The organism is Brevundimonas naejangsanensis DSM 23858, from assembly GCF_000421705.1.
Classification (GTDB): domain Bacteria; phylum Pseudomonadota; class Alphaproteobacteria; order Caulobacterales; family Caulobacteraceae; genus Brevundimonas; species Brevundimonas naejangsanensis.
In genome coordinates, this window is record NZ_ATXN01000002.1 from 727,778 (window position 1) to 780,713 (window position 52,936).

Annotated in this window: 60 protein-coding genes, 7 tRNA genes and 1 pseudogene (2 of these 68 cut by a window edge); 23 read left to right on the top strand and 45 right to left on the bottom strand. The window is 66.6% G+C overall.

Translation table 11 applies throughout. The features are described from left to right. The 11 genes in view from rpsQ to rpsJ are tightly spaced (at most 23 nt apart) and all read right to left on the bottom strand, a layout consistent with a single transcriptional unit that may run on beyond the window. Positions 1-217: the 5' portion of a 30S ribosomal protein S17 gene (gene rpsQ / locus H556_RS0103730; RefSeq protein WP_003164377.1), read on the bottom strand. Its footprint begins 26 nt before the window's first position; only the first 217 of its 243 coding nucleotides appear in the window; it begins with the start codon at positions 215-217; the stop codon falls past the left edge of the window. A 10-nt stretch (positions 218-227) separates the two neighbouring features. Next, positions 228-425 carry a 50S ribosomal protein L29 gene (gene rpmC, locus H556_RS0103735; RefSeq protein WP_003164376.1) on the bottom strand — a complete coding sequence of 66 codons (198 nt, stop codon included), beginning with the start codon at positions 423-425 and terminating at the stop codon, positions 228-230. After that, positions 425-862, bottom strand: a complete 438-nt coding sequence (gene rplP, locus H556_RS0103740; protein WP_003164375.1) for a 50S ribosomal protein L16 — start codon at positions 860-862, stop codon at positions 425-427. Before rplP ends, rpmC begins: the two co-directional genes overlap by 1 nt. Before the next feature lie 6 nt (positions 863-868). Beyond that, the gene (gene rpsC, locus H556_RS0103745; protein WP_003170027.1) at positions 869-1,615 is read right to left on the bottom strand and encodes a 30S ribosomal protein S3; all 747 of its coding nucleotides are present in this window, start codon (positions 1,613-1,615) and stop codon (positions 869-871) included. Continuing rightward, complete coding sequence (gene rplV, locus H556_RS0103750; RefSeq protein WP_024353170.1) at positions 1,615-1,995, bottom strand: 50S ribosomal protein L22; 381 nt, start codon at positions 1,993-1,995, stop codon at positions 1,615-1,617. Before rplV ends, rpsC begins: the two co-directional genes overlap by 1 nt. Before the next feature lie 3 nt (positions 1,996-1,998). Continuing rightward, on the bottom strand, positions 1,999-2,277 hold the full coding sequence (gene rpsS, locus H556_RS0103755; protein WP_003164372.1) for a 30S ribosomal protein S19: 279 nt from the start codon (positions 2,275-2,277) through the stop codon (positions 1,999-2,001). 2 nt (positions 2,278-2,279) lie between these two features. After that, the gene (rplB, locus tag H556_RS0103760; protein ID WP_024353171.1) at positions 2,280-3,116 is read right to left on the bottom strand and encodes a 50S ribosomal protein L2; all 837 of its coding nucleotides are present in this window, start codon (positions 3,114-3,116) and stop codon (positions 2,280-2,282) included. Between the two features lie 4 nt (positions 3,117-3,120). Further along, positions 3,121-3,426, bottom strand: a complete 306-nt coding sequence (locus H556_RS0103765; protein WP_003170030.1) for a 50S ribosomal protein L23 — start codon at positions 3,424-3,426, stop codon at positions 3,121-3,123. Next, the gene (gene rplD / locus H556_RS0103770; protein WP_024353172.1) at positions 3,426-4,064 is read right to left on the bottom strand and encodes a 50S ribosomal protein L4; all 639 of its coding nucleotides are present in this window, start codon (positions 4,062-4,064) and stop codon (positions 3,426-3,428) included. Before rplD ends, H556_RS0103765 begins: the two co-directional genes overlap by 1 nt. Beyond that, positions 4,064-4,810 (bottom strand): 50S ribosomal protein L3, encoded by a 747-nt coding sequence (rplC, locus tag H556_RS0103775; protein WP_003170032.1) that lies wholly within the window; start codon positions 4,808-4,810, stop codon positions 4,064-4,066. The genes rplD and rplC overlap by 1 nt, the downstream gene beginning before the upstream one ends. A 23-nt stretch (positions 4,811-4,833) precedes the next feature. Beyond that, positions 4,834-5,139 (bottom strand): 30S ribosomal protein S10, encoded by a 306-nt coding sequence (gene rpsJ, locus H556_RS0103780; RefSeq protein ID WP_003164367.1) that lies wholly within the window; start codon positions 5,137-5,139, stop codon positions 4,834-4,836. Positions 5,140-5,722: 583 nt separating this feature from the next. Between rpsJ and H556_RS0103785 the strand changes: the two genes are divergently transcribed. Further along, the gene (locus H556_RS0103785; protein ID WP_024353173.1) at positions 5,723-6,481 is read left to right on the top strand and encodes an outer membrane protein; all 759 of its coding nucleotides are present in this window, start codon (positions 5,723-5,725) and stop codon (positions 6,479-6,481) included. A 157-nt stretch (positions 6,482-6,638) separates the two neighbouring features. On the opposite strand, the gene H556_RS0103790 is transcribed toward H556_RS0103785, so the two are convergent. The 3 genes from H556_RS0103790 to H556_RS0103800 form a co-directional block, all read right to left on the bottom strand. Next, entirely contained in the window at positions 6,639-7,535 is an 897-nt protein-coding gene (locus tag H556_RS0103790) for a GIN domain-containing protein (RefSeq protein ID WP_024353174.1), read from the bottom strand. An 86-nt stretch (positions 7,536-7,621) separates the two neighbouring features. Further along, complete coding sequence (locus H556_RS0103795; RefSeq protein ID WP_024353175.1) at positions 7,622-8,554, bottom strand: cupin-like domain-containing protein; 933 nt, start codon at positions 8,552-8,554, stop codon at positions 7,622-7,624. Between the two features lie 36 nt (positions 8,555-8,590). Continuing rightward, a complete protein-coding gene (locus tag H556_RS0103800; protein ID WP_024353176.1) occupies positions 8,591-9,724 on the bottom strand; it encodes a GNAT family N-acetyltransferase in 1,134 nt (377 codons plus the stop codon). Between the two features lie 149 nt (positions 9,725-9,873). Between H556_RS0103800 and H556_RS16445 the strand changes: the two genes are divergently transcribed. Further along, entirely contained in the window at positions 9,874-10,038 is a 165-nt protein-coding gene (locus H556_RS16445; RefSeq protein WP_169469163.1) for a hypothetical protein, read from the top strand. Positions 10,039-10,233: 195 nt separating this feature from the next. Here H556_RS16445 and tuf read toward each other — a convergent pair whose 3' ends face one another. From tuf to H556_RS0103820, 3 genes are all read right to left on the bottom strand, one after another. Continuing rightward, positions 10,234-11,424: an elongation factor Tu gene (gene tuf / locus H556_RS0103810; RefSeq protein ID WP_024353177.1), complete on the bottom strand. Its 1,191-nt coding sequence runs from the start codon at positions 11,422-11,424 to the stop codon at positions 10,234-10,236. A 60-nt stretch (positions 11,425-11,484) separates the two neighbouring features. Next, a tRNA-Gly gene (locus H556_RS0103815) sits at positions 11,485-11,558 on the bottom strand. Positions 11,559-11,654: 96 nt separating this feature from the next. After that, positions 11,655-11,738 (bottom strand) — tRNA-Tyr (locus tag H556_RS0103820). A 149-nt stretch (positions 11,739-11,887) separates the two neighbouring features. On the opposite strand from H556_RS0103820, the gene rlmB reads away from it, so the two are divergent. Next, positions 11,888-12,766 carry a 23S rRNA (guanosine(2251)-2'-O)-methyltransferase RlmB gene (rlmB, locus tag H556_RS15550; RefSeq protein ID WP_029673177.1) on the top strand — a complete coding sequence of 293 codons (879 nt, stop codon included), beginning with the start codon at positions 11,888-11,890 and terminating at the stop codon, positions 12,764-12,766. 72 nt (positions 12,767-12,838) lie between these two features. Continuing rightward, entirely contained in the window at positions 12,839-13,693 is an 855-nt protein-coding gene (locus tag H556_RS0103830; protein WP_024353179.1) for a TerC family protein, read from the top strand. 63 nt (positions 13,694-13,756) lie between these two features. Here H556_RS0103830 and metG read toward each other — a convergent pair whose 3' ends face one another. The 6 genes from metG to H556_RS0103860 all read right to left on the bottom strand — a co-directional run bounded on the left by metG (position 13,757) and on the right by H556_RS0103860 (position 22,173). Next, on the bottom strand, positions 13,757-15,466 hold the full coding sequence (gene metG, locus H556_RS0103835) for a methionine--tRNA ligase (RefSeq protein WP_024353180.1): 1,710 nt from the start codon (positions 15,464-15,466) through the stop codon (positions 13,757-13,759). 214 nt (positions 15,467-15,680) lie between these two features. Further along, positions 15,681-17,024, bottom strand: a complete 1,344-nt coding sequence (locus H556_RS0103840) for an MATE family efflux transporter (protein ID WP_035302782.1) — start codon at positions 17,022-17,024, stop codon at positions 15,681-15,683. Positions 17,025-17,087: 63 nt separating this feature from the next. Then, the gene (locus tag H556_RS0103845; RefSeq protein WP_024353182.1) at positions 17,088-17,483 is read right to left on the bottom strand and encodes a DUF1489 family protein; all 396 of its coding nucleotides are present in this window, start codon (positions 17,481-17,483) and stop codon (positions 17,088-17,090) included. Positions 17,484-17,602: 119 nt separating this feature from the next. Further along, on the bottom strand, positions 17,603-19,609 hold the full coding sequence (locus H556_RS0103850) for an acetyl/propionyl/methylcrotonyl-CoA carboxylase subunit alpha (RefSeq protein ID WP_024353183.1): 2,007 nt from the start codon (positions 19,607-19,609) through the stop codon (positions 17,603-17,605). A 9-nt stretch (positions 19,610-19,618) separates the two neighbouring features. After that, the gene (locus H556_RS0103855; protein ID WP_024353184.1) at positions 19,619-20,521 is read right to left on the bottom strand and encodes an enoyl-CoA hydratase-related protein; all 903 of its coding nucleotides are present in this window, start codon (positions 20,519-20,521) and stop codon (positions 19,619-19,621) included. 59 nt (positions 20,522-20,580) lie between these two features. After that, positions 20,581-22,173, bottom strand: coding sequence for a carboxyl transferase domain-containing protein (locus H556_RS0103860; RefSeq protein ID WP_024353185.1), 1,593 nt, complete (start codon positions 22,171-22,173; stop codon positions 20,581-20,583). A gap of 79 nt (positions 22,174-22,252) precedes the next feature. Here H556_RS0103860 and H556_RS0103865 point away from each other — a divergent pair, with 79 nt between their 5' ends. Then, positions 22,253-24,112, top strand: coding sequence for a patatin-like phospholipase family protein (locus tag H556_RS0103865; protein WP_024353186.1), 1,860 nt, complete (start codon positions 22,253-22,255; stop codon positions 24,110-24,112). A gap of 241 nt (positions 24,113-24,353) precedes the next feature. On the opposite strand, the pseudogene H556_RS16615 reads toward H556_RS0103865, so the two are convergent. The 15 genes and pseudogenes from H556_RS16615 to H556_RS0103935 form a co-directional block, all read right to left on the bottom strand. Further along, positions 24,354-24,758 (bottom strand): annotated as a pseudogene (locus tag H556_RS16615) (methyltransferase domain-containing protein); the annotation flags it as partial. A gap of 40 nt (positions 24,759-24,798) precedes the next feature. Then, a tRNA-His gene (locus H556_RS0103870) sits at positions 24,799-24,875 on the bottom strand. A 92-nt stretch (positions 24,876-24,967) separates the two neighbouring features. Beyond that, positions 24,968-25,726: a M48 family metallopeptidase gene (locus H556_RS0103875; protein ID WP_024353187.1), complete on the bottom strand. Its 759-nt coding sequence runs from the start codon at positions 25,724-25,726 to the stop codon at positions 24,968-24,970. Between the two features lie 244 nt (positions 25,727-25,970). After that, a complete protein-coding gene (locus tag H556_RS0103880) occupies positions 25,971-26,684 on the bottom strand; it encodes an energy transducer TonB (RefSeq protein WP_024353188.1) in 714 nt (237 codons plus the stop codon). Between the two features lie 17 nt (positions 26,685-26,701). Next, entirely contained in the window at positions 26,702-27,133 is a 432-nt protein-coding gene (locus H556_RS0103885; RefSeq protein ID WP_024353189.1) for an ExbD/TolR family protein, read from the bottom strand. Between the two features lie 5 nt (positions 27,134-27,138). Beyond that, the gene (locus tag H556_RS0103890; protein ID WP_024353190.1) at positions 27,139-28,044 is read right to left on the bottom strand and encodes a MotA/TolQ/ExbB proton channel family protein; all 906 of its coding nucleotides are present in this window, start codon (positions 28,042-28,044) and stop codon (positions 27,139-27,141) included. 426 nt (positions 28,045-28,470) lie between these two features. Further along, positions 28,471-28,546: transfer RNA gene (locus H556_RS0103895), tRNA-Phe, on the bottom strand. Between the two features lie 63 nt (positions 28,547-28,609). Continuing rightward, positions 28,610-28,774 (bottom strand): DNA gyrase inhibitor YacG, encoded by a 165-nt coding sequence (locus H556_RS15995; protein WP_081650871.1) that lies wholly within the window; start codon positions 28,772-28,774, stop codon positions 28,610-28,612. A gap of 3 nt (positions 28,775-28,777) precedes the next feature. Beyond that, positions 28,778-29,788 (bottom strand): S1 domain-containing protein, encoded by a 1,011-nt coding sequence (locus H556_RS0103905; protein WP_024353191.1) that lies wholly within the window; start codon positions 29,786-29,788, stop codon positions 28,778-28,780. Further along, positions 29,788-30,387, bottom strand: a complete 600-nt coding sequence (locus H556_RS0103910; RefSeq protein WP_024353192.1) for a Maf family protein — start codon at positions 30,385-30,387, stop codon at positions 29,788-29,790. The genes H556_RS0103905 and H556_RS0103910 overlap by 1 nt, the downstream gene beginning before the upstream one ends. Positions 30,388-30,395: 8 nt before the next feature. Continuing rightward, positions 30,396-30,614, bottom strand: a complete 219-nt coding sequence (gene infA, locus H556_RS0103915) for a translation initiation factor IF-1 (RefSeq protein WP_003164348.1) — start codon at positions 30,612-30,614, stop codon at positions 30,396-30,398. A gap of 107 nt (positions 30,615-30,721) precedes the next feature. Next, complete coding sequence (locus H556_RS0103920; RefSeq protein ID WP_024353193.1) at positions 30,722-31,189, bottom strand: UPF0262 family protein; 468 nt, start codon at positions 31,187-31,189, stop codon at positions 30,722-30,724. After that, positions 31,189-31,674, bottom strand: a complete 486-nt coding sequence (locus H556_RS0103925; RefSeq protein WP_024353194.1) for a DUF2948 family protein — start codon at positions 31,672-31,674, stop codon at positions 31,189-31,191. The genes H556_RS0103920 and H556_RS0103925 overlap by 1 nt, the downstream gene beginning before the upstream one ends. Then, the gene (gene murA, locus H556_RS0103930; RefSeq protein WP_024353195.1) at positions 31,664-32,953 is read right to left on the bottom strand and encodes a UDP-N-acetylglucosamine 1-carboxyvinyltransferase; all 1,290 of its coding nucleotides are present in this window, start codon (positions 32,951-32,953) and stop codon (positions 31,664-31,666) included. Before murA ends, H556_RS0103925 begins: the two co-directional genes overlap by 11 nt. Before the next feature lie 110 nt (positions 32,954-33,063). Further along, on the bottom strand, positions 33,064-33,249 hold the full coding sequence (locus H556_RS0103935) for a hypothetical protein (RefSeq protein ID WP_024353196.1): 186 nt from the start codon (positions 33,247-33,249) through the stop codon (positions 33,064-33,066). Between the two features lie 98 nt (positions 33,250-33,347). On the opposite strand from H556_RS0103935, the gene H556_RS0103940 reads away from it, so the two are divergent. Next, positions 33,348-33,422 (top strand) — tRNA-Thr (locus H556_RS0103940). Between the two features lie 241 nt (positions 33,423-33,663). After that, entirely contained in the window at positions 33,664-36,927 is a 3,264-nt protein-coding gene (locus H556_RS0103945; protein ID WP_024353197.1) for an amidohydrolase family protein, read from the top strand. 298 nt (positions 36,928-37,225) lie between these two features. On the opposite strand, the gene H556_RS0103950 is transcribed toward H556_RS0103945, so the two are convergent. The 4 genes from H556_RS0103950 to H556_RS0103965 form a co-directional block, all read right to left on the bottom strand. Beyond that, positions 37,226-37,894, bottom strand: coding sequence for a DedA family protein (locus H556_RS0103950; protein WP_024353198.1), 669 nt, complete (start codon positions 37,892-37,894; stop codon positions 37,226-37,228). Between the two features lie 104 nt (positions 37,895-37,998). Then, on the bottom strand, positions 37,999-38,643 hold the full coding sequence (locus tag H556_RS0103955) for a hypothetical protein (protein WP_024353199.1): 645 nt from the start codon (positions 38,641-38,643) through the stop codon (positions 37,999-38,001). 49 nt (positions 38,644-38,692) lie between these two features. Next, on the bottom strand, positions 38,693-39,184 hold the full coding sequence (gene msrB / locus H556_RS0103960; RefSeq protein WP_024353200.1) for a peptide-methionine (R)-S-oxide reductase MsrB: 492 nt from the start codon (positions 39,182-39,184) through the stop codon (positions 38,693-38,695). 74 nt (positions 39,185-39,258) lie between these two features. Continuing rightward, entirely contained in the window at positions 39,259-40,743 is a 1,485-nt protein-coding gene (locus H556_RS0103965) for a hypothetical protein (protein ID WP_024353201.1), read from the bottom strand. A 186-nt stretch (positions 40,744-40,929) separates the two neighbouring features. Here H556_RS0103965 and H556_RS0103970 point away from each other — a divergent pair, with 186 nt between their 5' ends. Beyond that, positions 40,930-41,334, top strand: coding sequence for a DUF805 domain-containing protein (locus H556_RS0103970; RefSeq protein WP_024353202.1), 405 nt, complete (start codon positions 40,930-40,932; stop codon positions 41,332-41,334). Here H556_RS0103970 and lipB read toward each other — a convergent pair. Next, positions 41,310-42,026 (bottom strand): lipoyl(octanoyl) transferase LipB, encoded by a 717-nt coding sequence (gene lipB / locus H556_RS0103975; protein WP_024353203.1) that lies wholly within the window; start codon positions 42,024-42,026, stop codon positions 41,310-41,312. The two genes, H556_RS0103970 and lipB, sit on opposite strands and share 25 nt — an antisense overlap. Positions 42,027-42,038: 12 nt before the next feature. Here lipB and H556_RS0103980 point away from each other — a divergent pair, with 12 nt between their 5' ends. The 7 genes from H556_RS0103980 to H556_RS0104010 all read left to right on the top strand — a co-directional run bounded on the left by H556_RS0103980 (position 42,039) and on the right by H556_RS0104010 (position 47,282). Beyond that, positions 42,039-42,344, top strand: a complete 306-nt coding sequence (locus H556_RS0103980; RefSeq protein WP_199683734.1) for a FliM/FliN family flagellar motor switch protein — start codon at positions 42,039-42,041, stop codon at positions 42,342-42,344. A 230-nt stretch (positions 42,345-42,574) separates the two neighbouring features. Then, positions 42,575-42,659 (top strand) — tRNA-Leu (locus H556_RS0103985). A gap of 64 nt (positions 42,660-42,723) precedes the next feature. Then, positions 42,724-44,142, top strand: a complete 1,419-nt coding sequence (gene mgtE, locus H556_RS0103990) for a magnesium transporter (protein WP_024353204.1) — start codon at positions 42,724-42,726, stop codon at positions 44,140-44,142. A 39-nt stretch (positions 44,143-44,181) separates the two neighbouring features. Beyond that, positions 44,182-45,072, top strand: a complete 891-nt coding sequence (locus H556_RS15815) for a lysozyme (protein ID WP_024353205.1) — start codon at positions 44,182-44,184, stop codon at positions 45,070-45,072. Between the two features lie 44 nt (positions 45,073-45,116). Continuing rightward, positions 45,117-46,280, top strand: coding sequence for an isovaleryl-CoA dehydrogenase (locus H556_RS0104000; RefSeq protein ID WP_024353206.1), 1,164 nt, complete (start codon positions 45,117-45,119; stop codon positions 46,278-46,280). Between the two features lie 51 nt (positions 46,281-46,331). Further along, a complete protein-coding gene (locus H556_RS0104005) occupies positions 46,332-46,520 on the top strand; it encodes a DUF3008 family protein (protein WP_024353207.1) in 189 nt (62 codons plus the stop codon). 93 nt (positions 46,521-46,613) lie between these two features. Continuing rightward, the gene (locus H556_RS0104010; protein ID WP_024353208.1) at positions 46,614-47,282 is read left to right on the top strand and encodes an exopolysaccharide biosynthesis protein; all 669 of its coding nucleotides are present in this window, start codon (positions 46,614-46,616) and stop codon (positions 47,280-47,282) included. Positions 47,283-47,309: 27 nt separating this feature from the next. On the opposite strand, the gene flaF is transcribed toward H556_RS0104010, so the two are convergent. Further along, positions 47,310-47,672 (bottom strand): flagellar biosynthesis regulator FlaF, encoded by a 363-nt coding sequence (flaF, locus tag H556_RS0104015; protein ID WP_029673182.1) that lies wholly within the window; start codon positions 47,670-47,672, stop codon positions 47,310-47,312. Next, positions 47,632-48,057 carry a flagellar biosynthesis repressor FlbT gene (flbT, locus tag H556_RS0104020; protein ID WP_003168590.1) on the bottom strand — a complete coding sequence of 142 codons (426 nt, stop codon included), beginning with the start codon at positions 48,055-48,057 and terminating at the stop codon, positions 47,632-47,634. Before flbT ends, flaF begins: the two co-directional genes overlap by 41 nt. A 161-nt stretch (positions 48,058-48,218) precedes the next feature. Here flbT and H556_RS0104025 point away from each other — a divergent pair, with 161 nt between their 5' ends. The 8 genes from H556_RS0104025 to H556_RS0104060 all read left to right on the top strand — a co-directional run. After that, the gene (locus tag H556_RS0104025) at positions 48,219-48,644 is read left to right on the top strand and encodes a hypothetical protein (RefSeq protein ID WP_029673184.1); all 426 of its coding nucleotides are present in this window, start codon (positions 48,219-48,221) and stop codon (positions 48,642-48,644) included. Positions 48,645-48,652: 8 nt separating this feature from the next. Next, the gene (locus H556_RS0104030) at positions 48,653-48,859 is read left to right on the top strand and encodes a hypothetical protein (RefSeq protein WP_024353211.1); all 207 of its coding nucleotides are present in this window, start codon (positions 48,653-48,655) and stop codon (positions 48,857-48,859) included. Positions 48,860-48,929: 70 nt separating this feature from the next. Then, complete coding sequence (locus H556_RS0104035; protein ID WP_024353212.1) at positions 48,930-49,790, top strand: AAA family ATPase; 861 nt, start codon at positions 48,930-48,932, stop codon at positions 49,788-49,790. Positions 49,791-49,896: 106 nt separating this feature from the next. After that, positions 49,897-50,763 carry a hypothetical protein gene (locus H556_RS0104040; protein WP_024353213.1) on the top strand — a complete coding sequence of 289 codons (867 nt, stop codon included), beginning with the start codon at positions 49,897-49,899 and terminating at the stop codon, positions 50,761-50,763. 154 nt (positions 50,764-50,917) lie between these two features. Continuing rightward, positions 50,918-51,511, top strand: coding sequence for a YfbR-like 5'-deoxynucleotidase (locus tag H556_RS0104045; protein WP_024353214.1), 594 nt, complete (start codon positions 50,918-50,920; stop codon positions 51,509-51,511). An 8-nt stretch (positions 51,512-51,519) separates the two neighbouring features. Continuing rightward, a complete protein-coding gene (locus H556_RS0104050; RefSeq protein ID WP_024353215.1) occupies positions 51,520-52,473 on the top strand; it encodes an NUDIX hydrolase in 954 nt (317 codons plus the stop codon). Between the two features lie 97 nt (positions 52,474-52,570). Next, a tRNA-Ser gene (locus tag H556_RS0104055) sits at positions 52,571-52,660 on the top strand. A gap of 226 nt (positions 52,661-52,886) precedes the next feature. Further along, positions 52,887-52,936, top strand: partial view of a hypothetical protein gene (locus H556_RS0104060; RefSeq protein ID WP_024353216.1) — the beginning only. Its footprint extends 163 nt past the window's final position; 50 of the gene's 213 nt are visible here — the first part of the coding sequence; it begins with the start codon at positions 52,887-52,889; the stop codon falls past the right edge of the window.

Below are 52,936 nucleotides of genomic sequence, written 5' to 3' on the forward strand. Positions count from 1 at the left end.
TTTCCCAGCGCTTCAACTTGGACTTGGGGGCGCATTCGATGATGCGCGCGATATCGCCGACTTTGAGAGCGTTAGCTTCATCGTGGGCGTGGTAGTTCTTGGACTTACGAACCGTCTTGCGGAGCAGCGGGTGCAGCAGGGTGCGCTCGACCTTCACGACGACGGTCTTGTCGCCCTTGTCGGAGACGACCACGCCTTCAAGAATGCGTTTGGGCATCGGTGTTTCCTTACGAGGCCGCACGCTTCTCGCGCAGAAGCGTCGAGATGCGAGCGATGTCCTTGCGCACTTCCGAGACCCGGTGGGTCTTTTCCATCTGGCCGGTGGCGGCCTGGAAGCGCAGGTTGAACTGTTCCTTCTTGAGCTTCAGCAGCTCGTCGGACAGTTGGTCGACGGTTTGCGACCGGAGATCGGCGATCTTGGTCATTAGGCGGCTTGCTCCGTAACGATGCCGGCGTCCAGGCGGGTGACCACCTTGGTGCGGATCGGCAGCTTGGCGGCGCCGAGGCGCAGCGCTTCACGAGCCACGTCGTCCGGCACGCCGTCGATTTCGAACATGATGCGGCCAGGAGCCACGCGAGCGGCCCAGTGGTCCACCGCGCCCTTGCCCTTACCCATCCGCACTTCGGCCGGCTTGCCGGAAACCGGCACGTCGGGGAAGATACGGATCCAGACGCGGCCCTGACGCTTCATCTGACGGGTGATCGCGCGGCGAGCCGCTTCGATCTGACGCGCCGTGATGCGCTCCGGCTCGACGGCCTTCAGACCGTAGGAGCCGAAGTTCAGCGAGAAACCACCCTTGGACGAGCCGTGGATGCGGCCCTTGAAGGCCTTGCGGTATTTGGTCTTTTTCGGTTGCAACATGGCCTATCAGCCCTCACGACCACGGCGCGGACCGCGATCACCGCGGGGGCCGCGCTCACGGCCTTCGTTGGACGACGGACCCGAGGCTTCCTGGGCCCAGCGCTTGTCCTGGGCCATCGGGTCGTGCTCGAGCACTTCACCCTTAAACACCCAGACCTTCACGCCAATGATGCCGTAGGTCGTCTTGGCTTCATAGAAGCCGTAGTCGATGTCGGCGCGCAGGGTGTGCAGCGGCACGCGACCTTCGCGGTACCACTCCATACGAGCGATTTCGGCGCCGCCCAGACGGCCCGAGACGTTGATGCGGACACCCTTGGCGCCCAGGCGCATGGCCGACTGCATCGAACGCTTCATGGCGCGGCGGAACGCGATACGGCGTTCCAGCTGCTGAGCGATGTTCTCGGCGATCAGCTGAGCGTCGGTTTCCGGCTTGCGGACCTCGACGATGTTCAGGTGAACTTCGCCTTCGGTGCGGGCCGCGATGTCCTTGCGCAGCTTCTCGATGTCAGCGCCCTTCTTGCCGATCACGACACCCGGACGGGCGGCGTAGATCGTCACGCGGCACTTCTTGTGCGGACGCTCGATGATGATGCGCGACACGCCGGCGGCCGACAGGCGTTCCTTCAGCCACGTGCGCAGCTTCAGGTCCTGGTGGAGCAGTTTGGCGTAGTCGGCGCCGCCGGCGAACCAGCGGCTGTCCCACGTGCGGTTCACGCCGAGGCGCAGACCGATCGGATTGATTTTCTGACCCATCAGGCGGCCTCACCTGCTTCGCGAACCACGATGGTGATTTCGCTGAACGGTTTCAGGATGCGCGACGAGCGGCCGCGAGCACGGCTCGCGAAACGCTTCATCACCAGGTTCTTGCCCACGAAGGCCTCGGCGACGACCAGGTTGTCGATGTCGAGGTTGTGGTTGTTCTCGGCGTTCGAGACGGCCGAGTACAGGACCTTGCGGACGTCGCCGGCGATGCGCTTGCGGCTGAATTCCAGCTCGTTGAGAGCCTTCTGCACCGGCAGGCCGCGGATCGATTGGGCCACCAGGTTCAGCTTCTGAGGGCTGATGCGGACGTTGACCAGCTTGGCGCGGGCCTCGGTCGTCGCAACGCGACGGGGGTTCTTGGTCTGGGCCATGGATTACTTCCTCTTGGCCTTCTTGTCCGCCGCGTGGCCCGGGAAGTTCCGGGTCGGGGCGAACTCGCCGAACTTCATGCCGACCATTTCTTCGGAGACCGACACCGGCACATGCTTCTGGCCGTTGTGGACGCCGAACGTCAGACCGACGAACTGCGGCAGGATGGTGGAGCGGCGCGACCAGGTCTTGATCACGTCCTTGCGGCCCGACGATTGAGCGGCGTCGGCCTTCTTGAGCAGATACCCGTCGACAAACGGGCCTTTCCAGGAGGAGCGGGCCATTCTTAGCGAGCCTTCTTCACGTGACGGCTACGGATGATGAACTTATCCGTCGCCTTGTTCTTGCGGGTACGAGAGCCCTTGGTGTCCTTGCCCCACGGCGTAACCGGGGTACGACCACCAGAGGTCCGGCCTTCACCACCACCATGCGGGTGGTCGATCGGGTTCATGGCGACGCCGCGAACGTGCGGACGCCAGCCCATGTGACGCTTGCGACCGGCCTTGCCCAGGTTCTGGTTCATGTGCTCGGGGTTCGACACGGCGCCGACCACGGCCAGGCACGAGTCCAGAACCATGCGCAGCTCGCCCGAGCCCAGACGGATCTGAGCGTAGCCCTGGTCGCGACCGACCAGTTGAGCGTAGGCGCCGGCCGAACGGGCCAGCTGAGCGCCCTTGCCCGGCTTCATCTCCACGTTGTGGATGATGGTGCCGACCGGCATGGAGCGCAGGGGCATGGCGTTGCCCGGCTTCACGTCGACCTTCTCACCCGCGACGATGGTGTCGCCGGCGTGCAGGCGCTGAGGCGCGATGATGTAGGTCTTCTCGCCGTCGGCGTAGTTCACCAGAGCGATGAAGGCGGTGCGGTTCGGGTCGTATTCCAGACGCTCGACCGTGCCGACCACGTCGAACTTGCGACGCTTGAAGTCGATCTTGCGGTACAGCTTCTTGGCGCCGCCGCCGCGGAAGCGGACAGCGATACGACCGCCCTGACCGCGACCGCCCGACTTGGTCAGGCCTTCGGTCAGCGACTTCTCCGGGCGGCCCTTGTGCAGCTCGGAGCGGTCGACCAGCACCAGGGCGCGGCGGCCCGGCGACGTCGGATTGTAATGCTTCAGAGCCATGGTCTTAGAGCCCCGTCGTGACGTCGATCGACTGACCATCGGCCAGCGTCACGATCGCTTTCTTGATGTCCACGCGGCGACCGAGGATGCCCCGGAAGCGCTTGGTCTTGCCCTTTTGAACCAGGGTGTTGACCTTGAGGACGTTGACTTTGAACAGGCTTTCGACCGCAGCGGCGATCTCGTCCTTGGTCGCCGTGCCGGCGACGCGGAACACGACCTTGTTCTGCTCCGACAGGATCGTGGCCTTCTCGGTGATCACCGGAGCCAGGATGGTGTCGTAGTGCTTGGCGGTGGGTTGAGCGGCGGCCATTATGCGGCTTCCTTCTCAGCGAAGCGGGCCTCGATCGCCTCGACGGCGGCCTTGGTCAGCACCAGTTTGTCCGCCCGCAGGATGTCATAGACGTTCAGGCCGGCGTTCGGCAGCACGTCGATGTGCGGGATGTTGCGAGCCGCCAGGCCGAAGTTGGCTTCGACTTCCGGACCCGCGATGATCAGAGCCTTGCTCCAGCCCAGCTTGCCGAAGGTTTCGCGCAGAGCGGCCGTCTTCGGCTCCTTGACCGAGACGCTGTCGACAACGACCAGATCGCCGGCCTTAACCTTGGACGACAGGGCGTGCTTCAGCGCCAGGGCGCGGACCTTTTTCGGCAGCGAGAAGCCGTGGTCGCGGACGACCGGGCCGAACGCCGGCGAACCGCCGACGAACTGGGGCGCACGACGCGAGCCGTGACGGGCGCCGCCCGTGCCCTTCTGCTTGTACATCTTCTTGCCCGTACGAGAGTTCTCGTTGCGGGTTTGAACCTTGTGGGTGCCGGCGCGGCGCTTGGCCAGCTGCCAGTTGACGTAGCGGGCCAGCAGGTCGCCGCGGATGTCGGAGATGCCGAAAACGGCGTCCGACAGCTCAACGTCGCCAGCAGCCTTGCCGTCGAGTTTGATGACCGAGAGTTTCATTACGCTTCACCGCCTTCGGTCGCTTCCACGGCCGGAGCTTCTTCAGCCGGCGTCGAAGCGGGTTGAGCAGCGGCCGACTTGACGGCGCCCGGGAACGGGGCATCCGACGGACGGGCCTTCTTGATGGCGTCGCTGATCTTGACGTAGGCGCCATCGTGACCCGGGACGGCGCCCTTGATCAGGATCAGGCCACGTTCGGCGTCGACGCGGACGACGGTCAGGTTCTGGGTGGTGACGACTTCCTGGCCCAGGTGGCCGGCCATCTTCTTACCCTTGAAGACCTTGCCCGGATCCTGACGCTGGCCGGTCGAACCGTGCGAGCGGTGCGAAATCGACACGCCGTGCGAAGCACGCAGACCGCCGAAATTCCAGCGCTTCATGGCGCCGGCAAAGCCCTTACCAATGGTATGGCCCTGGATGTCGACCTTTTGACCCGCGAGGAAGTGGTCGGCCGACAGTTCGGCGCCCACGTCCAGCAGGGCGTCTTCGCCCACGCGGAACTCAGTCACATAGGCCTTCGGCTCGACCTCGGCCTTCGCGAAAACTTCGCGTTGAGCCTTGGCCGTGTTCTTGGCCTTCTTAACGCCAGCGCCCAGCTGAAGGGCGACGTAGCCGTCGCGCTCCTTGGTACGTTGGCCGACGACTTGGCAGCCGTCGAGCTGGAGTACAGTGACCGGAACGTGTGCGCCGTCATCGGCGAACACGCGGGTCATCCCCAGCTTCTTGGCGATCACGCCCGTGCGCATGTCGGATCCCGCCTCTTTCTTTCTTAGATCTTGATCTCGACGTCCACGCCAGCGGACAGGTCGAGCTTCATGAGCGCGTCCACGGTCTGCGGGGTGGGGTCGACGATGTCGAGCACGCGTTTGTGCGTGCGGATTTCAAACTGCTCACGCGACTTCTTGTCGACGTGCGGCGAGCGGTTCACGGTGAACTTTTCGATCAGGGTCGGCAGCGGGATCGGACCACGAACGGTCGCGCCCGTGCGCTTGGCGGTGTTGACGATTTCGCGCGTCGAAAAGTCGAGGACGCGATGATCGAAGGCCTTGAGCCTGATGCGGATGCTTTGATCCATATCGGTTGTTATTCCCATGCGGCCGGAGCCGCGTCCCTGTGAACCATTTCAAAGACCGAAGCCCCGAGACGAAAACTCATCCCCAGGAAACGCAAATCCGCAAAAACGAGCGGCCCACGCAGTCCCCCGCGAAGGCCGTAAGTTCCCAAGAAGCTGCAAAGAACAGTAACTTAGGTCGTTCCTGCGGACCGCGTCTGCACCCGAAAGTACACAGCCGGTCCAACAAGAGGGGCGCTTATGCCCTCCGATTCCGTTTCCGTCAAGCGTGGAAATCCCCGCCCCGTCAGGGTTTGCGACTCACCGCCCGCGCTGCCCCCAGAAACGATGCGGCGCAACATAACACGGGCTGATTGTTAGGGACTACGGCCGGAAAGCGGCCATATGAACGCGCCGGAAAGGCGCCGCCGCAATGCTCGCCGTATACTGACGCACTTATGCCTCAATGCGTCACTTTTGGGCAACATCGCCCCCGATGTGACGAGGCCATGACATGTTTGTTACGGCAAAGGGCGAAACTGCGACCTATGTCTTGCCCATCGCCGGGCGGCTCAGCTTCCCGGCGGCAGTACATAAGGACAAAAAAATGAAAACCGTCTTTCTCGCTTCGGTCGCCGCCGCGACCCTGATCGCTGCTCCCGCCTTCGCCCAAGACGCCATCGGCTCGGCCGGCATCGCCTATAACTACGCCGACGTGGACGGCACGGACGTGAACCGCGGCGTCATCGACGGCACCGTCGCCTCGTCGGTGTTCGGCGACTGGACCGTGACCTTCAACGCTGAAGCCGCCTATACCGACGTCAAGCACGGTGGCGACGAAACCACCCTGGCCGGCGCCGTCCACCTGTCGAAGAAGGTCGAAGACATGCGCTTCGGCGGCTTCTACGGCGCTTCGGAACTGGGCGCGACCACGCTGAACACCTTCGGCCTGGAAGGCCAGAAGTACCTGGACCGCGCCACCCTGACGGGCGTCGTCTCGTACGGCACGGCTGCTGACGCCGACATCTGGACCGTGGCCGGCGACGCCGCCTTCTACGCCACGCCGCAACTGCGCCTGAGCGGCGGCGCCGCCTACACCAACGTCGACGCCGACAACATCTTCATCGGCGCCGGCGACGTGGACGCCTGGTCGGCTGGCGTGGCTGCCGAGTATCAGTTCGCCAACTCGCCGTACTCGGTCTTCGGCGGCTACGACTACGTCAAGTCCTCGGACCTGGACGTCGACGCCAACGTCTTCAAGATCGGCATGCGCTACAGCTTCGGCGGCGGTCTGCAAGCCCGCGACCAAGCCGGTGCCAACCTGGGCCGCACGCACAACGGCGTCGCCGCCCTGTTCGGCCACTAAGACGTCTGCGCGGTCCGCAAGGGCCGCATGGAACGACGAAACCCCGGCGGAGCGATCCGCCGGGGTTTTTGTTTGGCTCGCACCCGACTGAGGACGTGAAAAAAGGCCCGGAGGGTTCCACGCTCCCGGGCCTTTTCCTTAGAAACCTCGCGCGGCGTCAGCGGCCGATACGCAGGTCTCCTGATCCGACGATCGAGCGCGACACCCGGCCGGTCGCCTCAGCCACCCGGACATCGCCCGAACCGGCGATGGCCGCTGAAACATCGCCGGCCGTTCCCTCGAAGCGGACATCGCCCGAGCCGCCGATCGACACCTTGAGCGACGGAGCGCGCCCTGCGCGCACCCGCACCCCGCCGGAGCCGCCGATGGCGATTTCGGTTTCACCATCCACCCGGGCCACTTCAATACTGCCCGAGCCGCCGACATTGGCCTCCAGCCTGCCTGTCGCCCCCGCCAAGACCGATCCGGAGCCGCCGACCGATGCCTCCAGATTGCGGGAGGTCCCGGCGCGGATGCTGCCCGAGCCGCCGACCGACAGATCGACGTCGCCGTCGACGTTGGCCACAGTCCATGAGCCGCAGCCGCCAGAGCCAAGATCGACCGAGCGGGCGCCGCGTCCGATGGAGCCGAACACAGCCCCTCCCCCGTTAACGTCCACGTCGCGCGGCGTGCGCAGGACGATCATCGGCGCATCCTCCATCCGGATTCGTCCCTTGCCCCGCACCTCGACCGTGGCGCCGTCGCCGGGCTGGCGAGCGTCAGCCCGGCCGTTGTTGCACGAACCGATCAGGCCGCTGTTGAAGCCCATGCCGCGCGAACGACCCAGGCCTCCGTCGATGCGCACCTGATCGCCGCGTCGCTCGATACGCAGTTCCGGCAGATCGGCTGAGCCCTGGGTGATCTCCACCCCGACATCCGCCCGGTCTTCCGGAATGACGATCACACGCGCCACCGCATTGCGGATGGTCACTTCGGCGGCGAACGCCGGAGCCGCCAGAACGGCGGATGCGGCCAGGGCGGATCCCAAGGCAGCGGCGATAGCGGCGGGTTTCATCAGCGAGCTCTCCCTGTCTCTGTGTCCAGACGAAACTGAGGGCCCCACGCCGCAAAGTCAGTTTAAATCGAGGTCATGAACCCCTTTTAACCTTGGCCCCCCGCCGGCTCGGCGTTCAGTCGCCCGGCGCCGTCCACGGCGCCCGCCTCAGGCACGAAGTCACGCTCGAAGTTCTCCAGGCGGCTCTTCAGGGCGCCGGTCTTCTTCAGCAACACCGACGCCGCCCAGCGGGCGGCCAGTTCAGGCGTTCCCATCTGATCGGTCGAACGGGGCGCCCCTCCCCGGCTGCGCAGCACGGCGTTGGTATAGAGAGCGCCTCGTCTCAGTCGCGAACTCCAGGTCTGGAAGTCGACCGACAGGGAGACGCAGAACCGATCCAGATTCTCCACCCGATGCGGCGCAAAGAAGGGCCAGGTCAGCGCCTGGCCGGGTTCCAGGTCGATCGCCCGGGCGTCCTGTTCAAAGGCGCGGACATAGGGGATTTCCTCGGTCGTCTGCCGCGCGATCACCTGCTCCATGCTGCGCTCAGGCAGATGCGCCTCATCGCCCGGAAAGACGAACAGCCGCTTGCGGCCGCGCATGTGGAACAGGATCACCCCCGACGCGTCGAAATGATAGGGCACACGAGCCTTCGGCGACGACAGGATCAGCTGACCATTGCGGCTGACCGCCTTCAGGCCCGGATAGGCATCGCCCATGATCCGGTCGAACTCGGCCATTGTCGCCTGCCACAGCTCGGGCCAGCCGCGCTCGACGTCGCGCATATTGACCCACAACCGGCCCTGCTGGATCGCCTCCAGCAGTTCCGCCCCGTTCAGCCGCCCGCGAGCGCCCGTGCGCAGGCTGACCTGCCCTTCGTCGTCGTAGTCGTAGAGGTTGATGTCGAACAGATCCGCCGGATACCGGTCCAGCACTTCGGCCAGCGCCTGATCCTCGGCGAAGCCGTTGGCGACCAGGGTATGAGCATGGACTGCCGCCTGGCTGATCGGACCCGCATAACGCGTCATGGAAGCCGTCATTCCGTTTCCTCCTCTACCGGCCTGTCCGGCCGCCCTCTATTTCCGCACCATGTCGACGGCGGCGCGCAACGCCCCCGAAGCTCGGCCCGTCAAACTCGTTTCACACGCCTCGATCACGGCCCAGCGGCGCCGCGTACTGGTGCGCAGACGCTGCGCCCGCTCACGGCCCGCCAGGCCGACAGCGGCGCTCATCGTGGCGCACAGGGCCCTGGACACGCCGGGCCGGGCCACGACGCCTTCGACAGTCACCAGGCCGCCGTCATCGTAGTATTTCTTGTAGTAGCCGCCTACGCCGACGCCGTAGTCGAAGATCCGGTAACCCCGTTCGGACCCCAGCCGGATCGTCTCCTGCGTCAGCACTATGCCCGGCGACCAGCGCGCGACTTCCTGATTATAGACCGGGAACCACAGGTGGAAATGACGTCCCGCGTGCATGGAATATTCCATCGCCACCACGCGGCCATCGACACGCAGCACCGCCATCGACGCGCCGAAACCGTCTTCGCCCTCGCAGTCCATCAGGGCGTGCAGGACCTGACCGGTCCAGCCGCAGGCGAAAATGTCATGCAGCCCGGTGCGGCGATACTGCTCGCTCTTTTCGATGATCAGCCGCTCCAGCAGAGCGTGATCGTGGAGGCCGATCTCGATCTCTACCGTCTTGAAGGCGCCGTCCAGCCCCCGCCGCGAACGCTCCTTGTCCTTGAAGTATTTCGGAAAGGCTTTCCTGCGCCGCGCGTACCAGGCGTCGAAGCCGCCCTCATCCGGCACGACCGAGACGACGCTGTGATGGCGAGGCATCTGTTCCGGCGCTTCGCCGATCCAGGCGGCGGCGGCGAAGCGCGGTGCGCCCAGCAGGCGCGCCGCTTCCTGCATCGAGGGCTTCTGATTCTTGGGACCGATGACCCCGTGATAGTCGTTCATCGGCGCCGCCAGCGGCTGGATCGTCCCGCCCCGGCGCTGATGCGGATAATATCCGACGACGCGACCGTCCCGTTTGAAGACAGCCACGGCCGAGCCGGGACAGATCGCCCCCGCCGTGCGCGCGAACTCCCAACGGAAATAGGGGCTGCTCAGGTCGGGATCCGCGCGCGCCCAGCCATTCCACTGTGCGCCCTCATCGGGCGTCAGCTCGTCCAGGCTGCGGATTTCGACTGATAGTGGTCCCGACATGACGCTCCCTTCGGAACGATCAAAGCAAGTCCCGTTCCATCCCTGCCTGATAAGGCCAAGCTCTTGAGGCGGGGTTAGCGCGCAGTCGCGTTGGCGCAGAAACGGAGCCTCTTGTCGCCCCCGGCATTGTCTTCAGCAGGAGGTCCCTCATGACAACGCCCCGCCCCAAGGCACGCGAAACCGAGAACGAGAACCAGCGCCCAGACAAGGCCGGTCATCCGCCGCGCCCCGCGACCGAACCGAAAGGCGCCGAAGGCAGCAGCAACTCCGGCCGCACCGAAACCGACCCGGCGACAGGCGAGCCGAACAACTGAATGCAAAACGGCCCCCGGATCGCTCCAGGGGCCGCTCTGTTACGCTTTACTCTTGGCCTAACGCCCTTGCGGGCTGCTTGAGGCCATTACTGCGGCCTAACGCCCTTTCGGGCTGCTTGAGGCCGGTACGCTTACGCTTACTCGTTACTGGCGAACCAGCGAGGGCCGAGGCCCTCGCTCATTCTGACGTCGATATTACTCGACGATTTTCGCCACGACGCCGGCGCCGACGGTGCGGCCGCCTTCGCGGATGGCGAAGCGCAGCTTCTCTTCCATCGCGATCGGCGTGATCAGCTCGACGTCCAGCTCGGCGTTGTCGCCCGGCATGATCATTTCCACGCCTTCCTTCAGGCGCACGATGCCGGTCACGTCCGTCGTGCGGAAGTAGAACTGCGGGCGGTAGTTCGTGAAGAACGGCGTGTGACGGCCGCCTTCTTCCTTGTTCAGGATGTAGGCTTCAGCCACGAACTTGGTGTGCGGGGTGATCGAACCCGGCTTGCACAGCACCTGGCCGCGCTCGACGTCTTCACGCTTGGTGCCGCGCAGCAGCACGCCCACGTTGTCGCCCGCCTGGCCCTGGTCCAGCAGCTTGCGGAACATTTCGACGCCCGTGCAGGTCGTCTTCTGAACCGGACGGATGCCGACGATTTCGACTTCTTCACCGACCTTGACGATGCCGCGCTCGACGCGACCCGTCACCACGGTGCCGCGGCCCGAGATCGAGAACACGTCTTCGACCGGCATCAGGAACGGCATGTCGATCGGGCGTTCCGGTTGCGGGATGTAGCTGTCGACCGCCGCCATCAGCTCCAGGATGCGCTCTTCGCCGATCTGCGGGTCGCGGTCTTCGACGGCGGCCAGGGCCGAGCCCTTCACGACCGGGATGTCGTCGCCCGGGAACTGGTACGAGCTGAGCAGCTCGCGCACTTCCATTTCGACCAGCTCCAGCAGTTCCTCGTCGTCGACCATGTCGACCTTGTTCAGGAACACCACCAGGGCCGGAACGCCGACCTGACGCGACAGCAGGATGTGCTCGCGGGTCTGCGGCATCGGGCCGTCAGCGGCCGAGCACACCAGGATCGCGCCGTCCATCTGGGCGGCGCCCGTGATCATGTTCTTCACGTAGTCGGCGTGGCCCGGGCAGTCCACGTGCGCGTAGTGACGGTTCGCCGTCTCATATTCCACGTGCGACGTGTTGATCGTGATGCCGCGCGCTTTTTCTTCCGGCGCGTTGTCGATGTCGGCGTAGTTCATCGCCTTGCTGCCGCCGGCCTTCGCCAGCGTCATCGAGATCGCCGCCGTCAGCGTCGTCTTGCCGTGGTCAACGTGACCGATCGTGCCGATGTTCACGTGCGGCTTGGTGCGTTCGAACTTTTCCTTGGCCATGGCCAAACTCCTGTGGCCCGGGTCCGGAACGGAGGGGCGCTGTGCTCAGTTCATAAAACCTGGAGCGGGTAGCGGGAATCGAACCCGCATATTCAGCTTGGAAGGCTGCTGCACTACCATTGTGCTATACCCGCGCGAAGAATGCGGCTGCACCGCCCTTCGTTTGAAGAGCGACGTTTCCGCACCCGATTCCTTTCTGGACTCCCGGCCCGGCGGGCATTGAAGGCGCGTGGTGGGGGAAGCAGGACTCGAACCTGCGAAGCTTACGCAGCGGATTTACAGTCCGCCCCCTTTGCCGCTCGGGACATTCCCCCAGCGCGCCTTATGTCAATGCCGGTCTGGAAACGCCGGAAACAATCTTTCGATCATTTCGCGACGAAAGCCTTCGCTGTCGGGCGACGCCTGCAGTAGAGGAAGCGCCTGAACCGAAAGCCCTGGGGCCCAAATCGGAGGCCGTCTTATAGTGTCGTCATTTCGAGAACGCAACGACCGGAAAACCGGTAAAAAACAATCTTTCCACAAGAGGGACGAAACACGCCCAAATCGGGCTCAACCCCCCGCCCCGCAAGGACGCAGCTCCGGCGAAAACGAGCGCAGACCCGCCCGATCGCGCCCGGACGCCGATAATTTTCTTTGGGGACGCCACCCGGTTCTGGCCGCTTTGGCGAATCCGGCGCGGCGCGGAACGGGCCGTCTGATGGTCACGGAAGACCGCGCCGAGGAGATTCAGCGCGAGAATCTGGCGAACGGCCACCGAATTGAAGTGGTCGATTCGGTCGCCCTTGGCCGGATGCTGCCCGCCGGGGCCGTGCACCAGGGCATGGCCTTCAAGGTCCAGCCGCTGGAGGGCGTCGATCTGGAAGACCTGGCCGAACCGGCTGAGGGCGTCATCGTCATGCTGGATCAACTGACCGACCCTCAGAACGTCGGCGCCATCTTCCGCTCGGCCCTGGCCTTCGGCGCGCGCGGCATCGTCGTGCAGGACCGCCACTCTCCCGCCCTCGCCGGCGCCCTAGCCAAGGCCTCGGCCGGCGCGACCGAGCGCCTGCCCTGCGCCCGCGTCACGAATCTCAGCCGCGCGCTGGAAAAGCTGGCCGATCACGGCTGGCGCGCCATCGGCATGGACGGCGGCTCGGACCTGACGCTGGAACAGGCGCTGGACCCCCGTCCGACCGTCATCGTCATGGGTTCGGAAGGCGACGGCGTGCGCCGCCTGGTGGCCGAGCACTGCGAAGCGATGGCCCGCATCCCCATGCCCGGCGGTTTCGAGAGCCTGAACGTCTCCAACGCCGCGGCCATCGCCCTTTATGAAGCCGCGCGGGCTCAGGGGCGCGCAAGCTAGGGACACACCCCCCGCGCCACTTCGCCCCTGCGGCGTCTTGGCGCGGGTCCCGTCGGGCTTTATGAGTGCGGCATGGACTTCCTCTCCAATCCCGAACTGATCAGTCAGGCCTCCGCCCTCGGCAAGGTGCTGATGATCGACCTGGTGCTGGCCGGCGACAACGCTGTCGCCGTCGGCCTGGCCGCCGCCGCCCTGCCGCAGGAACAGCGCCGCAAGGCCATCCTGGTCGGCCTGGCCGCCGCCGTCGTCATGCGCATCGGTCTGGCGCTGATCACCGTCCAGCTGTTGGCCATCGTCGGCCTGTTGCTGGCGGGCGGCTTCCTGCTTCTGTGGGTCTGCTGGAAGATGTGGCGTGAGCTGCGCGAACAGGCCACCCACGATCAGGCCGAAGCCGAAGCCGAGATCGAGCGCGCCATGGCCATCGAACACGGCGGCGGCCCCTCGCCCGAGGAAATGGGCCTGAAGCGCAAGACCTTCGGCGCCGCCCTGATCCAGATCATGATCGCTGACCTGACCATGTCGCTGGACAATGTGCTGGCCGTGGCGGGCGCCAGCCATGATCACCCGTGGATCATGGTGTTCGGCCTGATCCTGTCGATCGCCCTGATGGGTCTGGCGGCCACCTTCATCGCCAAGCTGCTCAACCGTTATCGCTGGATCGCCTATGTCGGCCTGGCGATCGTGCTGTACGTCGCGCTGCACATGATCTGGGACGGCGGCCGTTCGGTGATCGTGCGCACCGGCCATACGGAACAGTTCAACGCCTCGGCCCCGGCCTTCCTGGCGATCGGCGCGGAGGAAGAAGCCAAACATCTGCGTCAGGGCGGCAAGGGCGCAAACTCACATACGCCCCACGCCCTGCCCGGCGGTCGAGAGCGGGGCGCCCCGCCGCCGCAGACGGTCGAGCCCGCGCCGCCTGCGCCCTGAAACAAAAAAGGCCCGGAGCGATCCGGGCCTTTTCTTTATTGCATGCCTTGGTCGTTAAGGCCCTTACCCCTCAGCGCCGCCGAAGCGTTCGGTCCATTCGGCGACCTGAGCGTCCTCGATCTTGGCGAACAGCACCTGGGCAGAGGCTACGGCCTGCCCCGTCGGCAGGGCGTTCAGCAGATCGACCGGCGCGTCCGGCCAGGACAGGTCGGTCGCGCCCACGGTCGCGGCGATGCGGGCCGCCGCCTCGGGCATGAAGGGGGCGGTGATCCGGGCGAACAGGGCGACCAGGTTCAGGCCGGTGCGGACCCCGACGGCGGCGCGCTCACGGTCGGTCTTCAGCGCCGTCCACGGCGCGGCGACCTGCAGATACTCATTGCCCAAGGCCCACAGGGCGCGCGCGGCCTGGGCCGCCTTGCGGAACTCCATGGCCTCGAACTCGGCGGTCAGTTCGTCCAGCCCGGCCTTGATGTCGGCGGCCAGCTTGCTCTCCAGCGGCCCGGCCTCGCCTTCGGCCGGCAGCACGCCGTCGAACTTGGACTCGGTGAACTTGACGATGCGGTTGACGAAGTTGCCCAGCACGTCGGCCAGGTCCTTGTTCGTCGTCGACTGGAACTGCTCCCAGGTGAAGGCCGCGTCGGAATGTTCCGGCCCATAGGCTGTCAGGTGCCAGCGCCAGTAGTCGGCGGGCAGCAGCTCCAGCGCCTGATCCATGAAGACGCCCCGACCCATGCTGGTCGAGAACTTTCCGCCGTACCAGTTCAGCCAGTTGAAGGCCTTCAGCTGGTCCACTGTCTTCCACGGCTCGCCTGAGCCGAGGATGGTCGATGGGAAGCTGACGGTGTGAAAGGCGACGTTGTCCTTGCCCATGAACTGAACGTAGCGCACGTCCTCGGCGCCCTCGTCCAGACGCCACCACGAGCGCCAGTTTCCGCCGGTCTTGTCGGCCCATTCCTCGGTTGCGCCGATGTATTCGATGGGCGCGTCGAACCAGACGTAAAAGACCTTGCCCTCCATGCCCGGACGCGGCCCGCCGTCAGGACCGACGACCGGCACGCCCCATTTCAGGTCGCGGGTGATGCCCCGGTCGATCAGGCCTTCATCCAGGTGCTTATAGGCGATGGAGCGGGCCAGCGGCTGCCACTGGGGCGAGCGGGCGTCGACCCAGGCGCGCACATCGTCGGCCACCTTGGTCTGCAGCAGATAGAGGTGGCGCGTGTCGCGGACCTCCAGATTGCGGCTGCCCGACACCGCCGAGTAGGGATTGATCAGATCGGTCGGATCCAGCAGGCGGCCGCAGTTGTCGCACTGGTCCCCGCGCGCCTTCTCATAGGCGCAGTGCGGACAGGTCCCCTCGACGTAGCGGTCGGGCAGGAAGCGGGCGTCGTCGATCGAATAGATCATCCGGTCGACGCGCTCCTCGATCAGGCCGCGCTCCTCCAGCACCTTGGCGAAATGCTGGGTCAGGCGGGTGTTCGGCGAGTTGGAGCTGCGGCCGAACACGTCGAACGACAGGCTGAAGGCTTCGCCCGCGCGGCGCTGCACCTCGTGCTGCTCATCGCAATAGGCGCGCACGTCCTGACCGGCGGCGGCGGCGGCCAGTTCTGCCGGGGTGCCGTGTTCATCGGTGGCGCAGACATAGAGGACATCATGCCCCCTCGCCCGCATGAAACGCGCCCACACATCGGCGGGCAGCATCGACCCGGCCAGATTCCCAAGGTGCTTGATGCCGTTGATGTAGGGCAGCGCCGAGGTGATGAGGATGCGGGCCATGATGTTCCAACGTCTGACAGGGAGGCGTCGGATATAGAGGGCGAAATGGGCGCCGTCACCTTTAGCCTTCTCCCTCCCCTTCATGGGGAGGGTGGCTGAGCCTGAAGGGCGAGGCCGGGTGGGGGCGGCAAGGCAAACCAAGCGCGTTCCGTCACCTGGCTCTCCCCACCCGGTAGCTTTGCGACCGCCCTCCCCATGAAGGGGAGGGAGAAATCTACGTCAGCCGCCGCGCGATGCGCACGAAGCGCCCGGTCAGCAGCGCGCCCGAGATCAGGCTGGCGACGATCACCGACCAGACCAGTCCGTCCACCCCGATCCGGTGCGCCAGGAACCAGCCCAGCGGGATCATGATCAGGCCATAGGACAACAGGTGCATCAGCGTCGGCCACACCACGTCGCCTGCCGCACGGTTGGCCTGTGCGGCGACCACCTGCATGGCGTCGGCGACGAAGAACAGCGTCGCCAGCACCAGCGCCGGAGCCGCAATGGCGAGGATCGCCGGGTCGGTCGTATAGGCGCCGACGATCAGCCGCGCCGACGGCCAGATGATCAGAGCGATGATGAAGGCCAGCACCGTCACCACGCCGATGCCGGCCAGACCGCCGCGCATCACGCCCGCCTTGTCCGCCGCGCCATAGCTGCGACCGACCAGCACCGCCGTCGCGGACGAAAGCCCCATCGGCACCATGAAGACTATGGCCGAGATGTTGATCACGACCGCCCAACTGGCGGTCTGGGCGGCGCCCAGCTGACCGGCGAACAGGGTCATGGCGGCGAATGCGCCGACCTCGATGAAGTTCGACGCGCCCGCGCCCAGCCCGACCTTCATCTGCTGGCTCTCGACCGCCTTGTCGCGTTTGGGCTTCTTGAACACGCCCCAGGCCCGCGCCTCGGGCAGGCGCAGGATGAAGACGACCAGAAAGATCGCCAGCGCCGTGCGCGCGCCGAACGTCGCCCAGGCCGAGGCCACCGCGCCATGCAGGCCGATGCCCAGCAGGTCCGGCACCAGCAGCAGGTTCAGCGCCAGATTGACCGCATTGGCCACCCACATGGCGACCATGCCCGCCTTGGGCCTGTGCAGTCCCTCAAGGAAGAACTGGGCGCAGACCGAAATCAGATAGGCGGGCATCGACAGGGCGAAGACCATCAGGGCGGGCGTCGCGCCCTCGCCCAGACCATCCTCCAGCCCCATGTGAACCAGTCCGAACGGCCCGAGCAGCAGCAGGCCGATCATCGAGACCAGACCGATCTGCAGCGAATAGGTCATCCCGCGCCTCAGGACGGCGCCGACCTCGTCGCCCCTGCCCTCGCCCAGCAGGCGGGCGGTCATGACCTGCACCCCCATCATCAGGCCGACCGCCGTGGTCAGCACGACCGAGGACGGCGCCCATGCCAGGGAGTGGAAGGCCAGCTCGCGGCTGGCGTAGTGGCCGACGACGATGGCGTCCGTCAGCCCCATCGTCATGATGCCCAGACGCGCCATAACGACCGGCCAGGCCAGCTTCAGCAGCTCGGACAGGGTGGCGCGTGTTTTGAAGCTGAACAGAGCGTGGGTCATCGGAGGCCGCAACAGCCACGCGCCCATGCGCGCGTCAATCGATTTTCCGTGTGTTTCGGGCGCCTACCAGGCGCCCAGTTCGCGCAACTCCCGCGCCAGTTCGGGCGGCAGGTCCGTCGGCTCGGCCACCGACAGGTCCGGCGGCACGTCCTTGTCGAAATAACGCCAACCCTGAAACGGCCGCCGGGCCAGCGGCGCGGTGCGGATGACCTGGCTGTCCAGCTTGATTTCACACCGGCTGGCCTTGCCCTCGCCCACGGTGGTGATGTCCAGAATGCGCTGACGGCAGGTCACTACGCCCTTCATCACCCAATAAAGGGAGCCGCCGTCTTCGATCTCGGCGGCGCGCTTGGGCGTCATGCGGGTGTGAACGATGCGCCAGTCGGACCGGGCGGCGTTCGCCTCCAGCGTCTCGACGTCCGACACGCCGACGCAGAGCTTGATCATGTGCAGGGGCATGAAACGCCGCCTCTACTCCGTTCATCCCGGCGGACGCCGGGACCCAGTGAGAGCCCCGCACGCGGCGCTCGACAAACTTGCTCGGGCCAACTCCCGGCGTCCGCCGGATCAGCGGCGGTTTAGTCCGCCGCCTTCACCACAGCCAGAACCGCGCCGTCCACGACCTGATCACCGACAGCGACGTTGAACTCGGCCACCACGCCGTCGAAGGGCGCGGTCAGGGCGTGCTCCATCTTCATGGCTTCCAGCACCACGACGGGTTGGCCCTTGGTCACGGCGTCGCCGGCCTTGGCGGGCGCCGCGACGATCTTGCCCGGCATGGGCGCGCGCAGGCCGCCGTCCGAGGCGGCGCCTACTGTGGCCGTTGTCGGTCGGCACAGCGACACCCGCGAAACTTCCCCGGCGCGGAAAACGACGACGTCATCTTCAACCGATATGATCGAGGCGGCAGGCCGACCGTCGAACATCACGGAGGCTCCCTTGCCACGCCCCCCCCATTGCACGTCAGTGACCAACGAGGTAGCGCCCGCGCTCACGTTCCAATTCCAATCCGGCCTAGACGAAAATACGAAGTCCGATGCCGCATCCGCCGAATAGACCCGCACCTTAGCCCCAGGCGAGCTATTGGCGCGGAACCCGAATATGCCGTCCGGGGTCGGCGTCCACGGGTCGAAAGGCCCACTTCCCCAGAACGCCCGGTCGTCATCGCGGGCAAGACCGTCGAGCAGAGCAGCGGCTCCTGCTAAGACTGCTTCCGAAGCGGACGCCGCGATCAGCGCGCTCTCCTCCGCTGCGATGAAGCCGGTGTCCACGTCACCCTCGACGAAGCGCCGGTGATCCAGACAGCGCGCCATGAAGCCCGCGTTGGTCTTCACCGGCCAGACTTCTACCTCGCGGCAGGCGTCGGCCAGGCGGGCGGCGGCGGCTTCGCGGGTGTCTTCATGGACGATCAGCTTGGCGATCATCGGGTCGTAGAACTGGCTGACCTCGCCGCCCTGCATCACGCCGGTGTCGACGCGGATGTCGTCGGGCATGACGAAGTGATCCAGCCGCCCGATGGATGGCAGGAAGCCGTTGGCCGGGTCTTCGGCGTAGAGGCGGGCCTCCATGGCCCAGCCCTTCATCGGGATGTCGGCCTGCGCCAGCGGAATGGGCTCGCCCGCCGCGACGCGCAGTTGCCATTCCACCAGATCGACGCCGGTGATGGCCTCCGTCACCGGGTGCTCGACCTGCAGTCGGGTGTTCATCTCCATGAACCAGATGCGGTCAGCCTTCAGTCCGTCGGAGGCGTCGGCGATGAACTCGATGGTGCCCGCGCCCTGATAGTCCACGGCCTTGGCGGCGCGCACGGCGGCCGCGGTGACGGCGTCGCGCGTGGCCTGATCCATGCCGGGCGCCGGGGCTTCCTCGATCACCTTCTGGTGGCGGCGCTGCAGCGAGCAGTCGCGTTCATGCAGGTGGACGACGTTGCCGTGGCTGTCGCCGAAGACCTGCACCTCGATGTGGCGCGGACGGGTGATGTAGCTCTCGATCAGGACGCGCGGGTCGCCGAAGGACGACTGCCCCTCACGCTGCGCTGAGGCCAGACCTTCGGCGAAGTCCTCAGTCCTATCGACCTTGCGCATCCCCTTGCCGCCGCCGCCCGCGACCGCCTTGATCAGGACGGGGAAGCCGATGCGGTTCGCCTCGGCCGTCAGGGTCTCCAGCGACTGGTCCTCGCCCTGATAGCCGGGCGTGACGGGCACGCCCGCCTCGATCATCAGCTTCTTGGCCGCGTCCTTCAGCCCCATGGCGCGGATCGAGGACGGCTTGGGGCCGATCCAGACGATGCCTTCCGCCGACACGGCCTCGGCGAAGTCGGCGTTCTCGGACAGGAAGCCGTAGCCGGGGTGGATGGCCTCCGCCCCCGTCGCCTTGGCCGCCGCCAGCACCCTGGCCGCATCCAGATAGGATTCGCGCGCCGCCGCCGGGCCGATCAGCACCGCCTCGTCCGCCTCACGCATGTGCAGGGCGTTGGCGTCAGCCTCGGAATAGACGGCGATGGTGCGCAGGCCCATGCGGCGAGCGGTGCGGAAGACACGGCAGGCGATCTCGCCGCGATTGGCGACCAGGACGGACTTGAACATTCGGCTACCTTATTGCGCCCAGCTCGGCGCGCGTTTGTCGAGGAAGGCGCGCACGCCCTCCTGGCCCTCGGCCGAGACGCGGGCGCGGGCGATGCGCTTGGCGGTCTCTTCCAGCAGGCGGTTGTCGATCTCTTCGCCCGCCACATCGTTGACCAGACGCTTGGCGTCGCCCATCGCGCCCGGCGCATTGGCCGACAGGCTGTCCGTCAGCATGGAGATGAACTCGTCCACCGAACCTTCAGGCAGGACCATGTCGATCAGCCCCGCATGAGCGGCGTAATCGGCGTCGAAGATGTTGGCCGTCAGGAATAGCTGGCGCGCGCGGCGCGCGCCGACCGCCTCGATGACATAGGGGGCGATGGTCGCGGGGATCAGGCCCAGCTTGACCTCGGAGAAGGCGAAGCGCGTCCCTTCGACCGCCACGGCCATGTCGCAGGCGGCGACGATGCCCGCACCGCCGCCCATGGCCGCGCCCTCGACCAGAGCCACCGTCAGCGCCGGCACGTCGTGCAGGGCCTTCAGCATCTTCGCCAGGCCCATGGCGTCGTCGCGGTTGTCGCTTTCGGACCAGTCGGCCGCGTCGCGCATCCAGTTCAGGTCGGCGCCCGCGCTGAACGTCCCGCCCGCGCCGCGGATGAAGACCACGCGGACCCGGTCAGCGCCCTGCAACGTCTCGAACGCTTCATACAGGGCGGCGATGGTGGCGGCGTCGAAGGCGTTCTTCTTCTGCGGCCGGTTGATGGTGACGAAGACCACGCCGTCGGCCGTGGCGTCGATCTGCACCAGGTCATCGTTCGCATCCGGCGCTGGGTCAGCGACGAAGGGATGGGCGATGGCGTTCATCTCCGCCGCCTCGGCGTCGGTGATGTCCAGGGCGTTGAGGTCGTCTTCGGTGGGCTTCTGGTCGGTCATGATAGGCTCCTTGCCGGACTGAAACGCGGCAGCAGTGCTTTGGTGCAGGCTTTCGCCAGTTACATCCGGAATACGCCGAAGGTCGTCTCAGGGATGGGTGCGTTCAGGCTGGCGCTGATGGCCAGACCCAGCACGTCGCGGGTCTGGGCCGGATCGATGACGCCGTCGTCCCACAGGCGAGCCGTGGCGTAGTAGGGGTTCCCCTCGTCCTCGTACTTCTGACGGATCGGCGCCTTGAAGGCCTCGGCCTCTTCCGGCGTCCAGGTCTCTGCGTCGCGGTGAACGGTGGCCAGGACGCTGGCCGCCTGCTCGCCGCCCATCACGCTGATGCGGCTGTTGGGCCAGGTGAACAGGAAGCGCGGGGAATAGGCCCGGCCGCACATGCCGTAGTTGCCGGCCCCGAACGACCCGCCGATCAGGACGGTGAACTTGGGCACCTCGGCCGAGGCGACGGCCGTCACCAGCTTGGCGCCGTGCTTGGCGATGCCCTCGGCTTCATATTTGCCGCCGACCATGAAGCCCGAGATGTTCTGCAGGAAGAGCAGCGGAATCTTGCGTTTGCAGGCCAGTTCGATGAAGTGCGCGCCCTTCTGGGCGCTCTCGGAGAACAGCACGCCGTTGTTGGCCAGGATCGCGACCGGCTGCCCCCAGATGCGAGCGAAGCCGCACACCAGCGACGTGCCGTACAATGCCTTGAACTCGTCCATCTCCGAGCCGTCGACGATACGGGCGATGACCTCGCGCACGTCATAGGGGGCCCGGACATCCTCGGGGATGATGCCGTACAGCTCAGCCGGATCGTAAGCGGGGGCGCGCGGCTCGCGCACGTCCAGCGGCTGGGGCTTGGCAGTGTTCAGGTTGGCGACGATGGAGCGCACGATCTCCAGCGCGTGCTCGTCGTTCTCGGCCACATGGTCGACCACGCCGGACCTGCGGCCGTGGGTCTCGGCCCCGCCCAGCTCCTCGGCCGAGATGACTTCGCCGGTCGCGGCCTTCACCAGCGGCGGCCCAGCCAGGAAGATGGTGCCCTGATTGCGGACGATCACCGTCTCGTCCGACATGGCCGGCACATAGGCGCCGCCCGCCGTGCAACTGCCCATGACGCAGGCGATCTGGGGGATAGACCGGGCGCTCATCCGCGCCTGGTTGAAGAAGATGCGGCCGAAGTGATCGCGATCAGGAAAGACCTCCGCCTGGTGCGGCAGGTTGGCCCCGCCGGAATCGACCAGATAGACGCACGGGAGGTTGTTCTGCTCGGCGATCTCCTGCGCCCGCAGGTGCTTCTTCACCGTCACCGGGAAGTAGGCGCCGCCCTTCACCGTCGGGTCGTTGGCGACGATCATCACCTCGCGGCCCGACACCCGGCCGACGCCGCAGATCATCCCGGCGCCCGGCGCTTCGTCCCGATACATCCCATCGGCGGCCAACTGGCCCACCTCCAGAAACGGCGAGCCCGGATCCAGCAACCGCTCGACCCGATCCCTCGGCAACAGCTTTCCGCGCGCCACATGGCGCTCGCGGCTGGCGTCCGATCCGCCCCGCGCCGCCTTGGCGACCTTTTCATAAAGCACGTCCCGCAGGGCGCGATTGTGCGCATCCAGCGTTTTGAAAGCAGGACTGTTGCGATCGACGGCGGAAATCAGCTTGGGCATGCCTAAGGTTTAGGAGGCTTCCGCGCCGGGGGGAAGCCGTTCGGTTCACCGAAGACGAAATCGGCTATATCTCCTTCCCATGGCCCCGCTTCGACCGGACACCCTCGCCGCCGCCCTGACCCGCGCCTTCGAGGACGCGCAGGACAGCCGCGCCAGCTGGTTCGCCCTGACGCGGGGCGAGCGGCTGTTTTCCGCCGGCGACCGCGCCGACACCCTCTATCTGCTGCGCGCCGGGCGGCTGGGCGTCTTCCGTCGCGACGACGGCCGCACCCCCCAGATGATCGCGGTCATCAAGCCCGGCGAGCCGGTCGGCGAACTGGCCATGCTGGCGGGGACCTCGCACATGTCGGACGTTGTCGCTCTGCGCGACAGCGACGTGCTGGCCCTGCCGCGCGAGGCCTTCTTCGACGCCGCGCGCAACGATCCCCTGCTGATGTCGGAGTTGGGCCAGATCATGCTGACCCGGGCGCGTGAGCGCGGCGGCGGGACCGAGCCCAACGTCTTCGGCTTCGTCTCGGCCCGCGACAAGCCGATCCGCGCCTTCGTCGAGCGCGTCGCCCGCGCAGTCGAGGCTCAGGGCGCCACCTGCCACGTCATCGACAGTTCGGCCCTGTCATCCGCCGCCGAGTGGTTTTCGCGGGTCGAGGACGCCCACGACTATGTCCTCTATGTCGCCGAGGCGGACGAGCCGAACTGGGCCGCCCTGTGCGCGCGTCAGGTCGACCGGCTGTTCCTGGTCGGCGCCGCCGACTGCCCCCCGCCCCTCGCCCCGCCCGTGGCCGACGAGTGGGACGATGCGGGCCAACGCACCGACCTGATCCTGCTGCGCGATCCCCGGATGCCGCGTCCCAGCAACACCCGCGCCTGGCTGGACGTGCTGAAGCCCGGCCGCTGGTTCCACGCGGTCGAGGGCCTGTTTGAAGACACCGCGCGGATCGCCCGGCTGATCACCGGCTCCTCCGTCGGGGTGGTGCTGTCCGGCGGCGGCGCGCGCGCCTACGCCCACATCGGCGCGCTGAAGGCCCTGCGCGAGGCCGGCACGCCCATCGATTTCATCGGCGGCGCCTCAATGGGGGCGGTCATCGGCGCCGGTCCCGCTCTCGGCTGGTCCGACGAAGAACTGGAGCACCACATCCGCCAGGCCTTCGTCCTGTCCGATCCCCTGGCCGACATCGCCCCGCCCATTATCGCCATGACCCACGCGCGCAAGGTCAAGGCGCTGATGAAGGAGGCCTTCGGCGACGTGCAGATGGAGGACATGCTGCTGCCCTTCTTCGCCGTCTCGACCAATCTGACCGCAGGCAGGCTGGAGGTGCATCGCGAGGGCACGCTGCGCCACGCCCTGCGTGCCTCCATCTCCATTCCCGGCGTCATGCCGCCCGTGGTGATGAACGGCCAGGTGCTGGTCGACGGCGCCGTTCTGCGCAACTTCCCCAGCGACGTGATGCGCCGGTTGAACAGCGGTCCGGTCGTGGGCGTCGACGTGTCTCAGTCACGCGGCGTGGACGCTTCGGCGCTGGAGAATCCCCCCTCCTGGTGGCGTTGGATCCTGTCGGGGGCCTGGAAGCACGGCCCGCCGATCGTCTCCATCCTGATGCGCTCAGCCACCCTGTCGAGCGAGGCCGAGCGGATGCAGGCCCGCGCCGAGACGGACCTGCTGATCCTGCCGCCCTCCGACGGCGTCGATATCCGTGACTGGAAGGCCTATGAGCCCGGCGTCGCCGCGGGCTATGAGGCCGCGCGCGCCGCCCTGGACAGCCTCAACGGCCCGGTCGAGACCCTGCACCGGCGCCGCCGCTCCGACGCGCCAGAAGAAACAGTCGAGGAAATGGCAGAAGAGTCCTTCCCTCAGGACGTTTTGGAAACGCCTGGCCCAACACCTGGCTCAGGCGCAACAGGAAGGCGTCGCGGCTGGCTGGGTCTTCGCAAAGCGCGGTGAGATAGGGCCGCAGGGCGGTCCCCTTCATCCACTCCAGCACGGCGTCATCGCCTTCCAGCACATGCAGATAGGTCGTCGACCAGATGTCGACCTCTTCGCACAGATCCGCCGCCGCATCGTAATAGGCCTCCGCCGCCAGCAGAGGCTGAATGGTGTCCACGCCGCTCAGCCGCTCGCGCCACGGTCCGCCCGCCGCCGTCTGACGCATCAGGGTGTGATGGCGCGTCTCCCACGCCATCGGCATCTGCACCGCCAGCACGCCGCCCGGCGCCAGCGTCTGCGCCAGCCGCCGGAACAGGGCCGCATGGTCCGGCGCCCACTGTAGCGAGGCGTTGGCCAGGATAAGATCAACCGGCGCATCCGGCGCCCAGTGCTCCAGATCGCCCTGCACCCAGCGCACGTCGTCCGGCAGGCCGCGCGCCTGTTCCAGCATCGCCGCGCTGGAATCCAGCCCATGCACCCGCGCTGCGGGCCAGCGTCGTTTCAGCAGGGCCGCATGCTGTCCCGTGCCGCAGCCGATGTCCCAGACCTCATGCGGGTCCAGATCGTCCGGCAGATGCGACAGCAGGTCGATGGCCGCGCGATCGCGCTGGCGCTCAAAACGATTGTATTGCTGGGGGTCCCACGCCGGCGACGTCATCGTCATTATTCTCCTTCGAGCATCGCGAAAGCGATTCGAAGGAGAATGGTACAGCCTCTCAGGATTGAACTGAGGACCTCCGGCTCCACAAACCGGCGCTCTAACCAGCTGAGCTAAGGCTGCACATCTCTGCGCGAGGGCGGTTCTCTAGCGGGCCTCGCCGTCGGGGGCAAGCGGCCTTTTCACCCTCGCGTAGAATTTATGTTTTATCCCCGTCAGTTCCAACCTCGGCTGGCGATATATTGCTGCAACTGAGCGATCCGGGTCTGATCCGACGGGTGGGTCGAGGCGAACTCCGGCGTGCCCGACTGCCGCCCGGCCGCCATCGCGCGCCACAGCGTCAACGACTCGGACGGCTTGTAACCGGCCGCCGCCATGTAATCGACGCCCAGCCGATCCGCCTCCAGCTCATGACTGCGCGAGAAGGGTAGCAGCACGCCCAACTGCGCGCCCAGGCCGCCGAAAGCCTGCACTGCCTGGCCATAATCCCCTGCCCGGCTCTGCACGGCGCCCAGAACCAGACCCGTCGTCTGCGTTGTCGATGCCCGCTCGGCCGCATGGCGCGCGACGACGTGGCCGACCTCGTGGCCGATCACCGCCGCCAGTTGGTCGTCGTTCTTGGCGATGGCGAGCAGACCCGTCGTCACGCCCATATGGCCGGACGGCAGGACGAAGGCGTTCGGCGTGGCGTCGTCGAACAACGCATAGTCCCAGTGACGATTGGTCAGGTTCGCCGCCTGGACGATTCGATCGCCGACGCGGCGAACGCGCGCGTTCTGGGCGGCGTTGTTCGACACCTTCTGCGTCCGCAGGGTCTCGGCCCACGCTGCCTGCGACTGCTGGATCAGGGCGCTGTCGTCCATCAGAACGAACTGGCTGCGGCCCAGCGCCTCATTATAGGCGCAGCCGCCGATGCCGGCGCCGACAACGCTCGCGCCAATGGCCAGAGCGACGAGGATGGGTTTGTGGGACATGGGGCCTCCAGACAGCAATTCGCTCTTCATAATGCACAGCCTGTCCGCTCGGCTCCATGTCAGGTGAGCGCAATCTGCCGTCTATCCAGCAAGCTGGCAGGTCGATCCGTCGCCAGAGGACGCCAGGCCGCGCTTCGCCGCCGACGCTGTTGCGCAACCCTGTTCCTGAACAGCTGGTGCCACGAAAAAAGCGCCCCGAGGCGAAACCTCGAGGCGCTTCTTTTCGTTCAGTGCGATCGCTCGCTTAGTCCAGGTTAAACGGCACCCGGACCACGAACTTGGCGTTCGTTGCAGCGCCATCGACCGTGCGGGGCGAAAGTTGCCCGCGCTGGACGATGCGGACCGCTGCGGCGCCGAAGCCCATGCCCGACGGCTCTTCCGAGACGACACGGCAGTCTTCAGGACGACCGCTCGGGGTCACCGTACATTCGACCGTGGCCGAACCACCCACGCCGCGATCAAGAGCGCGCTGCGGGAAGTCCCGTTCGGTCGGACGCGGCGGGCGAGCCCACTGCGGGTTGGTGATCACCGAAGGACGCGGCGGCGCGGGCGGCGCCGGCGGAGGCGGAGGACCTGGGACGATCACGGGCGGGCCCGTGTATTCGACGCGGTCTTCCTTCTTCGTCGGCTCGATCGGCAAGGTCACCGGCGGCGGAGGCGCCGAGGTGTTGACGACCGGCTCGCGCACCTGAAGCTTCGGCGGCGGAGGCGTGTCCGGCGGCGGAGGCGGAGGCGGCGGAGGCGGAGGCGGTGGCGGCGGCGCCATCAGCTCCACATCTACAGCCTCGTCTACATAGTTGAACTCCTGGAGTTCGAACTTGCTCTTGTAGAGGTAAAGACCCGCAAGAACGTGAACGGCGATAGAGATGCCGATTCCGACCATTGCGCCCGTCGAAAGTTTTTTCTTTCTCGGAGCGTCGAGCAGAGGGTCGCGATGCTCGCGATGTTCAGCAGTCATGCTTGCGTCACGCCCCCTTACGACTGATCTTCGCCAACCAGGGCGACACTGTAGAAACCATTATCCTGCAAGGCGTTCATGACCTGCATGAAGTCCCCGTAACGCGTTTGCTGGTCAGCACGGATGAAGATCCGCTCCTGCTCAGGGTCACGTGTTCCGATCTGGACCTTCAGATCATCGCCCAACGAGCCCACCGAGGTCCGGAAGTCGCCGATCCACACTTCACCGCCATTCTGGATGGAGATGAAGACAGGCTTGGGCGGATTCTGGGCCGGCGGAGCGACGGCGCGAGGAAGCGTCACCGGCACCGACACGGTGGCGAGCGGAGCCGCCACCATGAAGATGATGAGGAGAACGAGCATAATGTCCACGAAAGGCGTGACATTGATTTCGCTGTTCGCCTCGACGGTGTACTTGCCGCCGCCGGAACCGGAAAGTTTGGCGGCCATTCGGCTTACGCTCCCTTGTCGAGTTGACGCGAGATCGAGTTGATGAGCTCAGCGTTGAACCCGTCGGCGCGAGCGCCGTACGAAGCGATGCGGGTGTTGAAGTAGTTATAGAAGATAACCGCCGGGATAGCCGCGAACAGGCCGATACCGGTGGCCAGCAGGGCTTCAGCGATACCCGGAGCAACGACGGCCAGGTTGGTCGTGTTCGACTCGGCGATGCCGATGAACGAGTTCATGATGCCGTACACGGTGCCGAACAGACCGATGAACGGACCGCCCGAACCGACCGACGCCAGGAACTGCTGGCCGCCCGACAGACGGATGCCCAGACCACCTTGAACGGCGCCGATGGCGTTGTTCGCGCGGTCGATCGTCGAGCCGCGGTGAACGCCAGCGACGTCCAGGCCGGCTTGACGCGACAGTTCCACTTCGCCGGTGGCGGCGGCGGCCATGTCGGCCAGCGGGTTGCCGTCGAACTCTTCCGAGGTGGCCAGGCGACGGATGTCAGCCAGGGTGCGAGCACCGCGGTACTCTTCCAGGAAGCGGTTGGTCTTTTTGCCCAGCGAGCTGAACTCGACCAGTTTGATGAGCAGCAGCGTCCAGGAGAAGATCGACGCCAGGATCAGACCTGCCATCACGACCTTAACGACCGGGTGCGCCATCATGAACATGGCGATCGGGGTCAGGCCCGCACCGCCGTGACCTTCAGCGGCGGCTTCTTCGGTGGCGGCTGCATCAGCAGCCGGGGCGGCGGCGTCGGCGGCCGGAGCGGCGGCGTCGGCAGCGGCGGGAGCCGAAGCGGCGGCCGGAGCGGCCGGAGCGGCTGCGTCCTGCGCCAGAACCGGCGAGCTCGCCATCAGGACGGCTGCGCCGGCCATAGCGAGGAGGATATTCGTCTTCTTATCGAGCATGTTTCGCCAGTTCCTGCTTGGTCTGACTCGTGGAACCCAAGACGGCGACCGCGTCAGTCGGCCGCGCCTTTACAGTGAAATCTTTTCCTCCCGCCGGATTTCTCCCCCGCCGGTCGGCGCCGCAATCCTCCAAACGCCGAAACGTCTGCGGACCTGGCGACAGAGACAATATCTCGCCGCCCACAGCCTGCAAGCAGGAATGCGGTCCTGTCCCTTTGGCGAAGCCCTATCTTAGCGTCAAGGGCGGAAAATGTCTTTTCACCCCCGGCCGGACGCTGTTCGCCACGCCGCGCACAAAAAATGCACGCTCAGGACACAGAACGGCAACAAACTTGCAGTGTTACCGATTGTTAAGAAAAGTTTAAGCCCGTGATGAATTTTCGGCTTTTTCGGGACCGAGGCGAATATTCATCAATGAGGGGAAAGTGGTGCCTGGAGGCGGATTCGAACCACCGACACGCGGATTTTCAATCCGCTGCTCTACCAACTGAGCTATCCAGGCGTCGCTTTGCGTCGCGAGAGGCGGCTCTATAGGCGAGCCCGGACGGGCTGTCCAGACGCCAATTCACTCAATTCCGCGATCTTTTTCATCATCGTGCGCTTCTTCGGCCGGAATGGCGTAGCCGCCGGTGAACCAACGCTGCAGATCGATGTCCGCGCAACGCTTGGAGCAGAACGGCTTATAGGCCGCGACGGTCTCGGCGCGACGGCAAATGGGGCACTGGGCCATGCGTCAGCCCTCCTTGATATGAAAGTCGCCCGGCGCGGCGTCGGGGCGGATATGGGCGCGCGGCCCCAGTTCAGCCGCCCACGGCGACAGAATCGTTTCAGAGGCCGGGCTGCAATGCAGCGTCAGACGCGGCGTCGCCCGATCCGTCGCCAACGCCAGTCGCAGGCGATGCAGGGCGGCGCGTTCGGCTGCGCCCGGCCCGGCCAGCCGCTCGTCCGCCGGGGTTCGCCCCCACGGCAGGGACAGTTGCAGCAGCCCGAACCGACTGAGCGGCCCCACCGCTACGCCTTGCGTCCCGGCGAAGGCCTGACGCGCCATGTTCAACGTGCTTTCGGGATGCAGGCCCACGCCCGCCAGATCGACCGCCACCAGACCGCCCCACCCCGTCAGGCCCAGCAGGCGCGCGGTCTGGCGAAGCCCCTCGCGATTCACCGCCTCGCGCCCCTTGCGGGAATCACGACCGGCGACAGGGGCGTAATCAATGTCGACCGCGATCAGGGCGCGCGTGCGCTGGATCGCCAGATCCAGCCCGACCGCAGGCGCGACAACCCCGCCCGCCAGCGCCTCTTCCTGAGCCTCCGTCGCGGCGCGCATGGCCTCCGCGCCGGTCGTAATGGGCGTGTCAGGATAAAGGGTCTTCAGAATCGCCTGAATATCCGGCCCCGGCGTCAGCAGGCGCGGCTCGCCGCTCGCCTCGGCCAGACGGCGCAGCACCGGCCCCTTGCGCTCGCGGGGCTCAGCGGTGATTTCCAGTTCCAGCTTGGCGCCTTCAGTCGGACGATCCGCCTTGCCCAGCGGCAGGAAGCCGAACGGCTCGCCGCAGCCCAGGTCGACGAAGGCGCCGTGCAGCCCCGGCGCCAGCCGCGCCACCCGGCCCACGACCCGCGCGCCCAGGCGATGTTCGGGCCGGTCGTCGTCTCTATGAAGGATCAGGGTCTCGGCGCGGCCGTCGCGGAACGCCACGCCTCGGGTCTCGCCCGGAGCCGCGTCCAGGAAGACCTCGATATCGGCCATCAGGCCCCCTCGCCTCGCCAGCCGGCGCCGCGAAGAAGATTCGCCGCTTCATACAGAGGCAGGCCCATGACGGCGGGATGACTGCCGACGATTCGGGTGATGAAGGCCGCCGCCCGGCCCTGGATGCCATAGCCCCCGGCCTTGCCGCGCCATTCGCCCGAGGCGACATAGGCGGCGATCTCGCCGTCCGACAGCGGCTTGAAGCTGACGCGGGTTTCCACCACCCGCCAGGACGTCCGCCCGCCGCAGATCACGGCCACACCGGTGAAGACGCGATGATTGCGTCCCGACAGCAGCTTCAGAAACCGGATCGCCTCGGCCTCGTCAGAAGGCTTTTCCAGCAGACGGCGCCCGACAGCCACCACTGTGTCGGCGGCCAGGACCACGTCTTCGGGATGGCGTTCGGCCACGACGGCGGCCTTGGAACAGGCCAGCCGCTGGGCCAGACGCGTGGGCGTCTCGGCCCGCTCGGGCGTTTCGTCGATGTCGGCAGGGTCGACCAGATCGGGCGCAATGCCGATCTGCGCCAGCAGTTCGATACGGCGCGGGCTCGACGAGGCCAGGATCAGCCTCGGAGCCAGGGCGTCAGGACGCGACACGCGCGTCCTTACTTGAAGCGATAGGTGATGCGACCCTTGGTCAGGTCATAGGGCGTCATTTCGACCAGCACCTTGTCGCCGGCCAGCACCCGGATGCGGTTCTTGCGCATCTTGCCCGCAGTGTGGGCGATGATCTCGTGATCGTTTTCCAGCGTCACGCGGAACGTCGCGTTCGGCAGCAATTCGCTGACCACGCCGGGGAACTCCAGAAGTTCTTCCTTAGCCATGCGGCCTCTCTCGCCCCTGTGAATACGGCATAAGGCTCGCGCCGGGCGTGAGCGCGAGCCGTAAAAGTGAGGGCGCCTAATGCACCAAAACGCTTAGATAGTCGAGTTCAGCCCCGACGGTAGAGGGCGCAGACCAAAGTAAAGAGCCGCCGCGCGGTCTCCTGGTCCATCTCAACCTTGCCTTCCAGACGCGCTTTCAGCAGGGCGGCGCCTTCATTGTGCAGGCCTCGGCGCCCCATGTCGACCGACTCGATCTGACTGGGCGAAGAGCCGCGCAGGGCCTCGTAATAGCTTTCGCAGATCAGGCCATAGTCGCGGATCACCGTCTTCATGGGGGTCAGGGACAGGACATGGGTGCGGCTGAAATCCGGGCCGGTGATGTCAAAGGCCAGGCGATTGTCCTGCGACGACAGCTTCAGCCCATAGGGTCCGCCTTCGGCGCCTTCGGGCACGAAACTGTTCTGCTCCACCAGGTCGAAGATGGCGACACGGCGCTCATGCTCGATCTCGGCCGTGGCCGCAGGCAGGGAGGCGTTGTCGATCTCGATCGCCGTCAGCTTGTGCGTCGCGCTCATCAGCCCGCCTCGTCCAGATGAGTCGGCGCCACGCGGGCGGGCCAGCGTTCGGACAGATCGGTCAGGACCGCGTCCAGGCATTCGACGTCGATTCGCAGGTCTCCGCCGCCGGCGAACATCATGAACACCTTGCCTCCCGGCGCCTCGGTCGGATGAAAGTCCATCGCCAGCAGTTCCAGCGCCTGATCCGGCAGGCGCGGCAGACGGCGGCTCTTGACCGCCTGAACGTCGCCGAACTGCATGGCCGCCATGACGCGCGTGCCCCCGCATTCCCAACAGAAGCGCGACAGGACCACCGTCAGGCGCCGCGCCTCCTTTTCCCAGCGGATATCGACCGGGCGCATGATGGCGTCCTGAAGCGCAGCCGAAATGATCTGCAGGTCGTCCGCATCCTCGGCCAGCAGGCGCAGCGGCGCGATCGGCGCGGCCTCCTCGCCATCGCCGTCGATCATAGGATCAGGGATGGATTCGCCGTCAGTGGTCATCGCCCTCCCCCTTGATGCGTCGGACATCGGCGCCGCAGGCGCCCAGTTTCTCTTCCATGCGCTCGAAGCCGCGATCCAGATGATAGACGCGGCCGACCGTCGTCTCACCTTCGGCCACAAGACCGGCGATGACCAGAGACATGGAGGCGCGAAGATCGGTCGCCATGACCGGCGCCCCCTTCAGCCTCTCGACGCCCCGCACCACCGCCTGACCGGCGTGGACGGTAATGTCCGCGCCCAGACGCGCCAGTTCCGGCGCGTGCATGAAGCGATTCTCGAAGATGTTTTCCTGGATGACGCTTTCGCCTTCGGCCGTCGTCATCAGGGCCATGAACTGCGCCTGCAGGTCGGTGGCGAAGCCCGGATAGATCTCGGTCGTGGCGTCGACCGCCTTCAGCCTCTGCGTCGGGTCGCGGCGCACGATCAGGCCGTCGTCCGTGGGCTCGATCTCGACCCCCGCCTCGATCATCCTGTCGGTCAGGGCGGCGATCAGATCGGCGCGGCCCTTGGTCAGGCGCACCTCGCCCCCAGCCATCGCCGCAGCAAGCGCATAGGAGCCCATCTCGATCCGGTCGGGAATCACCGACCAGGTCGCGCCTGACAGGGACGAGACGCCGGTGATCGTCAGCACGTCCGTATCCAGCCCCTCGATCCTGGCCCCCATCGCGGTCAGGCAGCGGGCCAGGTCGCCGATCTCAGGCTCGCGCGCGGCCCGCTTCAGCACCGTTGTCCCGTCCGCCAGCACGGCGGCCAGAAGGGCGTGTTCGGTCGCGCCGACGGAGACGAAGGGAAACTCGATCTCGGCCCCGCGCAACCCTCTGGGTGCGGTGGCGGAGACATAGCCCTCTTCCAGCTCAATGGCCGCGCCCATAGCGGTCAGGGCCTGCAGGTGCAGATCCACCGGACGCGCGCCGATGGTGCAGCCGCCCGGCAGGGAGACCTTGGCGTTCCCCGTGCGCGCCAGCAGCGGTCCCAGCACGTTGAACGAGGCCCGCATCTGACGCACCAGATCATAGGGAGCGAAGGTGGAGGTCAGTTCCGGCGCATGAAACAGGGTCTCCTGTCCATCCGCGCCGTCCCGCTCGGTCACTTCCACGCCGAACTGACGCAGCAACTGGCCCAGGAATCGTGTGTCCGCCAGACGAGGCATATTCGTCAGCAACAGGGGCTGATCCGTCAGAATCGACGCCGCCATCAGCTTGATCGCCGAATTCTTGGCGCCGCTGACTGGAATGGAGCCGTTGAGGCGGTGGCCGCCGTGGATGACGATGCTGTCCATGAGTGTCGGGGAAGTCCTGGGAGGCCGGGCCCCTACGGCCCGGCGAACCGGCTATCTAGCAAGCCTGGCGGCGCAGGCGAAAGGCCGGAACTTCGCAATAGGGATGACTTTCAGTTGCTTTCCTTGGCCGGGCGCGCACCGCCCGCGCCCGGCGCCTTGCGGCGACGCAGATTCGCACGCAGGGCGGCGGCCAATCGCGCTGCTCGCTCGGCCTTGGCCGAGGCGGCGGGCGAAGCTGAAGAAGGAACGGCGGGCTCCGGGCCCGCCCCATCGGCGTCTTTGGTCGGCTTATCCATGACCGCAGCAGACCGCGCCCAAAGATTTTGATCAAGCGTGCATTTTTGGCTTGGCCCGGCCAAAACCTTTGGCTATACGGCCGCTTCCTCAGTGACCCGCCGCCGTAGCTCAGTGGTAGAGCGCATCCTTGGTAAGGCTGAGGTCGGCAGTTCAATCCTGCCCGGCGGCACCATCGAGGCCCAGACCTTCCGGTCTGGGCCTCGTCCATTTCCGGCCCCGATAATCCTGATCCACCGCCTCGGCGCCGAAAGCTGGTCAGGCCTCAAGCTCTGCTTTTGAACAAGCAGGCCGAGGCACTCACGATTCACCGAAGAATATTCGGACCTGCCGACCTTATCCCGACTAGCCAAGGTCCGGCCGCTGCCGCTAGCTTCGCCCCCATCTGTATACGTTTGATAGCCGAGGGGGCTTTCATGAAGCGCGTTCTATTGACTACGGCTGCGGCTCTGGCCGTGGCTTTCCCGGCCTTCGCCCAGGATTCCAGCCAGACGGCGACGCCGAAATGGGATGTCCAGAATCCCATCGGTCCCCAGCGCGACATAAACATCAACGTCGACGAAGGCACCTGGATGGCCGTCGACGTCAGCCCCGATGGCCGCGAGATCGTCTTCGACCTGCTGGGCGACATCTATGTGATGCCCATCAGCGGCGGCGAAGCCCGTCCGATCGCCTCGGGCGTGTCGTGGGACATGCAGCCGCGCTATTCGCCGGACGGCCGCTTCATCGCCTTCACCTCCGACCGTGGCGGCGGCGAAAACCTGTGGGTCATGAACCGCGACGGCTCCAACCCGCGTCAGGTGTCGAATGAAACGTTCCGCCTGCTGAACTCCCCGACCTGGACGCCTGACAGCCAGTTCGTCGTCGGCCGCAAGCACTTCACCTCTTCACGCTCGCTGGGCGCGGGCGAGATGTGGATGTACCACCGCTCGGGCGGCGGCAGCGGCGTGCAACTGACCGAACGCCGCACCCAGCAGAAGGACACGGGCGAGCCCGCCTTCTCGCCCGACGGCCGCTATATGTACTTCAGCGACGACGCCACGCCGGGGGGCGTCTTCGACTATTCCAAGGACCCCAACACCCAGCTCTATGTGATCCGTCGCCTGGATCGCGAGACGGGCGAGATCAAGCCCTTCGTCACCGGCCCGGGCGGTTCAGTGCGCCCGACGCCGTCGCCGGACGGCAAGTCGCTCGCCTTCGTGCGCCGCGATCGCTACCAGTCGGTCCTCTACGTCATGGACCTGGAGTCGGGCCGCGAGACGCCGATTTACGACGCCCTTGACCGCGACATGCAGGAGACCTGGGCCATCCACGGCGTTTATCCAGGCTTCGCCTGGACGCCGGACAACGGCTCCATCGTCATCTGGGCGGGCGGCAAGATCCGCCGCATCGACGTGGCCTCCAAGGCCGTCAGCGAGATTCCCTTCCGCGTCACCGACACCCGCCGGGTGCAGGAGACCGCCCGCTTCCCCGTCGAGGTGGCGCCGGACCAGTTCGAAGTGAAGATGATCCGCTGGGCGCAGACCTCGCCCGACGGCTCCAAGGTGGTGTTCGAAGCCCTGGGCAATCTGTGGGTCCGCGACCTGCGTAACGGCGTGGCCGGAACGCCGCGCCGCCTGACTCGCCAGAGCGATCATTTCGAGCTGTATCCCTCCTGGTCGCGCGACGGCCGCTCGATCGTCTACACGACCTGGAGCGACGACAAACTGGGCTCCATCCGCGTCGTTCCCGTCGCAGGCGGCGAAGGCCGAACCATCACGACCAACCCCGGCCACTATCTGGAGCCGCGCTTCTCGCCGGACGGACAGACGGTCGTCTACCGCACCTCCAGCGACGGCTATCTGCGCTCGGCCCTGTGGAGCCGCGAGCCAGGCGTCTACCGCGTCTCCGTGCGCGGCGGCGCGCCGGTCAAGATCACCGATTCGGGCACGACGCCGCAGTTCGGCGCCAGCAACGACCGCATCTTCGTCAGCGCGCGTGAGGGCGACAAGCGCGTCCTGCGCTCGATGAACCTGTCGGGCGGCGAGGTGCGCAACCACCTGAGCAGCGAATGGGCGGCCGAGTTCTCGGTCTCGCCGGACGAGCAGTGGATCGCCTGGACCGAGCGTTTCAACGCCTATATCGCGCCCTTCGCCTCCACGGGCCGCGCCATCACGGTCGGAGCCGACACCAAGGCCCTGCCGCAGACGCGCGTCACTCGCGATGCGGGCGAATGGCTGCACTGGTCGGGCGATTCCAGCCGTCTGCAGTGGTCGATGGGACCGGAGCTGTTCTCGCGTCCGCTGAGCGAAAGCTTCGCCTTCGTCGACGGCGCCCCGGCAGATCTGCCCAAGCCCGCCGAGCACGGGATCAAGATCGGCTTCACCGCCGACTACGCCCGCCCCAGCGGCGTCACGGTCCTGTCGGGCGCCCGCCTGATCACCATGAAGGGCGAGGAAGTCATCGAGGACGGCGTCGTCGTCATCAACGGCAACCGCATCGAAGCCATCGGCCCGCGCGGCTCGGTCACGGTTCCGGCCGGCGCCCACGTCATGGACGTGGCCGGCAAGACCATCATCCCCGGTCTGGTCGACGCCCACTGGCACGGCCGCATGGGCTCGGATCAGATCATCCCGCAGCAGAGCTGGGTGAACTACGCCGCCCTGGCCTTCGGCGTGACGACGCTGCACGACCCGTCCAACAACAACAGCGAAATCTTCGCCCACAGCGAACTGGCCAAGGCCGGTCGCGTGGTCGCGCCGCGAATCTTCTCGACCGGCACGGTCCTGTACGGCGCAGCCACGCCGACCACCGCAGTGATCAACAGCCTGGACGACGCGCGCTCGCACCTTCGCCGGATGCAGGCCGTCGGCGCCTGGAGCGTCAAGAGCTACAACCAGCCGCGCCGCGAACAACGTCAGCAGATCATGCAGGCCGCCCGCGAACTGGGCATGATGGTCGTTCCGGAAGGCGGCTCGCTCTACAACGTCAACATGAGCATGCTGGTCGATGGTCACACCACCATCGAGCACTCGGTGCCGGTGGCGCGCATGTACGACGACGCCGTACAGCTGTGGTCGCAGACGGGTACGGCCTATACCCCGACCCTGATCGTCGGCTTCGGCGGCGCCTGGGGCGAGAACCACTGGTATGAGGTCACCGACGTCTGGAAGGACCCGATCCTCAGCCAGTATGTCCCGCGCCGCATTCTGGACGATCGCTCGCGTCGGCCGGTCAAGACCCCTCCGGAAGAGCTGAACCACATCTCCATCGCCCGCGAATCCAAGCGGCTGATGGATCAGGGCGTCTCGGTCCAGATCGGCGCCCACGGTCAGCGCGAAGGTCTCGGCGCCCACTGGGAGCTGTGGATGTTCGAACAGGGCGGCATGAGCCCGCACGAAGCCCTGCGTGTCGGCACCATCAACGGCGCCCGTGCGCTGGGGATGGACAAGGACATCGGCTCGCTGGAAACCGGCAAGCTGGCCGACCTGGTCGTTCTGGACGCCAATCCGCTCGAGAACCTGCGGGACTCGACCAAGATCAGCCACACCATGATCAACGGCCGGCTGTTCGATAACCATATGAACGAGGTCGGCGGCGCTGAGCGCAAGCCGTTCTGGTTCGAAAGCGAAGACGGTCAGGCCTGGAGCGCCTCGGGCACGGCTACGGCCGCCGAATCGCACAGCCACACCCACGACTGATCCCGCCGCACGGCAGGAACGCGAAAGGGCCCGGCATCCGCCGGGCCCTTTTTCGTGGGCAGTTCTGTTTGAGTGTTTCTCGCTGCCTACCTCCGCTCATCCCGGCGGACGCCGGGACCCAGTGAGTGAGCCAGAGCGGGGCCTAACCGCTCAGCCGAGCGCTCTGAAGCCAAAGCACTAGGTCCCGGCGTCCGCCGGGATGAGCGGGGATGAACAGACACAGCTCAGAACAGGCCCGAGGATGGCCGAGGGCCGGCCTCTCGCCTTGCGCCCTACACCGGACAAGAGCGGGCGAGTCTTACTCCCCCAGCCCGCGCACCGAGGCTTCCAGCAGGGCGTTGCGCCGCGCCGCGCGGCCCTTCAGCCAACGCATGGCGACGACCAGGGCCGCCACCACCGCGACGAAGGCCAGCAGCCACAGTGTCGGATTGTGCGCCTCGCTCATCATCTCCAGCCGCGCCAGCCCTTTGGCGGCCAGATAGCCCGGCGCCAGCATGGCCAGCACCCAGACGAAGGCCGAACTGACGTTGGCGATCTGGAACACGCGCTGGCGCATCTGCAGCACGCCCACCATCACCGGCACGAAGGCGCGCAAGGGACCGAAGAAACGGCCAATGAAGATCGAAGCCACGCCGTAGCGACGGCAGTACAGGCGCGTCCAGGCCAGCTTGCGGCGATGGGGCACCAGCAGGTGATGACGCAGCACCCGCGTGCCCAGCCGACGCCCGATCCAGTAGGAGATGGCGTCGCCCATGACGGCGCCGATGACGCAGCCGCCGATGACGGTGAAGGGGTCCAGCACGCCTGCCGCCACCAGTCCGCCCGCCGCGACCAGCAGGCCCGTCGCCGGCACGAAGGCGCCGATGACGACCAGCGACTCAAAGAAGGTCACCGCGCCAAGGATCACGCCGGCCCACATGGCGTTGCGGGCGATGAAGTCGGCGGCCGAGGTAAGCAAACTGTCCATACTGATCCTTTGCCCGAGGGCATATGGGATCAGGCCCTATAAAGGGAATGCGGCGATGCGACGCCCAGGCCTAAAAAAGGTCTGCGTGGCGTATGGGACGCACTTTATCGGCGGTCTGACGATCGACCGGCGTCGCCATCCGGGTCGCGCGCGGGCTCAGCCTGCCGCTCATCCGTGCTGAAGGGGCGGATGCGGCTGGGGCGTTCATGCGGACTGCGCACCCCCATCGGCCCCGGCATGGCGCCATAGGCGTCGCGCCAGCCATAGCCGTTCAGCCCATAGCGGCCCGCGCCATAACCGTAGGGCGCATAGCCGTAAGGCCCGTAGCCATAGCCCCAGGGCGCGTTCTTGGTCTGGCTGACGCTCAGGTTCAACGTGCCGTTTTCGCCAAGCGGCATGGAGACGGCGGCGGCGAAGTCGCTATAGCCGCCCGTGCCGATCCCGGCGCTGACTTCGCCGTGCATCTTGCGGGGCGCGGCCTCTTCCCAGGCGTCGGCCCATTGCTCGACCGGACGCGCATCCGTCTTGCGTTCTCCGATCCAGCGGGAAATCTGTTCTTCGGTGCTCAGGCCGTGCGGCGCCGCCGTCTGCAGCGTCACAGCAGGCGAGGCCTCGCCCACGGTCTCGGCCAGCGCGGCCGCGCTGGCGGTCGGCACGGCGCCCGAGCCTGCGCGCGGAGCGGTCGAAACCACGCCCTCGGGATCGCTGCTCGCCAGCAGGAGGGAGGCCGTCATGAGTTCGATCAGCATACGCATCTACTCCCGTTCACAACCACCCTACCCCTAAATGCGGCCAAGGTCAGGCGGTCCCATCGCCGCGCCCCAAAGGATCGGGCAGGGATTCGCCTTCGGCTACGAAACTCAAGGCGACCGAGTTGATGCAGTAGCGCAGGCCCGTGGGCGGCGGCCCGTCCGGGAAGACGTGGCCCTGATGGCTGTCGCAGCGGGCGCAGCGTGTCTCGACGCGCACCATGCCGTGGCTGTCGTCGCGCACGGCGCGAACATGGGCCGGATCGACCGGCTCGGTGAAGCTGGGCCAGCCGGTGCCGCTTTCGAACTTGGTTCCCGACCGGAACAGCGGCAGGCCGCATTCGCGACAGCAGAACACCCCTGCCCGCTTTTCACCCAGCAAGGTCCCGCAGAACGGCGCCTCGGTGCCGTGCGCCAGAAGCACGCGCTTCTCTTCAGGCGACAGATCGGCCTCCAGCGCCGCGCGCTGGCTGTCGGTCGGGGGCGTCAGGTCATAGCCGGAGGCGGAACGCATGGCGGCGTGAGATTCGGTCTGGGTCATGGTCTGAAAATAGGAAGGGCCGGACGGTCGTTCCACCGTCCGGCCCTCGATAGGCTGAATTCAGGTCGTCGCGGTCAGGCGCCGAACAGGCCGGCGACCCAGGCGCGAACGGCCGTCTCATCGGTGGCGTCACCCGTGTAGGCTAGGGCGCCTGCGGGCGCGTAGGGCGAGTTGTTGCCGCGTTGACGCGTCGTCCAGGCCTTATGGCCATAGCTCAGGTCGGCGTAGTTGGACGGCAGACGCAGGGTCGTCGGCTCGATGAAGATGGTGTCTTCGGCCGTGGTCGAACCGGCGATGCGCACGTTCGGCAGGCGGCTCAGCAGGTCCAGCGTGTCCAGGCAGCCGCCCGAGCAACCAGCGTCCACCAGCACGACCACCTGGCCCTGCACCGGATTGGCGGCGCCGGTGTCCGGGGTCGCCGGGCGGCCCGGCATGACGAAGGTCGGCTGACCAGCGGCGATGGCGCTGTCGAAGGCGGCGACGATAGCCTGGGTCTGTTCGATCACCGCGCCCGATTCCTGAACGAAGCGCGGATCAGACTGCATCCGGTTCAGGGTGTCGGCGAACCACTGGCGGTTGCCCGGCGTGGCGCGATAGGTGATCTGACCGGCTTCCGGCTGGCGGCTGACGGTGAATTCCGGCGACCAGATGCGATTGGCAAGGCCATAGCCGCGCGAGGTGGCGTTGGCCGAGGAACCGTTGGCGCCGCGCAGGTCCAGCACAAAGCCCTGCGGCCCGCGAATGGCGGCGGACTGGGCCTCGACCTGGGCGAAGAAGGCGTCCCAGGCCGCGTCGTCGGCCAGCGAGTGAACGCTGACCCACGGACGCCCATCGACCATCTCGACCGACAGCGGCGCGCCGGACGGCGTATAGACCGAGGCGCGATAGGCGGCTTCCAGATTCTGGGCCGTGGCCGGCTGCGGCGACAGGGTGAAGCTGCGGGTGCGACGGCCGACCTGGAACTCGCAGGTCCCCGGCACGCCCGTCGTCATCGGGTTGTTGCGGTTCCACAGCAGATAAGGGGCGCTGCGGACGCGACCGGCTTCGGTCGTCAGATCGCCCTCGAACTGGTCCAGCTTGGCCTTGGCCAGGTCCTCGATCGGCTCGGCGTTGCAGCTCTTCAGCACGGCGCCCAGCGGCGGCGCGCCGCGCACGCCGTCCTGAACATAGGAGACGACATACTGGCCGTTGCGCCAGGCCGTGGCCACGCCCGGCCAGCTGGTGGCGAAATACGGCCCGAGACCTTCATAGGTCGGACGGGCGGCGATGTTGGAATCGCGGAAGCCGTTGGCGTACCAGCGCAGCAGATAGGCGTGGCTGTCGCCGCTGTTGACCTGTCCGGCCTTGGCCTGCGCTTCCTGCAGGCCGGTGTCCAGCCAGCCGCGGAAGGTCGCGCTGGCCTCGCCCGGCGTCACGGCGGCCGGATGGTTGTCGCGCAGGGCCGCGTGCATGGCCTGAAGGTCCTGACGCGCCAGATCGCTGAAGTTCTGGGCCGAGGCGGCCGAGGCGGCGAAGCTCAGGGCCAGCACGGCCGCCGAAGCGGAAAGCAGGCGTTGCATAGGGGGTTTCTCCCAGTCCGTTCAGTATGCGGGTTGGTCGTGTTTTAGACCCATTAACGGCGCCGTCGCCACCCCTGTGACGAAATTGCACCGCTTTGCGGACCGCGGCGTTTACGCGCGCCCCTTTCCCGACTAGGCCGGGTTTCTGCAGGCGCAAAACGCGCCGAAACGCCGCGTGCCCCAAGAATGACCGCCCTGGCTGATCTCTTTTTGAATTCTACGGGACGCATCGGTCGAAGCCGCTTTTCAGCGGGCGCAGTCTGCCTGATCGGCGCCTGGATCGCCGTGGACGTTTTTCTGCGAACGCCCGGCTGGCTTCACGCCCTGATCGCGGCCGCCCTGCTCTACGGCGGCTTCTGCGTCCTGTCGCAGCGCCTGCATGATCGCGGACGCTCAGGCTGGTGGAGCGGGCCGATCCTGCTGGCCTTCGCCCTGGCCTGGCCGCAACCGCTGACGCTTCTGGACTGGGTCGCGACGGCCGCTCTCGCCCTGGTCGCCTTCGACCTCGCGATCCTGCCCTGCCGAAAGGCCTTCAACCGCTACGGCGCCGCGCCGGGCGCCCGGCGTCACAGGGGCGCGACGCCCGGCTGAACCGGGCCGAACACCTGCTGGAAGGACGACTTGAGCGCATCGTCCGCCTCATCCATCGTCGCCAGCACGCCCAGATCGACCAGGCTGGTTACGCCGTGTTCGGTGATGCCGCACGGCACGATGCCGCCGAAATGGTCCAGGTCCGGCTCCACGTTCAGGCTGATGCCGTGGAAGCTGACCCATTTGCGGACCTTGACGCCGATGGCGGCGATCTTGTCCTCGCGGCTCCAGCCCGCGCCCTTGCGCTCGATCCAGACGCCGACGCGGCCCTCGCGCATCCCCGCCTCAACGCCGAAGCGGTCCAGGGCGCCGATGATCCAGTCCTCCAGCCCATGCACGAAGCCGCGCACGTCCTTGCCGCGCTGGTTCAGGTCCAGCATCACATAGGCCACCCGCTGGCCCGGTCCGTGATAGGTGAACTGCCCGCCCCGCCCCGTCCGGTGCACCGGAAAGCGATCCGGCGCCAGCAGGTCGTCGTCCTTGGCCGAGACGCCAGCAGTATAAAGCGGCGGATGCTCCAGCAGCCAGACCATCTCCTCGGCTTCTCCCGCCGCGATGGCGGCCACGCGCGCCTCCATCGCGGCCTCGGCGGCGGCGTAGTCGACGTAGCCGGACGACAGCGCCCATTCGACAGGACGGCCGTCTTCGCGAAACAGGCTGCGTTGGGAAGAGTTTAACGGGTCGGCAAGCATGATGCCCTCAATGTGGGGCCGAACGCGGCGGCGCAAGGGCCGCCCGTTGATTTGCGAGTATCCTCTTTGAGCCAGATCGATGCCGTCGATGTCGAGATTTCGGTCGTATTGGGCCGTTCGGTCCTGCCGATGCAGCAACTGCTGCGCATGGGCCGTGGCGCGGTGATCCCTCTGGACGCCTCGGAAAAGGACGAGGTCTGGATCCTGGCCAACAACCATCCGGTCGCGCGCGGCGAGATCGAGATTCGCGACGACCGCATCGCCATCACGGTGACGCGCCCCGCGGATGTCTATGATTTCATGGCAGGGGCGGCTTGATGCTGGGCCGCGATCAGGAGGCTGCGCCTTCTCGACCCGACGCGGCCTGATGCTGGGTCGCGATCAGAAGGCTGCGCCTTCTCGACCCGCCGCCGCCTGACCCTCGTCCTCCCGTCGAGAGAAGGCCTCACGCACCGTCGATAGACAGGAATTGCGCCTGTCTCTGCTATTTCCGCAAAACACTCTTTTCTTTCCGCTCTCTCTCCGCTATTGCCCGCCCTCCGATGCGAGCGGTCGTGGCGGAATTGGTAGACGCGCAGCGTTGAGGTCGCTGTGGGGCAACCCGTGGAAGTTCGAGTCTTCTCGACCGCACCATCTGATCTGACAGGGCGAATCTCGGCTAGATACGGCTGATATCAACTCCAGAGGAGGCAGACACGTGACCCACACGGACCTTGCCCCTCTGCGCCCCGAAGACCCTCATCTCGAAGACGAAGATCACGCCGCCCTCGGCGAGGACTACGCCCTGACGGCGGCCTTCGTCGAAAAGGTCGTGGACGCGGCCGACGACGGCGACGGCATGCGGCTGCGCAGCCTGCTGGAAGACCTGCACCCCGCCGACGTCGCCGATCTGATGGGCTTCCTGACCGCCGAACACCGCTCGGTCGTAGTCCAGTGGCTGCCGCCCGATCTGCTGGCCGAAGCCCTGCCCGAAATGGACGACGGCATCCGTGAAAAGGTGCTGGAGCGCGTCCCCTCGGCCACCCTGGCCGAAGCCCTTCAGGAACTGGATTCGGACGACGCCGCCTCGGTCGTCGAAGACCTTGAGGAGGACCAGCGCGAGCGCGTGCTGGCCGCCATGCCCGAGGTCGAGCGCGCCGCCATCGAATCCTCGCTCGGCTATGAAGAGGATTCGGCCGGCCGCCTGATGCAGCGCGAGTTCATGGCCGCGCCGCAGTTCTGGAACGTCGGCGACACCATCGACCACGTCCGCGCACAGGGCGATCACCTGCCCGAGCTCTTCTTCGACATCTATGTCGTCGATCCCATGAACCGACCCGTCGGCGGGGTGGCCATCAGCCGCATGCTGCGCAGCCCGCGCGACACGCCCCTCACCGAGCTGATGGAGCCGGTGAACCCCATTGAAGTGGACGTCGACCAGGAAGAGGTCGCCTACATCTTCGAGAAATACCACCTGATCTCGGCGCCCGTAGTCGATACGGGCGGGCGGCTGGTCGGCCAGTTGACCGTCGATGACGTCGTCAACATCATTCAGGAAGAGAACCGCGAGGACATCCTGCGTCTGGCCGGCGTCTCGGACGAGGACCGCTCGTCCAGCGTGCTGGAGATCGTTCGCGGCCGCGTGCCCTGGCTGGGCATCAACCTGTTCACCGCCGTGCTGGGCGCCAGCGTCATCGCCCTGTTCGAGGGCACCATCCAGCAGATCGTCGCCCTGGCCGTGCTGATGCCCATCGTTTCGGCCATCGGCGGCAATGCGGGGACGCAGGCCCTGACCGTTACCGTGCGCGCCCTGGCGACGCGCGAGCTGAACGCATCGAACGCCCTGCGCACCTTCTGGCGCGAAATGGCCGTAGGCCTGGCCAACGGCTTCGTCCTGGCTCCGCTGATCGGCCTGGCGGCAGGGTTCTGGTTCCAGGACTGGAGGATCGGCGGCGTGATCGCCACGGCCATGATCCTGAACCTGCTGGTCGCCGCCAGCGTCGGGGTGCTGACGCCGCTGACCCTGGCCAAGCTGAAGTTCGACCCGGCCGTGTCCTCGGCCGTTTTCGTGACGGCGACGACCGACTTCTTCGGCTTCCTGATCTTCCTGGGCCTGGCGACCATCGTCCTGCTGTAAATATGACCTGAAACGGCCTCGCCCGTTTCGGAACAAGGCTTGCTCCGCCCCGGTCAGGGCGAGAACGCCCGTTTCGAATTGGGTCAGTCCGTGTCCGCAGCCGCGCCGCAACGCCGCAAGGTCTCTCGTGAAGGCCTTCTGCTGATCAAGAGTTTCGAGGGCTTTCGCCCGCGCACCGTGCTGCGCCGCGACGGGACGCCGGTCATCGGCTATGGCCACTCGCGCTCGGCCCGGCCCGGCGCCGTGGTCAGCGAGACCGAGGCCGAACTGCTGCTGCAATACGACCTGATGCCCATCGTCGCCCTGTTGAACGAGCGGGTGCGCCTGCCGCTGAACCAGCACCAGTTCGACGCCCTGGCCAGCTTCATCTTCTCCATCGGCCTTGAGCGCTTCCAGGGTTCCGACGTGCTGGAGAAGCTGGACGCCGACGCCCTGCCCGAGGCCGCCGACGCCCTGTCCGCCTGGCCCGAGCGCGCCTCGCCGCCGGTCGACGCCCTTTATCGCCGCCGTTCGGCCGAACGCGCCCTGTTCGACACGGCGCCCGACCAGCCCGCCCCGCTGGACGCCCTGCTGACCGCGCCGGTGCAAGGTCCCGGCGCCGAGGCTACGTCTGCCGAGGCCGCTTCCGCCGACGCCGCGCCGCCCAGCGTGCCCGTCCTGCGTCATGAAAAACGCGCCGCCAAAGACGCCGCCAGCGACGCCGCCCTGGGCGACAAGGGCGCCGTCCTGTTCATCGGCGGCGTCGGCGCCCTGGCCTTCGCGGCCGGAATCGCCGCCTTCCGCCGCGCCCTCAACGCCCCCGCTTCGGGCGACGCCACGGTGGTGATCGGCGCCGGTCTGGCGGCGGCGGGGCTGGTCTTCATCGGCGTGGCGGCCTGGAGCTTCCTGCGCGGCAAGGACCTCCCGCCAAAGCACAAACAGTCGCGCTAACAGGCGTCTTTGCGAAGGCCGCGCACGATGCTACGCCTTTGGGCATGAGCATTCCCTTCGCGCCCCAATCCATGGAATTCGGCCTCGGCGAGACCGCTGACGCCATCCGTGACACGACCGCCCGCTGGGCCGCCGAGCGGCTGGCCCCCCGCGCCGCCGAAATCGACGAGAAAAACGAGTTCGTCCGCGACCTGTGGCCCGAGATGGGCGAGTTGGGCCTGCACGGCGTCACGGTGGAAGAAGAGTTCGGCGGCCTCGGCCTCGGCTACCTCGAACATGTGGTGGCGATGGAGGAGGTGTCGCGCGCCTCGGCCTCGATCGGCCTGAGCTACGGCGCCCACTCCAACCTGTGCGTCAACCAGATCCGTCGCTGGGGCACGCCCGAGCAGAAGGCGAAATACCTGCCCAAGCTGATCTCGGGCGAGCACGTCGGCTCGCTCGCCATGTCCGAGGCCGGTTCGGGTTCGGACGTCATGTCCATGCGCACCCGCGCCGAGAAGAAGGGCGACCGCTACGTCCTGAACGGCACCAAGTTCTGGATCACCAACGCCCCCCACGCCGAGACCCTGGTCGTCTACGCCCGCACCGGCGACGGCAACGGCGGCGTCACCGCATTCCTGATCGAAAAGGGCATGAAGGGTTTCAGCGTCTCCAAGAAGCTGGACAAGATGGGCATGCGCGGCTCGGACACGGCCGAACTGGTGTTCGAGGACTGCGAGGTCCCCGAAGAGAACATCATGGGCGGCGAAGGGCGCGGCGCGGCCGTGCTGATGAGCGGCCTCGATTATGAGCGCGCCGTCCTGTCCGCCGGCCCGCTGGGCATCATGCAGGCGGCGCTCGACGTGGTCCTGCCCTACGTCCGCGATCGCAAACAGTTCGGCAAGGCCATCGGCTCCTTCCAGCTTATGCAGGGCAAGGTGGCCGACATGTACGTCGCCCTGAACAGCGCCCGCGCCTATGTCTATTCGGTCGCCCGCGCCTGCGATCAGGGCCTGACCACCCGCTACGATGCAGCCGGAGCGATCCTGCTGGCCTCGGAGAACGCAGTGAAGGTCACGCTGGAGGCCGTCCAGGCCCTGGGCGGCGCCGGTTACACCAGGGAATGGCCGGTCGAGCGCCTGGTCCGCGACGCCAAGCTCTACGACATCGGCGCCGGCACCAACGAAATCCGCCGCTTCCTGATCGGTAGAGAACTGCTGGGCAGCTGACGGAACTCCAAGGCGGGCGAACAGTTGCTCCCTTCTCGAAAGGAGATCGTCATGCCCGCCAAATCCGCCGCCCAGCAGAAAGCCGCCGGAGCCGCCCTGTCGGCCAAGCGAGGGGATACGCCCAAGTCCAAGTTGAAGGGCGCGTCGAAATCCATGATGGAATCGATGAGCGAAAAACAGCTTGAAGAATTCGCCCACACCAAGCGCAAGGGCAAACCTGAACACGTCTCGAAGCACTAGAGGCCTTATTTCGTCGCAACCCTCGCGGCGGGGATGGCGCAAGTCGCGGCGCGCCCCTAACGTCGTGCACGACATCGCTTTGAGTCTCGCTTGATGACGCTCGTTTCCACGCCGCCGCCCGATGAGGGACGGACCTTCTCCGACGTGCTGGAGCGCCTGGGCCAGGAGCGGCTGGATCAGGACCGGCTGGATCAGGGCGAATCCGATAAACTGTCCCTTCGCGAAATGGTCGAGGCTTTCGGCGAACGCGGCTTCGGCGCCGTCATCCTGATGCTGGCCCTGATGGCGCTGTTTCCGTGGCCGCCGGGCGGCAAGGCGGTCTTTTCCGTTCCGATCATCCTGATCGCCGCCGAGATGGCGCTGCAGCGCGAGAAGGTCTGGCTGCCGCGCTGGTTGTTGAACCTGTCGGTAAGCCGTCAGTCCTATCGTTCCGCCACGGCGAAAATCCTGCCCCGCCTGCGCCGTGTCGAGCGCCTGACCAGACCGCGCTGGCCAGTCCTGACGGGCGAAGCCGCCGATGTCGCCATCGGCGTGATCTGCATTCTGCTGGCCCTGATGATGGCGCTGCCGGTGCCGTTCGGCGACGCCCTGCCCGGCCTGACCCTGGCCCTGTTCGGCCTGGGCATCATCCAGCGTGACGGCGCCTTCATCCTGGCCGGTCTCTTCGGCTCAGCGGTGTGCGGAGTCTATCTGGCCCTGGTGTGGACCACGGTGGTGGCTGTCGTCAGCGGCATAGCCCACTGGGCCGCGAACCTGTTCTAGGCTCGTAACTAGGCCCGCAGGAAGCGTTCAGCCCGCGTCCGTCTGTCCGCTGAGTCCCTGCATGATCATGCGGTTGATCTCGATCAGGGTCGAGAAATCGTCCTCGCCGCGCATGACTTCGGATGTGTTGCGGTTGACGAACAGGCTCAGCGAAATGAACTGCGCCCGCATCGCCTGCGGCAAGGCGTTGTCCGGGTCCGTGCAGGCGGTCGCCAGCGTCGACCACAGCCGACGGTTCCAGTCCAGCGCGTCCATCCGCCCGGCGACATCCGACCTGTCCAGGGTCGAGGCGTGCATCAGGGCGCGCGTCACCTGGCCGAACAGCCGGTATTCCATTTCACGCGGGGATTCAGCCCGCGTCGCCGCCGTCTTGTACGCCTGAAGCGACATTGCCGAGCCTTTGATCTTCGTAATCGACGATTTTGCGAGCGCCCATCAGGGCCTTGTAATACTGACGCGCCAGCACGTGCTTCGAGCAGGCGACGCATTCGCTCAGGATGTCCGGATTGCGCACCGCGCCCATGAACTCCGTCAGGCGCAGGGCGAACTCGTCATAGAATTTCGGCGCGTCGGCCTCATCCAGATACATCATCATGACGGGGAAATAGATGCGGCGCGCGGGCGTCGTGACGTCCTCGGGCTGCATGATGTCCTTTTCGCGCAGGACGCTGGCCTTGTTCTGCAGGATCAGAACGCCGCGACGGTCGCCGTTCTGGACGACGGCCCCGTTCAGCACGAATTTCTCGCCGGGTTTCAGCGACAGTTTCAGAGGCAAGGGAAGGTCTCCGTGGCGCCGCCCTCACCGTGACGGCCGGCCGCTGATGAACTGTAAAGCGACGTGGTTAACCATCCCTTCACTTCGCCCTTCCCCAGCGTCATGGCCGCAGGCGGGAACGCCCTGACGAGCCGAGCCGTTGATCTGTCGGAAGGGAGACAATGATGGCAGGACCCGACTTCGACACCGACGCCCAGGATCAGGCCGAGGTCTATGACGAGACCCATCTGGACGATGACGGCGACGGCGACCTGTCGTTCGACGAAGCCGAGGACGTGCTGGACGTCACCCAAATGGATGGAGACGCCGACGCCGAACCCTTTGACGAAGATGACCCGGATCTCGACGCGGAACTGGCTCTGGACGGCATAGAGGCCGAGGCTGACGCCCTGCTCGGCGTCGACAGCGTCCGGCTCAGCCAAGCCGACGGCGACGGCGCCATGACCTCCGGCGCGGACGAGGTGGAACTGGTCTACGCCGGTCTGATGCGCAACCAGCGCGGCGCCCAGGCCAGCGCCGCCCATTGGGAAGCCAAACGTCTCTCCGACGACGACATAGAGGACCTGGGCTACGGCCCCGAACAATGAGGAAATCAATGACCGACAAAGCTCACACCAAGACCCAGGAAGACGCTGACCCCAACACCCCTCCGGCCAAGCGCGCGCCCCACCAAAGCGGCAAGACCGACCAGCTGAAAGACAAGGAAAAGGACGCCGAAAACCGTCAGGAAGCCCTGATCGACGAGGGCGTCGAAGAGACCTTTCCCGCCAGCGATCCGGTGTCGGCCAAGCGCATCACCTGATCCTGCCGCCTGTTCACGCCCATCTCTTTAAGCTACCTGCTCCCTTCCCCCGGAATGGAGCAGGTTTCGCATGAGCCGGTTCGAAGGCACGTCCAACTACATCGCCACCGACGACCTGAAGGTCGCCGTCAACGCCGCCGTGGCGCTGGAACGGCCGCTGCTGATCAAGGGCGAGCCCGGCACGGGCAAGACGGTCCTGGCCTATGAACTGGCCCGCGCGCTGAACGCGCCGCTGATCACCTGGCACGTCAAGTCCACGACCAAGGCCCACAACGGTCTGTATGAATACGACGCCGTGTCCCGCCTGCGCGACAGCCAGCTGGGCGACGAGCGCGTGCACGACGTGCGCAACTATCTGAAGAAGGGCAAGCTGTGGGAGGCCTTCACGGCCCCGACCCGCCCTGTCCTGCTGATCGACGAGATCGACAAGGCCGACATCGAGTTTCCCAACGACCTGCTGCAGGAACTCGATCGCATGGAGTTCTACGTCCAGGAGACGGACGAGACGATCCGCGCCGAGGTCCGCCCCGTCGTCGTCATCACCTCGAACAATGAGAAGGAGCTGCCGGACGCCTTCCTGCGCCGCTGCTTCTTCCACTACATCCGCTTCCCCGACGCCGAGACGATGCAGGACATCGTCGAGGTCCATTTCCCCGGCATCAAGCCGCGCCTGGTCTCAGAGGCCCTGAAGACCTTCTATGAAATCCGCGACACGCCGGGCCTGAAGAAGAAGCCTTCGACGTCGGAACTGCTGGACTGGCTGAAGCTTTTGCTGGTGGACGACGTGGCGCCGGAGACCCTGCGCGAGAAGACGCCCGGCAAGCTGATCCCCCCGCTGCACGGCGCCCTGCTGAAGAATGAGCAGGACGTGCATCTGTTCGAACGCCTAGCCTTCATGAGCCGTCGCGAAGGCGCCCGTCCCGGGGGCTGAAGGGGCGGCTGATTTCAGCCGCTTTCCCGTCGCCTTTCGATTACCGCGATTTCACTGGCCCCACGGCGCTTATGGCGCACAATCGGGACCTTGAGTGGAGCCGACCATGCAACAGATCACCTGGCCTGTTATCGCCCTGGCGCTGATGGCCGCCGCCTGCGACAACCCCGGCACGGTGCGCATCACCACGTCTTCGACCTCGGATTCGTCCGGGGTGCTGAAGGTGGTCGACGCCCTGCAATGCCCCCAGACCCAGGGCGTGCTGACGCGCAAGGGTTCGGCCCGCGCCGACGGGTCGTGCGTCTATGGCGGGCCGCGCGGTTCGGAAGTCATCCTGCAACTGGTTCAACTGGACGGCCGCTCTTCCACCGAGGCCCTGAAAAGCTTTGAGAACCGCCTGACCTCCGACCTGCCCGAGGCCGTGGCCGAGGTGGAGGCCGAAAACGCCCGCGTCGAGGCCGAGGCCGCCAGGGCTGAGGCGGACGCAGCCCGCGCCGAAGCCGATGCGTCCCGCGCCGCCGCCGAAGCCGAGGCCGCCGCCGGCGATTCCGCCCAGGTCAGGATGCCGGGCCTGCGCGTCGATGCTCAGGGCGACAAGGCCACCGTCCGACTGCCCGGCATGAAGATCGAGGCCGACGGCGACCGCGCCAACATCCGCATCGGCGGCCTGACCATCCGCGCCGACGACAAGTCCAGCCGGGTCAACGTCTCGTCCCGCGACGACACGGTGAACATCGACGCGACCGACGGCGCCGCCCGCATCCGCACCAGCGGTTCCGGCGAGGCGGTGCGCGCCACCTTCCTGATGACCGGCAAGGAGGCCTCGGCCAGCGGCTGGCGCACGGTCGGATACGAGGCGCGCGGCCCGGTCGGCGGCCCCATCGTCGTCGCCACCGTCCGCAGCAAGGACCGCGACCCGGACCGCCTGTTCGACGCGGCCAAGGCCTTGGTGACGCTAAACGTCGGCGATTAACCCCCATCTATCGCAACGGCCGCCCTTGATCGCGCGTTCGGTCTGAGTCACCAGCCTGAGCATGCGCAACATCAAGACCTTGGCCGAAGAAATCGAAGACGCCGGCCCCGCGCCCCGAGTCCGCAAACCCAAGCCGCCCCGCGCCTGGCAGCGGATGCTGTCGGGCCGCCGCCTGGACCTGCTGGACCCGTCGCCGTTCGACATCGAGATCGAGGACATCGCCCACGGTCTGGCCCGCGTCGCCCGCTGGAACGGCCAGACCATCGGCGAGCACGCCTTCTCGGTCGCCCAGCACTCCCTGGTGGTCGAGGAGATCGCCGCCCACATCCGGCCGGGGCTGGAGCCGAAATGGCGCCTCGCCGCCCTGCTGCACGACGCCTCGGAATACGTCATCGGCGACATGATCTCGCCATTCAAATCGGCGCTTGGCTCCAGCTACAAGGATTTCGAGGCCCGACTGGAAGCCGCCATCCACGTCCGCTTCCAACTGCCTCCCAAGACGCCGCAGACGATCAAGACCCTGATCAAGAAGGCCGACAAGGCCTGCGCCTTCTATGAGGCGACGCAACTGGCCGGCTTCACCCGTCGCGAGTCCCTGCAGATCTTCGGGGCCCCGCCGCCCGGCTATGATCTGGTGATCGAGCCCCAGCCCGCCGCCGTCGCCCAGCAGCGCTATCTGGACCGCTACCGCGTTCTGGCCGAAGCTGTCGGCATCCTGCCCGGCGCCGACGCTTGGCACACAGAATAGGACGCTTGATGAAGCAGGGGGGCGAACAGGGCGTGCGGATCGGCCTGTCGGCCGTGGTCATCGCCCTGCGCGAACGTCAGGCCGTAGTGCTGACCACACATGCCCCGGACGGCGCCTCCGCCCTGCCCTTCGGCCCGTTCGATCCGTCGCGCGACCGGACCTTTGAACTGGCCCTGCGCGCCTTCGTCACCGAACAGACCGGCTTCCCGCTCGGCTTTGTCGAGCAGCTCTATACCTTCGGCGACGCCGGTCGCGCCGCGCCCCGCGCCACGCCGGGGCCGGAACGCGCGCGCGAAGTCTCCGTCGGCTACCTGGCCCTGACCGCTGAGGCGCCCGACGCTCCCGGCTTCGCCTCGGGCAGGGACGCCGCGTGGACTCCTATCTTCGACATCTTTCCCTGGGAGGACTGGCGCCAGGGCCGCCCCTCCGTCCTGGCCAGCCTGCGTTCAGACCTGGCCGACTGGGCAGGCGATGATCCCGCCCGACGCGGCCGCGCCGAGTCCCTGTTCGCCCTCTCGCCCGACGCGCGCTGGAACGAGGAGCGCGTGCTGGAACGCTATGAACTTCTCTATGAGGCGGGCCTGGTCGCCGAATCCGCCCGCGATCATGACCGGCCCGTCCCGGCGCCTCTGGGCGACCTGTCCATGACCTCAGACCACCGCCGCATCGTCGCCACGGGCCTTGGCCGACTGCGCTCCAAGCTGAAGTACCGCCCGGTCCTGTTCGACCTGACGCCGCCGACCTTCACCCTGTCCGCTCTGCAGAACGCGGCCGAAGCGGTGGCGGGCCTGTCCCTGCACAAGCAGAACTTCCGACGCGGCGTCGAGCGCACCGGCCTGGTCCAGCCCACTGGCGTTTTCGCCAGCGACACCGGCGGCCGCCCGGCCGAACTTTTTCGCTATATCGGCCCCGAACCGGCCGGCGGCGCCCCTTCGGGACTGGCTCTTCCCGGACAGCGTTGAAGCGGCAGTCGATTTTCTTCGACATACGGCTTGCAGCCCGACACGGCTTTCATTAGAGAGACCGCTCGCTCAGCCCCATTAGGGACTACCGACCCGCGGAGAGGTGGCAGAGTGGTTGAATGTACCGCACTCGAAATGCGGCGTACGTGGAAGCGTACCGGGGGTTCGAATCCCCCCCTCTCCGCCACATATTTCCTTCCTGAAATTGTAGAATTGCGCTCCCGCCCGATAGCTTGGGTGGTTGGAGGGGCAGGCGTCGCCGTCTTCAGGCCAGAGCGACGGGCGTATCACTGAGGCGCCTGGGGGTTTCCCGTCAGTTCCCGCCCCGTTCCCAAACTTTTCGTGTAGCGCTGCTGTAGGAACCGGCTTCTCCCCTGTTGCTTGATTTCACTCAATCAACAGAGAGAACCGTCATGACCGACGTCCAACCGAACGACCCCAACCGCGACGACGAGACCGGCCT

What these genes read in the sequence shown, in the direction of transcription:
- lipB (WP_024353203.1), bottom strand. Translation starts at nt 42,026, where the DNA reads ATGCTTGCCGACCCGTTAAACTCTTCCCAACGCAGCCTGTTTCGCGAA.
- H556_RS0103850 (WP_024353183.1), bottom strand. Translation starts at nt 19,609, where the DNA reads ATGTTCAAGTCCGTCCTGGTCGCCAATCGCGGCGAGATCGCCTGCCGT.
- rpsC (WP_003170027.1), bottom strand. Translation starts at nt 1,615, where the DNA reads ATGGGTCAGAAAATCAATCCGATCGGTCTGCGCCTCGGCGTGAACCGC.
- rplP (WP_003164375.1), bottom strand. Translation starts at nt 862, where the DNA reads ATGTTGCAACCGAAAAAGACCAAATACCGCAAGGCCTTCAAGGGCCGC.
- rplB (WP_024353171.1), bottom strand. Translation starts at nt 3,116, where the DNA reads ATGGCTCTGAAGCATTACAATCCGACGTCGCCGGGCCGCCGCGCCCTG.
- H556_RS0103945 (WP_024353197.1), top strand. Translation starts at nt 33,664, where the DNA reads ATGAAGCGCGTTCTATTGACTACGGCTGCGGCTCTGGCCGTGGCTTTC.
- H556_RS0104010 (WP_024353208.1), top strand. Translation starts at nt 46,614, where the DNA reads ATGACGCTCGTTTCCACGCCGCCGCCCGATGAGGGACGGACCTTCTCC.
- msrB (WP_024353200.1), bottom strand. Translation starts at nt 39,184, where the DNA reads ATGACCCAGACCGAATCTCACGCCGCCATGCGTTCCGCCTCCGGCTAT.
- rpsS (WP_003164372.1), bottom strand. Translation starts at nt 2,277, where the DNA reads ATGGCCCGCTCCTCCTGGAAAGGCCCGTTTGTCGACGGGTATCTGCTC.
- H556_RS0103860 (WP_024353185.1), bottom strand. Translation starts at nt 22,173, where the DNA reads ATGCCCAAGCTGATTTCCGCCGTCGATCGCAACAGTCCTGCTTTCAAA.
- H556_RS0103935 (WP_024353196.1), bottom strand. Translation starts at nt 33,249, where the DNA reads ATGGATAAGCCGACCAAAGACGCCGATGGGGCGGGCCCGGAGCCCGCC.
- H556_RS0103800 (WP_024353176.1), bottom strand. Translation starts at nt 9,724, where the DNA reads ATGTCGGGACCACTATCAGTCGAAATCCGCAGCCTGGACGAGCTGACG.
- H556_RS0103905 (WP_024353191.1), bottom strand. Translation starts at nt 29,788, where the DNA reads ATGGCCGATATCGAGGTCTTCCTGGACGCGGCTCCGGGCGAGACCCGA.
- H556_RS15995 (WP_081650871.1), bottom strand. Translation starts at nt 28,774, where the DNA reads ATGGCCCAGTGCCCCATTTGCCGTCGCGCCGAGACCGTCGCGGCCTAT.
- infA (WP_003164348.1), bottom strand. Translation starts at nt 30,614, where the DNA reads ATGGCTAAGGAAGAACTTCTGGAGTTCCCCGGCGTGGTCAGCGAATTG.
- metG (WP_024353180.1), bottom strand. Translation starts at nt 15,466, where the DNA reads ATGGCCCGCATCCTCATCACCTCGGCGCTGCCCTACATCAACGGCATC.
- H556_RS0103920 (WP_024353193.1), bottom strand. Translation starts at nt 31,189, where the DNA reads ATGAGCGCGACGCACAAGCTGACGGCGATCGAGATCGACAACGCCTCC.
- rplV (WP_024353170.1), bottom strand. Translation starts at nt 1,995, where the DNA reads ATGGCCCAGACCAAGAACCCCCGTCGCGTTGCGACGACCGAGGCCCGC.
- flaF (WP_029673182.1), bottom strand. Translation starts at nt 47,672, where the DNA reads ATGTCGCTTCAGGCGTACAAGACGGCGGCGACGCGGGCTGAATCCCCG.
- murA (WP_024353195.1), bottom strand. Translation starts at nt 32,953, where the DNA reads ATGGACAGCATCGTCATCCACGGCGGCCACCGCCTCAACGGCTCCATT.
- H556_RS0103950 (WP_024353198.1), bottom strand. Translation starts at nt 37,894, where the DNA reads ATGGACAGTTTGCTTACCTCGGCCGCCGACTTCATCGCCCGCAACGCC.
- H556_RS0104050 (WP_024353215.1), top strand. Translation starts at nt 51,520, where the DNA reads ATGAAGCAGGGGGGCGAACAGGGCGTGCGGATCGGCCTGTCGGCCGTG.
- H556_RS0104035 (WP_024353212.1), top strand. Translation starts at nt 48,930, where the DNA reads ATGAGCCGGTTCGAAGGCACGTCCAACTACATCGCCACCGACGACCTG.
- tuf (WP_024353177.1), bottom strand. Translation starts at nt 11,424, where the DNA reads ATGGCCAAGGAAAAGTTCGAACGCACCAAGCCGCACGTGAACATCGGC.
- H556_RS0103790 (WP_024353174.1), bottom strand. Translation starts at nt 7,535, where the DNA reads ATGAAACCCGCCGCTATCGCCGCTGCCTTGGGATCCGCCCTGGCCGCA.
- H556_RS0103955 (WP_024353199.1), bottom strand. Translation starts at nt 38,643, where the DNA reads ATGCTGATCGAACTCATGACGGCCTCCCTCCTGCTGGCGAGCAGCGAT.
- H556_RS0104045 (WP_024353214.1), top strand. Translation starts at nt 50,918, where the DNA reads ATGCTGTCGGGCCGCCGCCTGGACCTGCTGGACCCGTCGCCGTTCGAC.
- H556_RS0103795 (WP_024353175.1), bottom strand. Translation starts at nt 8,554, where the DNA reads ATGACGGCTTCCATGACGCGTTATGCGGGTCCGATCAGCCAGGCGGCA.
- H556_RS0103965 (WP_024353201.1), bottom strand. Translation starts at nt 40,743, where the DNA reads ATGCAACGCCTGCTTTCCGCTTCGGCGGCCGTGCTGGCCCTGAGCTTC.
- H556_RS0103855 (WP_024353184.1), bottom strand. Translation starts at nt 20,521, where the DNA reads ATGACCGACCAGAAGCCCACCGAAGACGACCTCAACGCCCTGGACATC.
- rpsJ (WP_003164367.1), bottom strand. Translation starts at nt 5,139, where the DNA reads ATGGATCAAAGCATCCGCATCAGGCTCAAGGCCTTCGATCATCGCGTC.
- H556_RS16445 (WP_169469163.1), top strand. Translation starts at nt 9,874, where the DNA reads ATGACAACGCCCCGCCCCAAGGCACGCGAAACCGAGAACGAGAACCAG.
- H556_RS0103840 (WP_035302782.1), bottom strand. Translation starts at nt 17,024, where the DNA reads ATGACCCACGCTCTGTTCAGCTTCAAAACACGCGCCACCCTGTCCGAG.
- H556_RS0103925 (WP_024353194.1), bottom strand. Translation starts at nt 31,674, where the DNA reads ATGACCACTGACGGCGAATCCATCCCTGATCCTATGATCGACGGCGAT.
- H556_RS0104040 (WP_024353213.1), top strand. Translation starts at nt 49,897, where the DNA reads ATGCAACAGATCACCTGGCCTGTTATCGCCCTGGCGCTGATGGCCGCC.
- H556_RS0104000 (WP_024353206.1), top strand. Translation starts at nt 45,117, where the DNA reads ATGAGCATTCCCTTCGCGCCCCAATCCATGGAATTCGGCCTCGGCGAG.
- rplC (WP_003170032.1), bottom strand. Translation starts at nt 4,810, where the DNA reads ATGCGCACGGGCGTGATCGCCAAGAAGCTGGGGATGACCCGCGTGTTC.
- rplD (WP_024353172.1), bottom strand. Translation starts at nt 4,064, where the DNA reads ATGAAACTCTCGGTCATCAAACTCGACGGCAAGGCTGCTGGCGACGTT.
- H556_RS0103845 (WP_024353182.1), bottom strand. Translation starts at nt 17,483, where the DNA reads ATGCCCCTGCACATGATCAAGCTCTGCGTCGGCGTGTCGGACGTCGAG.
- H556_RS0103785 (WP_024353173.1), top strand. Translation starts at nt 5,723, where the DNA reads ATGAAAACCGTCTTTCTCGCTTCGGTCGCCGCCGCGACCCTGATCGCT.
- H556_RS0104030 (WP_024353211.1), top strand. Translation starts at nt 48,653, where the DNA reads ATGACCGACAAAGCTCACACCAAGACCCAGGAAGACGCTGACCCCAAC.
- H556_RS0103765 (WP_003170030.1), bottom strand. Translation starts at nt 3,426, where the DNA reads ATGGCCGCCGCTCAACCCACCGCCAAGCACTACGACACCATCCTGGCT.
- H556_RS0104005 (WP_024353207.1), top strand. Translation starts at nt 46,332, where the DNA reads ATGCCCGCCAAATCCGCCGCCCAGCAGAAAGCCGCCGGAGCCGCCCTG.
- H556_RS0103830 (WP_024353179.1), top strand. Translation starts at nt 12,839, where the DNA reads ATGGACTTCCTCTCCAATCCCGAACTGATCAGTCAGGCCTCCGCCCTC.
- H556_RS0104025 (WP_029673184.1), top strand. Translation starts at nt 48,219, where the DNA reads ATGATGGCAGGACCCGACTTCGACACCGACGCCCAGGATCAGGCCGAG.
- H556_RS0103880 (WP_024353188.1), bottom strand. Translation starts at nt 26,684, where the DNA reads ATGACTGCTGAACATCGCGAGCATCGCGACCCTCTGCTCGACGCTCCG.
- H556_RS0103890 (WP_024353190.1), bottom strand. Translation starts at nt 28,044, where the DNA reads ATGCTCGATAAGAAGACGAATATCCTCCTCGCTATGGCCGGCGCAGCC.
- H556_RS0103865 (WP_024353186.1), top strand. Translation starts at nt 22,253, where the DNA reads ATGGCCCCGCTTCGACCGGACACCCTCGCCGCCGCCCTGACCCGCGCC.
- rpmC (WP_003164376.1), bottom strand. Translation starts at nt 425, where the DNA reads ATGACCAAGATCGCCGATCTCCGGTCGCAAACCGTCGACCAACTGTCC.
- H556_RS0103970 (WP_024353202.1), top strand. Translation starts at nt 40,930, where the DNA reads ATGACCGCCCTGGCTGATCTCTTTTTGAATTCTACGGGACGCATCGGT.
- H556_RS0103885 (WP_024353189.1), bottom strand. Translation starts at nt 27,133, where the DNA reads ATGGCCGCCAAACTTTCCGGTTCCGGCGGCGGCAAGTACACCGTCGAG.
- H556_RS0103875 (WP_024353187.1), bottom strand. Translation starts at nt 25,726, where the DNA reads ATGTCCCACAAACCCATCCTCGTCGCTCTGGCCATTGGCGCGAGCGTT.